Source organism: Nocardiopsis rhodophaea (assembly GCF_039530945.1).
In the GTDB taxonomy this organism is placed as follows: Bacteria; Actinomycetota; Actinomycetes; order Streptosporangiales; family Streptosporangiaceae; genus Nocardiopsis_C; species Nocardiopsis_C rhodophaea.
On sequence record NZ_BAAAPC010000005.1, the window covers coordinates 1 to 57,671 of the forward strand.

Genomic DNA, 57,671 nt, shown 5'->3' on the forward strand with positions numbered 1-57,671 from the left:
ATACGAGGTCTTTTTTGGCACTGCCGATGCTTCCCTTGTTTTGCGCCTGCGTTGCAGGGGGCGGGGGTCGTTTCACCTCAGGGCAAGCAATCTCTCACCCCTCCACCCCAAAAACCCGAAACTTGAGCGCCGCGAATTCGGTCGATATCGCCGAGATCAACGGCGGTGCTGTGATTCTTCAGTCGCGGAACTCGGCCACGAGGCGGTCGGTGACGGCGCGCAGCTCGCCGAACCGGTGTCCGGGAAGGTCCAGCAGTGTGTGCCCGGGCAGCCAGGGGGCTGACGCGGCCACGCGGGTCCGCGCGCCCTTCTTGTTCAGCGGGAGGCCCAGCTGGGCGGTGACGGCGATGAGCCCTTCACGCAGCGTGCTCGTGAGCCGTCCGTGGGCCCGGTCCTGGCAGTGCCACAGCAGGCGCTGTCCCGGGGACGCCTCCGCGCCGAGCTCCCGGGCGCGGGCGACGACGACGGTCGCGCGCGGTCCGGGGACCCCACGCAGGAAGCGGACGGTGTAGCGGGGTTCGATCCGCGCGCGCAGGGCCTCCTGGCCCTCACGGTCCCGCACGGCCTCAGCCGAGGACGGCACGACAACGTGCACCTCGCGGGCGGAGGCGGCCAAGATCACGCGGTCGAGCAGGGCCTCCCAGCCGCCCGTCAAGTTGATCGCCACGCGGTCGCCCGGGGTGGGGGAGCCCAGCCACGTCGACAGCCGCACGCCGCGCACGCCGTCCGGCACCGCCCCCTTCGGCCAGGCGCCCACGACCGTGTCCACGCGGCCCGTGTCACTGTCGCCCGCGACGCGCTCCAGCACCGACCGCGCGTCCTCCTCCGGCAGCGCCGCGGCGGCCTCCTTCGCGTTGGCGCCCTGGCTGTAGATGCGCGCCGCGTCGGCCCCGGCCGCGTCGCCGACGGGGGTGCGGGACGTCGGGCGCAGCACGTACAGATCACTGGTCGCGCCGATCGCCTCGGCCCCCAGGTACCGGTTGAAGTCCGGCCAGATCGCCTCCGACACCAGGCCCATCCGGACCAGCCGGGACTGGGTCTTGGCGACGAGGGCGGGCGTGGTCTCGCTCGCCCCATAGGCGACGAGGACACGGCCGCGCCGCGGGTCGGCCAGCCCCTCCAGCCCGCGGCGCACGAACAGCTCGACCCCCTCCGGGGTGTAGGGCGGGTCGGTGAAGACGAGGTCGGCCTGCCCCCGCACCGCCTCCGGCAGGCCCAGCCGCAGATCGGCGAAGTGGCACCGCACCGGCAGCCCGAGCCGTTGTGCGGCGGCGTCGATGTAGGCCAGCATGCGCTCGTCGATGTCCACGACGACGGCCTCGGTGTCCTTGCCGACCAGCGTGGTGGCGAGCGAGGTCAGGTCGTGGTCGCCGACGCACAGCAGCCGCGCCCCGGGAAGCGCGAAGCGCGCCGCCAGGAAGACGCCGCGCCGCAGCGCCGTGCGCGCACTGGCCGCGACGTGATCGAGGTCAACACGCGAGGAGGGGGCCTCCGCGACGAGCCGCTCCAGCTCGGCGGCGGCCTCGGCGTGCCCGTCCAGCAGATGCCCCACCGGGTCGGCCAGCCTCGGCCGGGAAAAGCCCGTGTACCGGCTGGGGGAGCGCAGCCGCACGCGCGTCTCCCGCCCGGCGTCCGCGGCCCGGTCGGCCGTTTCCCGCTCGACCTCCTCGCCGAGCGCCTCCACCACCCGCTCGACGAGGCGGTGCGCCACCGCCGTCTCCCGCACGAGGTCGCGTGTACTCCACCACCCCCCACCCGCGAGGGCGGCCAGGACATCATGCAGGCGCGCGGCGTCGGCGCCCTGCTCACGCAGCAGGTCGGACAGTTCTCCCGGATGATCGATCACGCCCCGATCATCCCACGGCACCGGCCGCACCCGAGGCCCGTGCTCATCGCTCAAAGGCCGCCCGGCAGCCCCCGGTTCCGCCGAGCGGCGGAGGATGGTCGAGGGCCGGGCGCTCCCGTGTCCGCAGCGCGCTCCGCGCGCGGAGCAGGGAAAGGGGCCAAGTGTGGCGTATCTCGCACACCCGCCTCGGCTGGGGTCGGTGGGCGGCGTGAGGCTGCCGGGTGTGGTGCGCCTCCCGTTGCGGGCGTGGAGTATGCGCCGACCTGCGGGGATGCGGCGAGCTTCGGGCGGCTGCCACATGCGCGCTGGCGGATGAACCGTGCGTTACGTAGGCTTTCTCGGGCGCTTTCAACAAGTTTGATGATGTTTGCGAACCCGAAGGCGTGGAATGATTCGCGTTGGTCGCACCACGGCGGTGCCGACCAGCCGCGCGTGATCCGCGCTAGGCGATGTACGGACGTACGCCGCCACAACACAACCCCCGCACTGTGGCGGCGGTTGGTCTAGACCTCGGATTGGCATCGGGGCTGGGCCGCGATGTATAACCTGAGTTACCGCGAAGTTTCGCGGCCGCCTGGTCGAACACCGGTTACCACAAGGATGTGAACGCAGGTCCGGCTCTTGCCGTCTGTGGAACCAGTGCCGGGCGGTCGTTCACCACGCACACCGCAGCAGGGCCAATGTCGTCCCGGATGCGCTTTTCACGAAGCCCAGACGTTAGACGACAGGAGGGTAGATGCCTGCTGGCCAGGTGCAGCGTTCGTCTGTCCGACCGGACGCCGAGACCACCCGCAAGGGCCTGTACGACAGCACCTACGAACACGACGCCTGCGGTGTCGGGTTCGTCGCCGATCTCTCCGGCCGTCGCAGCCATGACATCGTCGAGAAGGCGCTCACCGTACTGCGCAACCTCGACCACCGTGGTGCCGCTGGCGCAGACCCCGATGACGGTGACGGCGCCGGGATCCTCACACAGATCCCGGACGAGCTGTACCGCGAGGTCTGCGACTTCGAGCTGCCCGCCCCAGGCGCCTACGCCGCCGGCATCGGCTTCCTCCCCGCCGACGCCACCGAGCGCGCCGATGCCGTGGCCAAGATCAACGCCATCGTCGAGGACGAGGGCCTGGTCGTCCTGGGCTGGCGCGACCTCCCCGTCGAACCCCGCTACTGCGGCCCCGCCGCGCGCTCGGTCATGCCGTTCTTCGGCCAGCTCTTCCTCGCCGGACGCCCCGGCACCCCCACCGCCGGGCTGACCGGCATCGACCTGGAGCGCTACGCCTACTGCGTCCGCAAGCGCGCCGAACACGAAACCGGCGTGTACTTCCCGAGCCTGTCCCCCCGCACCATCGCCTACAAGGGCATGCTCACCACACCGCAGCTGGAGCCGTTCTTCCGCGACCTGTCCGACCGGCGCTACACCTCCGGCCTGGCCCTGGTCCACTCCCGGTTCTCCACCAACACCTTCCCGTCCTGGCCGCTGGCCCACCCCTTCCGCTACGTCGCCCACAACGGTGAGATCAACACCGTCCGGGGCAACCGGAACATGATGCGCGCCCGCGAGGCCAAGCTCGCCAGCGACCTGCTGCCCGGCGACCTGGACCGGATCTTCCCGATCGTCGACCCCGAGGACTCCGACACCGCGTCCTTCGACGCCGCGCTGGAGCTCCTGCACCTCGGCGGCCGTTCGCTGCCGCACGCGGTGCTGATGATGATCCCCGAGCCCTGGGAGAACCACACCGAGATGGACCCGCAGGTGCGGGCCTTCTACGAGTTCCACTCCATGCTCATGGAGCCCTGGGACGGCCCCGCCTCGGTGTCCTTCACCGACGGCAGCCTCGTCGGCGCCGTCCTCGACCGCAACGGCCTGCGCCCCGGCCGCTACTGGGTCACCGACGACGGCCTCGTCGTCCTGGCCAGCGAGGCCGGTGTCCTCGACATCGACCCCGCCACCATCGTGCGCAAGGGCCGCCTGCAGCCCGGACGCATCTTCGTCGTCGACACCGCCCAGGGCCGCATCATCGAGGACGAGGAGATCAAGGCCGAGCTCGCCGCCGAGCACCCCTACGCCGAATGGCTGGCCGAGGGCGTCGTCGACCTCGCCGACCTGCCCGCCGCCGAACCCGCCGAAATCACCGACCTCAACCGGGCCCAGCAGGCCTTCGGGTACACCGAGGAAGAACTCCGCGTCATCCTCACCCCGATGGCCCGCACCGGCGCCGAACCCATCGGCTCCATGGGCACCGACACCCCCGTCGCCGCCCTGTCCAGCCGATCCCGGCAGCTGTTCGACTACTTCTCCCAGCACTTCGCACAGGTGACCAACCCGCCGCTGGACGCCATCCGCGAGGAGATGGTGACCAGCCTGGGCACCACCCTGGGCGCCGAGGACAACGTCCTGACGCCGGAACCGGTGGACTGCCGCCGCCTCACCCTGCCCACACCGGTCATCGACGACGCCGAACTCGCCGCGATCGTCGCCGCCGGGCAGCCCGGCGGCAACCCCGCCTTCCGCGTGTACACCGTCGAGGGCACCTACCCCGTCGACGGCGGCGGCGACGCGCTGTCAACCCGCCTCGACGAGATCTGCGCCGAGGTGTCGCGCGCCATCACCGAGGGCGCGCACATCATCGTGCTCAGCGACCGCGGAGCCGGCGCCGACCGCGCCCCCATCCCGTCGCTGCTGCTCACCGGCGCCGTCCACCACCACCTGGTGCGGGACAAGACCCGCACCGACGTCGGGCTGGTCGTGGAGGCCGGCGACGCGCGCGAATGCCACCACGTCGCGCTCCTCCTCGGCTACGGCGCGTCGGCCGTTAACCCCTACCTCGCCCTGGGCACCGTGCGTGACATGGTCGCCCGCGGCGTCATCGGCGGTATCGACGCCGACGCGGCGGTGCGCAACACCGTCAAGGCGTTCGGCAAGGGCGTCCTGAAGATCATGTCCAAGATCGGCGTGTCCACGGTGAGCTCCTACACCGGCGCGCAGATCTTCGAGGCGCTGGGGCTGGGCCAGGAGGTCATCGACCGCTGCTTCACCGGAACCACCTCCAAGCTCGGCGGCGTCGGCTTCGACGTGCTCGCCGAAGAGGTCCGGATGCGGCACGCCACCGCCTACTCCGCCAACCCCGCCGACCACCGCCGGCTGGCCATCGGCGGCGAATACCAGTGGCGCCGCGAGGGCGAGCCCCACCTGTTCAACCCCGAAACCGTCTTCAAGCTGCAGCACTCCACCCGCAGCCGCCGCTACGACATCTTCAAGGAATACACCTCCAAGATCGACGACCAGGCCCAGGACCTCATGACCCTGCGCGGCCTGTTCCGGCTCAAGGAGGGCGTGCGCCGTCCCGTGCCGATCGAGGAGGTCGAACCGGTCTCCGAGATCGTCAAGCGCTTCTCCACCGGCGCCATGTCGTACGGCTCCATCTCCGCCGAGGCGCACGAGACACTGGCCATCGCCATGAACCGGCTCGGCGGCAAGTCCAACACCGGCGAGGGCGGCGAGGACCCCGACCGCTTCACCCCCGACACCAACGGGGACCTGCGGCGCAGCGCCATCAAGCAGGTGGCGTCCGGCCGGTTCGGGGTGACCTCCCACTACCTCACCAACGCCGACGACATCCAGATCAAAATGGCCCAGGGCGCCAAGCCCGGAGAGGGCGGCCAGCTCCCCGGCCACAAGGTCTACCCATGGGTCGCCGGCACCCGGCACTCCACACCCGGCGTCGGCCTCATCTCGCCGCCGCCGCACCACGACATCTACTCCATCGAGGACCTCGCCCAGCTCATCCACGACCTGAAGAACGCCAACCCGCAGGCGCGGGTGCACGTCAAGCTGGTCTCGGAAGCGGGCGTCGGCACGGTGGCCGCCGGTGTCTCCAAGGCGCACGCCGACGTCGTCCTCATCTCCGGGCACGACGGCGGCACCGGCGCCTCGCCGCTGACCTCGCTCAAGCACGCCGGCACCCCGTGGGAGCTCGGCCTGGCCGAGACGCAGCAGACCCTGCTCCTCAACGGGCTGCGCGACCGCATCGTCGTGCAGGCCGACGGGCAGATGAAGACCGGCCGCGACGTCGTCGTCGCCGCCCTCCTCGGCGCCGAGGAGTACGGCTTCGCCACGGCGCCCCTGGTCGTCTCCGGCTGCGTCATGATGCGCGTCTGCCACCTCGACACCTGCCCCGTCGGCGTGGCCACGCAGAACCCCACCCTGCGCGAGCGGTTCAACGGCAAGGCCGAGTTCGTGGTGAACTTCTTCGAGTTCGTCGCGCAGGAGGTCCGCGAGTACCTGGCGGCGCTGGGCTTCCGCTCCCTCGACGAGGCCATCGGCGCGGTCGACCTGCTCGACACCACCGAGGCCGTCGAGCACTGGAAGGCCTCGGGCCTCGACCTCGCGCCGATCCTGCACGACGTCGAGCCCTGGTCCGACGACCACCGCCACCAGGTGCGCAGCCAAGACCACGGGCTGGAGAAAGCCCTGGACAACACGCTCATCCAGCTCTCCGAAGGCGCCCTGGACTACCGGGAGCCGCTCAAACTGGAGCTGCCGGTGCGCAATGTCAACCGGACCGTCGGCACGATGCTCGGCCACGAGGTCTCCAAGCGCTACGGCGCCGAGGGCCTGCCCGACAACACCATCGACATCGCCTTCACCGGCTCGGCCGGCCAGTCGTTCGGCGCGTTCGTACCGCGCGGCATCACCCTGCGCCTCACCGGCGACGCCAACGACTACGTCGGCAAGGGCCTGTCGGGCGGACGCATCATCGTCCGGCCGCCCGAGGACGCGCCCTTCGCCCCCGAGGAGCAGATCATCGCCGGAAACGTCATCGCCTACGGCGCGACGTCAGGCGAGGTGTTCCTGCGCGGCATCGTCGGCGAGCGGTTCTGCGTCCGCAACTCCGGCGCGCTGGCCGTCGCCGAGGGCGTGGGCGACCACGGCTGCGAGTACATGACCGGGGGACGCGCCGTCGTCCTCGGCCGCACCGGGCGCAACTTCGCGGCCGGGATGTCCGGCGGCATCGCCTACGTGCTCGACCTCGACAGCGAGCGGGTCAACGGCGAGATGGTCGACATCGAGGAGCTCGACGACGCCGACCGCGACTTCCTGCGCGACGTGCTGGAGCGGCACCACGCCGAGACCGGATCGGGTGTCGCACGGGACCTGCTCGGCGACTTCGGCACCGCCGCGGCGCGGTTCGCCAAGGTGATGCCCCGCGACTACAAGCGGGTGCTGCTCGCCCAGGCCGAGGCCGAACGCGACGGCCGCGACGTCAACGAGGCCGTCATGGCCTCCGCGCAGTCCTAGCCAGCGCCTAAGAAAGGAGGGAAAACCACACATGGCTGACCCGAAGGGCTTCCTCAAGATCACCGAGCGGGAGCTGCCCGCCCACCGCCCCGTCGACGTTCGGATCTCCGACTGGCGCGAGGTCTACGAGGACTTCGACCGCGGCACGGTGACCAAGCAGGCGTCGCGCTGCATGGACTGCGGCATCCCGTTCTGCCACAACGGCTGCCCGCTGGGCAACCTCATCCCCGAGTGGAACGACCTCGTCTACCGGCACGACTGGGGCGAGGCCATCGAGCGCCTGCACGCCACCAACAACTTCCCCGAGTTCACCGGGCGGCTGTGCCCCGCCCCGTGCGAGGCGGCGTGCGTGCTGGGTATCAACCAGCCGGCCGTGACCATCAAGAACGTCGAGGTCTCGATCATCGACCGGGCCTGGGAGGAGGGCTGGGTACGCCCCCAGCCGCCCGAGGTCCGCACCGGCAAGAAGGTCGCGGTCGTCGGCTCCGGCCCGGCCGGGCTCGCCGCCGCCCAGCAGCTCACCCGCGCCGGCCACGACGTCACCGTCTTCGAGCGCGCCGACCGCATCGGCGGGCTGCTGCGCTACGGCATCCCCGAGTTCAAGATGGAGAAGCGGCACATCGACCGGCGCATCGCGCAGATGACCGCCGAGGGCACCCGGTTCCGCACCGGCGTCAACGTCGGCGTGGACCTCACGGTCGAGCAGCTGCGCGCCGAGCACGACGCGGTGCTGCTCGCCGGCGGTGCCACCGCCTGGCGCGACCTGCCCGTTCCGGGCCGCGAGCTCGACGGTGTCCACCAGGCCATGGAGTACCTGCCGCAGGCCAACCGGGTGCAGCAGGGCGACGTCGAGCGGCCCGCCATCACCGCCGAAGGCAAGCACGTCATCGTCATCGGCGGGGGTGACACCGGCGCCGACTGCGTGGGCACCGCCCACCGGCAGGGGGCCGCCTCGGTCACCCAGCTGGAGATCATGCCCAAGCCCCCGGTGAACCGGCCCGAATCCCAGCCGTGGCCGACCATGCCGATGCTGTACAAGGTCACCAGCGCGCACGAGGAGGGCGGTAAGCGGATCTACTCCGTGAACACCGTGGAGTTCCTCGGCGACGAGCAGGGCCGCGTGCGCGCGCTGAAGCTCGTCGACGTCAAGCGCACCGACACGGGCTTCGCGCCGGTCGAGGGCACGGAGCGGGAGATCCCGGCCGAGCTCGTCACGCTCGCCATGGGCTTCGTCGGCCCGGAGAAGGAGGGCATGATCGAGGAGCTCGGCGTCGAGCTCGACGGACGCGGCAACGTCGTCCGTGCCGACGACTACGCGACCACCGTCGACGGCGTGTTCTGCGCCGGCGACATGGGCCGCGGCCAGTCCCTCATCGTCTGGGCGATCGCCGAGGGCCGCTCCGCGGCCGCCGGTGTCGACCGCTACCTCACCGAGCAGACCGCCCTTCCGGTGGCCATCCCGCCGACAGAGCGGCCGCTGGTGTAGCGCGTCACCGCGAAGCGCAGCGCGGTGGGGGCCGCCGCCCCGGGCGGCGGCCCCCACCGCTGTGATCGGGCCTGTCGGGAGCGATCACGGCCGCCTACTCTGAGGACATGACCTACCAGGTACTCGGTGAGACGGCGATGCTGCTGCACTTCGCCTTCCTGGTCTATGTCACGGTCGGGGGGTTCCTCGCCTGGCGGTGGCCCCGCCTCATCTGGCCGCACATCGTGTGCGCCGGGTACGGGATCCTGATCACCCTCATCGGCTGGCCCTGTCCGCTCACCGGTGTCGAGGACTGGGCGCGGGAGAAAGCCGGCCAGGAGGGGCTGTCGACGTCGGGCTTCATCGACCACTACCTCACCGGCGTCATCTACCCCGAGCAGTACCTGGACGAGATGCGGCTCGCCGTGGGGGCCCTCATCTTCGTCTCCTGGACCGGCGCGCTCCTCCTGCGGCGGCGCAGATCCGCGACGGCCGATGCCAGGTGAAAGCTCCACTAACCGCGTTAAGAACACGTGAGAATCTCGCGTGCGAAATGTCCGTTTATCGTGGGGGTGTCGCACGCGACCTGGGTAAACGCGGACATATGGCGTAGCTCACGAAGGTTTCAACCACCCACTGCGGGCGTACCTTCGAAATATGAGCTTACTGACCATGGAAGACCTCCGAGCAGCAGAGCACTTCATCGCTCGCACCGCACGACTGATCGACCGGCACCGCTTCGCGTTCCACTTCTCCAGCGGGCCGGCCGCCCCGATCCTGTCGGCACTGGAGTCCTACCGGAACATCGACGGTGGCTACGGCAATGGGCTGGACCCCGACCTCAGAGGTCACGGCAGCCAGCCCATCGCTGTGGAAACCGCCCTACGCTATCTCGACGAGCTCGGCCCCATCCAGCGCGACACCGCGGCCGACATCTGCAAATACCTCACCCTCGTCACCCACGACAACGGCGGCGTCCCCAGCGTCCTGCCCAGCGTCCGATACACCGAAGCCGCCCCCTGGTGGCGCGAAACCGACGACTTCACCGGAGAGCTCGCACCCACCGCCTCCATCGTCGGCATCCTCCACAAGCACCACGACCCCCACCCCTGGCGCGACCGCGCGACCTCCTTCTGCTGGACGCGCATCGTCGGACTCAACTGGACCGACCCCATCGAAGCCATGGCCATCTGCACCTTCCTGCAGAACGCGCCCAACCGCCGCCGCGCCGAAGAGCAACTCGAACGGCTCACCCCCATGATCCGCGCCGTCATCGAACTCGACCCCGACGCCAGCGGCCACCTCCACGTCCACACCCCCCTCGACCTGGCACCCAGCCCCGACCACATCGCCCGCCGCCTGTTCACCGACGCCGAGATCGACAAGCACCTCGACGCCCTCCAGAGCCAACAGGCCGACGACGGCGGCTGGCCCATCAACTGGGAGAGCTGGGCCGAGACCGCCACCAACGAATGGCGCGGCATCATCACCATCCAGCGGCTGCTCACCCTGCGCGCCTACGGCCGCATCGACAGCTCCGTCCCCGCCCCGCTGCGGGTCTGACCCACCCCACACCGGCGGTCGGCCCGACCCGGTCACCCGGATCCCGCCGACCGCCGCCCCGCGGCGTCACCCCCACCGGCACCATCCCGCCGACCCAGCGCCAGCACCCGCACGCCCGAACCGGCCAGCGCCTCCGGCCCCGCACCACCCGGCAGCACCCGTCCCGTCGCGGCGCGCACCGCGGCCATGGCCGGCAACCCCGGATCCCCGTTCCCGAACAGCAGCCGCGCCACCACATCCAGCGCCTCCGGAGACATCCCCGCGTCGCGCCCCAGCGCGTCCGCCAGGTCCAGGCCATGCAGCGCCAGCTCCACCACCCGGGTCACCAGGAAATCCGTGAGCAACATCGCATCGCCGTGCCGCGTCAGCACCACCCGATCCGACGGCTCCTTCGCCAACCGCGGCTCCAGCTCCCGCCACACGCCCTCGCAGACACGCCCCATCTCACCGGCGTCCGACCGACGCGCCGCCGCCTCCACAGCGCTAGCGACCCGCTCCTCGTCCGTCTGAGCGGACATCTGCCCATCCGGCGTGTAGTACCCCGCCGCCTCCACCAGCGCCCGCTCCGGCGCCACGTCATCCAGCATCAACGCCACCTGGTGCAGCGCACCCACCATGTGCACCGCCAACGCCGCCACATCCCACGGCGCGCACCGTGTCGGCCGAACCGCCTCCTCCTCCGCCAACCCCAAAAGCACCCCCGCCACCCGAGGCGCCTCCGCGCACAGCGCCGCCATCACATCAGCCCGTCGCCACTCAGCCATGCCGCGGAAGCTACCGCCCACCCCCCACCAGCCACGCGGCGGGGCACAAAAATTCGCCGGAACACCAGCTCACCGACGCCCAGTTGCAACCTGGTTTAGACCACCCAGCTCCCGAATAGTCGTAGAGTTGCAACGTGACACGTCGAGCAAAAATCGTCGCGACCCTCGGCCCAGCAACCTCAAGCCCGGAGACCCTCCGCGCGCTTGTTGACGCCGGGCTGGACGTAGCGCGACTCAACCTCAGCCACGGAACATACGAGGACCACCGCAACAACTACGAGAACGTGCGCGCCGCAGCCGAAGCCACCGGGCGCAGCGTCGGCATCCTCGCAGACCTCCAGGGACCCAAAATCCGCCTCGGCACCTTCGCCGACGGCCCGGTCGAACTCGCCCCCGGCGACGAGTTCACCGTCACCGTCGACGACGTCCCAGGCGACGCCCGCCGGGTCTCCACGACCTACAAAGGCCTCCCCGGCGACGTCCGCCCCGGCGACCGCGTGCTCATCGACGACGGCCGCGTCGTGCTGGAATGCACCAAGACCACCAGCACCGACGTCCACACCCGCGTCATCATCGGCGGCCCCGTCTCCAACAACAAGGGGCTCAACCTCCCCGGCGTCTCCGTCAGCGTCCCCGCCCTCACCGACAAAGACGAGGCCGACCTCCGCTGGGCCCTCGAACAGGGCGTCGACATCGTCGCCCTCTCCTTCGTCCGCAGCCCCGCCGACGCCGACGAGTGCTTCCGCATCATGGACGAAGTCGGCGTCCGCGTCCCGCTCATCGCCAAAATCGAGAAGCCCCAAGCGGTCGAACGCCTCCAAGACATCATCGAGGTCTTCGACGGCGTCATGGTCGCCCGAGGCGACCTCGGCGTCGAACTACCCCTCGAAAACGTCCCCATGGTGCAGAAACGCGCCATCGAGCGCTGCCGCGACAAGGCCAAACCCGTCATCGTCGCCACCCAGATGCTCGAATCCATGATCAGCTCGCCCCGGCCCACCCGCGCCGAGGCCTCCGACGTCGCCAACGCCGTCCTCGACGGCGCCGACGCCGTCATGCTGTCCGGGGAAACCAGCGTCGGCCAGTACCCCATCGAAACCGTGCAGACCATGGCCCGCATCGTCGCCGCCGCCGAGCAGGAGTCGCTGCGCGCCTCGCACATCCTCCAACGGGTACCGGAGACCACCGGCGGGTCCATCGCCCGCGCCGCCGCCGAGGTCGGCGCCACCATCGGCGCCAAGGCCCTCGTCGCGTTCACCATGTCCGGCGAGACCGCGCGCCGCCTGGCCCGCTACCGCTCGCCCATCCCGCTGATGGCCTTCACCACCGAGCCCCCCACGCGCGCACAGCTCTGCCTCACCTGGGGCGTCGAAACGCACTGCGTGCCGTGGGTCGACCACACCGACGCCATGGTCGCCCAGGTCGAGAGCGAACTTCTGGAAATGGGCGTTTACAACAAGGGCGACAAAATCGTCATCGTGGCCGGCAGCCCGCCCGGAACCCCCGGCTCCACCAACTCGCTGCGCGTCCACCGCCTCGGTGACGCCATCGCGCATGGCAATTAGGCCATGAGCACCCACCCGGACCCGGTCGCGGGGCGCCGCGGGGCCGCCCCCCGACCGGGTCCGCGGGCGCGCCACAGCGCCGACTGAGCAAACGCGCGGCCGGCCCCCTCCCGCGACCGGGCGCACCGCCCCGCGCCGCCTGGCCGCGGCCAGAACGCCTCCCACACCGACCCGGTCAGTGGGCCTAGTGAGGCTGCGCGTTGGAAACACCGTTCTCATAGGGGACCCGCTCCAAAGGCATGTCCCACGGCAGGAGATTCCACGGGCTCGCGGGGTCAGTGGTGAGGATCCCCAGGGCCGTCCACACACGGTCGGACCCGGCGTCGTCGGAACCGCCACCATGCCAGAGCAGATACCCGCCGTGGAACGCCTCGGCCAGCTGGTGCCAGCTCGCATAGCGGCGCTGGAGGTCCGTAGCGACGCGCCGCAGCAGATTATGCGTCTCCACCGGGCTCAACCAGTCGAGCGTGGCGCCACCGCAGGCCAACCGGATCAGATGCACCGACTTCCACCACTGGTAGGCGCCGATGACCACGGTCTCCGCAGAGTCGTCGGACCCGGTGATCTCGCGCATCCGCTCGACCTGCTCGGGCATGAGCTGGATCCGCTGCTCCTCGCGCTTTCCCTCAGGATCGCGGCTGCGCGCCGTGCCTGTGCGCAGATCGACGACCAGGTCGGCGCGGTCCCCGGCGTGCAGCTCGTCCCACAGACGGTCGACCGTCGCCAGCAGTGTCTGGCGGTTGACGATGCCCCACTCCACCTCAAAGACCTTGCGGTAGCGTCGCCGGAGCTGCGGCCGCACCACCACGTCCCACGGCTCGGCCAGCGCCACACGGAACGGCGCCGCCACGGCCGCGGCCCAGCGCTCGGTACTCAGCGGGGCTTCGGGGCTCTTGGTCCGCAGAGTGGGCGCCTCACGCGCGCCGATAACCAACTCGGCGAAGGACCCGGCCGCCAGCGCCACGATGGGCAGAATCGCCCACGCCCCCTGATCGGCCACAACGAGAGCGACGATGAGCAGCGCGAGGGGAGCCATCAGCCACGGCTGTCGCCGCTGTGATCCCCAAGCCACGACAGCCCAGGCGCCGATCGTCAGCGCCCCGACCACCCCGGCGATCGCGGTGAACACCCCGCACTCCCTTCGCAACGGGCCCCGGCACGCAGTCGACGGTGACTGACGATGCCGCTACCCGGACCACTCCCAATTACAGGATCGGGGACTATAGCCCGTCGTGGCGACCAAACCCACGGGTTGTGCCCAGGTTGTAGCCGTGATGTGACCGCGCTGACCGTGGGGGCGGGGTCATCCGGTCAAATGTGCTGTCCAGTGCTGTGGAGGGTGGGTAAATCTCAATATTTCGGGCCGACGAACGAGTCCAAGAGCTCGACTGAGGGCTTCTTCGCGATGGACACGATGCCCTGGCACTGGTGGCCGTCTTTGCCTGGCTTCCACCGGAACTTCCACTCGACACCGAGCAGGTCCAGCATGACGACGAGCAACCCCAGGATGTCGCGGGACGCATTGGAGAAGAAGTAGCGAGGGTACTCGTAGTACTTCCACTCGCCGTTGACCATGCGGCGAACACGGTTGGTCGTCCGGCAGCCGTCCGAGTGGATCAGCCCCTTCACGAACTCGCGGGGGTGGTCTTCGACGATCGCGAATTGCCACTCCGACAGCGAGATGGGGCGCGCGTGCTTGCGGTTGGGACCGTGTTGGGGGAAGAAGCACAGCCAGTGCTTCCAATACGCCTTCACATCCTTACATCCGGTCCTGTTGACGACGATGACCCGATGATTCGGCAACACGGCTCGCAAGGCGTCGGTGCACTCCGTGATCAGACCCGGCCAGTCGTTCGCGCAAGAGATCTGGAGTGCCCACACCTTCTTCGATCGATCTCCCACGTAGCCGATATAGCCGTCGCCAAGATAAAGGCCGAGGAGGTAGGAGTAGGCCCGGTGGTCCAGGTTGGCCCCGGAACAGCGGGGGCAGTAGGTCTCCGAGTCGTTGTTCGCGGAGCGTCGTCTTCGCCCTGTCCGCCAATGGCGGACGGACTGGATGGAGACATCGCATGCCTGAGCCACGGCATAGTCGGTCCATCCTTGGGCGTGGAGTCGTAGGGCCTCGTTGACAGTTGCGCGAGGGTACACACGACGAGCGTGCCGTGACTTTCGCACGGGAGTTCGACAATCCACAGAAATATAGCCCCCGGATAGCTCAGTGGAGCTACCTGGGAACTATGCAAATGTGTCCGATTTGCCGGAAAGTACCCCGGGTGGGATTCGAACCCACACTGTATACCTTTTGAGGGTATCGCCTGCTGCCGATTGGGCTACCGGGGCTAGGTTTATTTGTCAAGCGACTTCGCTGTCTTTCGAGGAATTTTACCATAGAGGCGCTCCGTCAACAGTGCTGTCACGATTGTCGCGGATCGCCGACCTCAACGACCAGCATCCTAGCGGATCTCGGTAGGCTCGTGTCCGTGACGACGACGCAGAGCCGCGTGGTGATCGCGGAAGACGAGGCCCTGATCCGGTTGGACCTCAAGGAGATGCTTGAGGAAGACGGCTATGCCGTCGTGGGGGAGGCGGGTGATGGCGAGACCGCCGTACGCCTGGCGACCGAGCTCAAACCGGACCTTGTCATCCTCGACATCAAGATGCCCATCCTGGACGGGCTGTCCGCCGCTGAGAGGATCGCGGCGGAGCGGATCGCACCGGTGGTGATCCTGACCGCCTTCTCCCAGCGCGAGCTGGTCGAGCGCGCGCGGGACGCCGGGGCGATGGCGTATCTGGTCAAGCCCTTCAACAAGGCGGACCTCGTTCCGGCGATCGAGATGGCGGTCAGCCGGTACGCCGAGCTGTCGGCTCTGGAGGCGGAGGTCACGGGCCTCCAGGACCGCCTGGAGACGCGCAAGCTCGTCGAGCGCGCCAAGGGGCTGCTGCAGAGCCGACACGGGCTGAGCGAGCCCGAAGCGTTCCGGTGGATCCAGAAGAACTCGATGGACCGGCGGCTGACCATGCGCAAAGTCGCTGAGACCGTCGTCGAGACGCTGGAGGGGCAGCCGCCCCAGGGGGAGAAGTAGACCAGCGAGACCAGCGGCGCGTTGATCGCCGCGAGGCCCATGGACAGCAGGGCGCGCCTCCCGGACCGTATCCGGGAGGCGCGCCCTTTCTTATGTCGCTTCGATGCCGCTTGACACGCCCGACGTCGGGTGACAAATAACGGAGCGTAATCGTCGGCCTGGATGATGCGGGTCGCGCCGCACCGCGTCACACGCGATCTCCGGCCGCGCCGCGAGTGCCTTAACCGCGCTCTGTCGGTCGGGTATCACAGAGGGTCTCGCCAGGTCAGAGGCAATGCCTCGGTCTCGTCGCGGGGTTTCGGTGGCCGGTCAACCTGCACTGTGTTCCGATTTGATCACGTATATACACAAAGGGGTGACGTTTGGGTCACGTGGCTTTAGGCGTGCTGAATGACCTGGATAAACCGGGCTAAACTCACGCCACCGAACAGCAAAGAACCGGTCTGGCAACCCCGCCTGGATCGGCCATCCTAAAATGCGCAAGGAGTGCGCGTGCGCACACGCCTCGTGACCGTGCTGCTCGTCGCGATCGCCGCGATCCTGGTGATCCCGACGTCGGCAGCGGCAGACGTCCAAGGCGGTGAGTCGCTGACCGGACAGATCCGCGCCCCAGGGAGCGACGAGGGTGTCGAGGGCATCGGCATCACCGTCACCCAGGACGGCGCGGACATCGGAACGGCGACCACCGACTCTGCCGGCGAATGGACTGTGGAACTCCCCGACCCGGGGGACTACCGCGTGGTCCTGGACGAAGAGTCCATACCCGACGAGTTCGCCCTCCGGGCGAAGCCCGGCCCCGAGCGGGAGGTGACCGTACGGGAGGGCCGCTCCTTCACCGTGGTCTTCCCCCTCGTCCCCGCCGGGGAGGAAGCCGTGGAAAGCACACCTGACTCCCCAGCGCCCGACGACGGGGAAGCGGACGGCGCCTCACCGGGGGAGGGGGCCACACCCGTCGGCGACGAGGAAGAGGGTGTGGTCGAGGCTCCCGGGGTCGAGGCCGGAACGCCCTTCGGCTCGAAGGTCCTGCAGCTCGCCCTCTCCGGTGTCATCTTCGGCCTGATCATCGCGATGTCCGCCGTCGGCCTCTCACTGATCTTCGGCACCACCCGGATGATCAACTTCGCCCACGGCGACATGGTCACCTTCGGCGCGATGATGGCGATGATGTTCAGCAACATGGCGCTGTTCTCCAGCTTCAACGCCCTCTTCGACGGCGTCCCCGTGCTGGACTTCGCCACGAACCCCCTGGTCGTCGCCCTCATCCTGGCGGTCGTCCTCGGTGGCCTGCTCGGCGCTGCCATGGAACGGTTCCTCTGGCGCCCGCTGCGCCGCCGCAACGTCGCACTGATCCAGATGTTCATCGTGACGATCGGCCTCGCGCTGATCCTGCGGCACCTGCTCCTCGTCGGCTTCGATGCCCGGCGCACCAAGTACCCAGAGTTCCGTATCCAGGAGATGATGCAGCTCGGCCCGTTCGCGATCACCCCCCGCGACCTCACCATCCTGCTGCTGTCGGTAGCGGTCCTGGTTGCGGTGGCGAGCATGCTGCAGTTCACCCGCATCGGGAAGGCGATGCGCGCCGTCTCCGACAACCGGGACCTCGCCGAATCGTCCGGTATCGACGTCGACCGGGTCACGCTCTACGTGTGGGGTCTCGGCGGCGCCCTATCGGCGCTGGGCGGTGTGTTCCTCGGACTCAACCAGACCGTCTACTGGCAGATGGGCTTCCACCTGCTGCTGCTGATGTTCGCGGCGGTGATTCTGGGCGGTCTCGGTACCGCCTACGGGGCGATGGTCGGTGGCCTGATGATCGGCCTGATCGCGCAGCTGTCGACGCTGTGGTTCGCGCCGCAGCTGATGAACGCCTGGGCGCTGGCGATCATGATCATCGTCCTGCTGGTCCGGCCGCAGGGAATTCTGGGCAGACGCGAGCGGGTCGGATAGGGGAGTAACGACGATGGACATTTTGAACATCCTCACCGCCTCCCTGGAGTCGGCGATCGGGCCGATCGCGGCGATCTATGTGCTCGCGGCCATTGGGCTCAACATGCACTTCGGCTACACGGGCCTGCTCAACTTCGGTCAGGTCGGTTTCATGCTGGTCGGCGCTTACGGCGTGGCCATCCCCGTGGTCGTCTATGACCAGCCGCTGTGGGTCGGCCTGCTGGTGTGTGTCGCGTGCTCGGCGCTGCTGGCCCTGCTTTTGGGTATCCCGACGTTGCGGCTGCGCGCCGATTACCTGGCCATCGCCACGATCGCGGTGGCGGAGGTCGGGCGCCTGGTGTACCGCGCGGAGTTCGCCCGACCCCTCACCGGTGGCGTGTACGGCCTGCAGGGCTTCGCCACCGATTTCAATGAGCTCAACCCGATCCCGTCCGGGCGCTACGACTTTCTCGTCGTCTCCTATTCCTCCCGTCAGCTGTGGCTGATGATCGCCATCTGGGGCCTGGTGGCGCTGGCGCTGGCGATTACGGCGCTGCTGATCCACAGCCCCTGGGGCCGTGTTCTCAAGGGCATCCGGGAGGACGAGGACGCCGTGCGCAGTCTCGGCAAGAACGTTTTCGCCTACAAGATGCAGAGCCTGGTGCTGGGCGGGGTGTTCGGCGGATTGGCCGGCGCGATGATCGCGCTGAATCAGCAGAACATCACGGCGGACCAGTTCATGCCGCAGGTGACGTTCTACCTGTGGGCGATGCTGCTGCTCGGCGGCGCTGGGCGCACGTTCGGCCCGGTGATCGGACCGGTGGTGATGTGGTTCCTGCTCACCGCGTTCGATGAGACGTTGCGGACGCTTTCTCGGGCGGGGGTGCTGCCGTTCATCGGCAACGCCGACATCGGTGCGTTGCGGCACGCGTTCGTGGGCATCGCGCTGGTGCTGCTGATCATCTATCGGCCGCAGGGAATCATCGGTAACCGCAAGGAGATGCTGGTCAATGTCAAGTGACGCGATGGAGCCCGGAGGCCAGGGCGCGGGCGCCGTGCTCGACCGGATGGCCGGTGTCGAGCCGCGTCCGGGCGTGGCCAAGCCGGATCCGATTCTGCGGGCGAGCGGGGTGCGCCGCTCGTTCGGCGGGCTGACGGCGGTGGACGTGGAGCACTTGGAGGTGCAGCGGGGCACGATCACCGCGCTCATCGGTCCGAACGGGGCCGGGAAGTCGACGTTGTTCAACCTGCTGACTGGGTTCGACCGGGTGGACGCGGGCGAGTGGTCCTTCGAGGGCCGTCGGCTGAACGGTATGCCCGGCCACAAGGTGGCCCGTAACGGCATGGTGCGCACTTTCCAGCTCACGAAGGCGCTGACCCGGATGACGGTGCTGGACAACATGCTGCTGGCGGCTCAGGGGCAGATAGGCGAGCGGTTCTTCGGTTCGTTTTTGCGGTGGCGGTGGGCTGAGCAGGAGCAGGCCAACGTGCGGCGCGCCATGGAGCTGCTGGAGCGCTTCAGGCTCGACACCAAGAAGGACGACATCGCGGGCAGCCTGTCCGGGGGTCAGCGCAAGCTGCTGGAGATGGCCCGCTCGCTGATGGTGAACCCGTCCATGGTGATGCTGGACGAGCCGATGGCCGGGGTGAACCCGGCGTTGGTGCAGTCGCTGCTTGGGCACATCACGGCGCTGCGCGACGACGGCATGACGGTGCTCTTCGTCGAGCACGACATGGACGTCATCATGGGGATCAGCGATTGGATCGTGGTTTTGGCCCAGGGGCAGGTGATCGCCGAGGGGCGGCCCGACGACATCCGGTCCAACGAGCAGGTCATCGACGCCTACCTGGGCGCGCATCACGATGACCCCGGCAGTGGCGGGGACTCCGCCGCCGGAGGTTCCGGCGATGAGGGCACCGCGGCGGGCCAGGAGGAGGGAAGATGAGCGAGCACCCGGAGGCGGGCCCCCGCCCCACACCCGATCACGGGCGGGACCCTGGGGAAGGCCCGGCGCACCAGTATCCGCATGACCACGGGCCCGAGACGCCGGAGGATGCGGCCGCCCTGCAGCACGCGCGTGAGGACGTGCTGGAGCACGTCGGCCGCACGGTGATCGAGGACTATTCCGACTACCTTCTGGTCGCCGATGAGATCAAGGCGGGGTACGTCCCCGAGGTCAACATCCTCAACGGCTGCACCCTGACCCTGGGGGAGGGGGAGGTCGTCGGCATCATCGGTCCCAACGGGGCGGGCAAGTCCACGCTGATTAAGACGATCTTCGGGCTGATCCCTGTGCGCGAGGGCTCGATCGTGCTGCGCGAGGAGAGCATCGCCAATCTCAGCGCCCATGAGCTGGTGTCGCGCGGGGTCGGCTACGTGCCGCAGACGCGAAACGTGTTCCCGTCGCTCACTGTCGAGGAGAACCTGGAGATGGGCGCCTTTTTGCGCCCGAAGTCGTTCCAGCGGCGCTTTGACGCGGTGGCCGAGGTGTTCCCGCTGCTGGCGCAGCGCCGTCGGCAGAAGGCGGGGGCGTTGTCGGGGGGTGAGCGCCAGATGGTCGCGATGGGACGCGCTCTGGTGATGGAGCCGTCCGTGCTGCTGCTGGATGAGCCCACCGCCGGCCTCTCGCCGATTTTCCAGGACGACGTGTTCCGGCGCGTCAAGGAGATCAACGCGACCGGCGTCTCGGTGATCATGGTGGAGCAGAACGCCCGCCGCTGCCTGCAGATTTGCGACCGCGGCTATGTCCTGGACCAGGGCCGCAACGCCTACACGGGGACGGGCAGGGAGCTGCTGGACGATCCCAACGTCGTCGAGCTGTACTTGGGGACCCTGGCGAAGGCGGGGTAGGCCCGGCGCGGTGCCGCGTCGACGCCCCGGCCGTCATGGCGCCGACGCGGGAAACGCGAGCACGCACAACAGGGGGCGGTGCCTGAAGGGCGCCGCCCCCTCGGTCATGTGCGGGAGACCTCGCCGACCGGAGGTCTGCTGGGCGGCCTTGTCGGCGTCCGTCCTGCCCGGTGTTCTTGGGTGAAGAGCGGCACCGAGGGCGGTGGGGGCTGGGGGCGCTGGGCTTCCCGGGTGATGGGGAGGGGATGGGCCAGCGGTGTCGGCCCGCTTGCCGGTCAGGTCCCCGGTGGAGCTGCGATGGCGGCGGCGACGGCGGTGGTCGGGGGGCTCCCTTTCGGCCACCGGCGGGCCCCGAAAGCCGGTGGGACAGAGCCGCCCCGGGCTCGGGCAGGTGCCGGGAGCATGGGCAGGTCGGCTTCGGACGTGCGGGGCGGTGCCTTAAAGACGGCCGCACGCCGGGAGTTCCGCCTCGCGTGCGGAGCCTTCCGCGATCCGGGAGCACTCCACCCCCGCAGGCCCCCTCTGGCGATGATCATGGGGATGGTCCCGGCAAACCGGACAGAATCGGGACCATCCCCATGATCATCGCGGGGAACTTGTGGCAAACCGGTCATATCCGGCGCGCGGCGGCCCACAAACCGGATTCCGGGCCGCCCGCATAGCCCGCCCCGGAGCCGACACGCGGCGCCCCACCCCCAGCCCTCGTCGTTGCCGCCCTCGCTCCTCCACCCGAAGGGAGACCAGCGAAGCGGGCCGACGTCGCTGCCCGGCCCGGCCGCATCCCCAGAGACGACCAGCGCCCCCAGCCCCCTGCCCTTGTCGCTGCCGCTTTTCACCACCGAACACCGGATGAGCCGACTACCGGCAAGGCCGCCCAGCAGGCCCCCTGCCCCTGGCAGCACCTGGGCCCCCGGACGGCGGTCCGGGGGCCCAGGCGGTGCGAGGGTGATGGTTTTCGGTGGGGCGGTGGGCTACGGGACGGTGATGGACTCCTGCCTCACGTGCTTGCCACCGTCCTCGAATCCGTAGACCTGGAAGGTGGCCTGGCTGACGTCGCCCTTCTCATCCAGGTTGATGGGGCCGCTGACGCCCTCGTAGTCGATGTCCTTGCCCTCGCGGATCAGGTCGCGGCACTGGGCGAAGGTGGTGCACTTCTCGCCGTCCTGGGTGACGGGGGCGAGTTCCTTGACGAACACGGTCGGGTCGGTGCTTTCGGCCTGCTCGGCGGCGAGCGCCGCCACGATGGCGCAGTCGTAGACCTGGCTGGAGAACTGCAAGAGCTCCAGGTCCTCGTCGAACGCCTGCAGGTCCTTGACGAAGCCCGCTTCACCGACGTCGGGCGCGGTGCCCTGGAACCCGTCGATGATGCCGGGGTTGTCCGAGTCGACCGAGGAGCCGAGCGTCTCGTCGTTCAGGCCGTCCGTGCCGTACATCTGGTCGGCGTCCACTCCGGACTCCAGCAGGCCGGTGATGATCTGCACGCCCTCCTCGAAGGAGACCATGATGACGGCGTCGGTCTCCTGGTTGGCGATCTCCGTGACCACGGAGTCGAAGTTCGGGGCGTTGGGGTCGTAGCCTTCCTTGTACTTGACCTCGATGCCGTTGTCTTTCATGGCCTGGGCGGCGGCGTTGGCCAGGCCCTCGCCGTAGTCGTCGGCGCGGTAGGCGATGGCGACGTTCTGGTGGCCGTCGCTGGCGACCTTCTGCGCGAGGACGGGACCTTGGAGCAGGTCGCTGGGGGCGGTGCGGTAGTAGTACTCGGTCGGCTTCTCCTCGGTGAGTCCGGGCGCGGTGTTGGAGCCGGAGCACTGGACCGTGTCCGCGCCGGTCACCGTGTCGATGATGGCCAGGGTCATGCTGGAGCTGGCGGCGCCGAGGACGACGTCCACGTCGTTGTCGATCAGCCGCTGCGCGGCGTCGTTGGCCTGTGCGGCGTCGTTGGCTTCGTCGCCGGTGAGGATGGCGGGGACCTCCTGGTCGAGCACGCCCCCTGCTTCGTTGATCGTGTGCAGTGCGAATTTCGCGGCGCTGACCTGGGGCGGCCCGAGGTGGGAGAGGTCGCCCGTCTCCGGGAAGACGTACCCGAACTGCAGCGCTTCGCTGTCCGCTCCGTCGCCGTTTCCGCAGGCGGCGGCTCCGAGGGTGATGGCCGCGGCCGCCGCGGCGAGGCTGAGGGGCTTCTTGCCTGGCATCCCTGGCATCGAGGACTCTCCGTTCAACCGGCTGGTAGCGATGGGGACGGGTCGCCGTTCGAAGCCGTGTGATGGTGGCTCCGCTTAATGTTCGGCGTTAGCGCGACTTAATCACCAGCGTTCGCGAACCGGAAGATTGTTGGTCATGTCGGTGCAGAGTCGGGTTCATGCCGTTATCGCTCTGTAGTCATGTTTCGCGGGTAAAGGCGCAGATAAGAGCGGTTTGGCGGCACATCTCGCGACGCAGTGGCCGGGTGTTGTCACTCTGGGTGATCATATGGTCGGGGGTCAGCCATGTTTTTCCCCGGAGACGACAAAAGGGTGGGGCCACCGGATCGGTGGCCCCACCCCGCTGGGATGGATTTGATGGAACCGGGATCGGGTTCGCGTCAGGCGTCGCGCAGCATGCAGGTCAGGCGGGAGGTGCACACCCGCCGTCCCTCGTCATCGGTGATGACGATGTCCCAGGTGGCCAGCGTGCGGCCGAGGTGCACCGCGGTGGCCACACCGGTCACGTGCCCCTCGGTGGCGCTGCGGTGGTGCGTGGCGTTGATCTCGATGCCGACGGCGATCCGGCCCTCGCCCGCGTGGATCGCGGAGCCGACCGACCCCAGGGTCTCGGCGAGGACGCACGACGCGCCGCCGTGCAGCAGGCCGTAGGGCTGCGTGTTGTTCGCGACGGGCATCCGGCCCACGACGCGCTTGGCCGAGGCCTCGCTGATCTCGACCCCCATCCTCTCCCCGAGCCCGCCGCCCGGGTTGGCGTTCCCCATGAGCTCGGCGAGCTGCTCTGCGTCCAGCGTCATCGTCCCCTGCCCTCTCTCGAAATTCTCAGCGCGGCGCCCGAGAACGCGGGCCGCCACGGATGACCTGGCGCGTCCAACCGCCAGGGGCGCGCAAATGTCCCCACCGCATCCTAGGATTTGCTTGTGGTGAAGACTCAACAGACCCCCGACCAGAACCGTTCCTCCCCGGCCTCCGGGGGTGAGGCCGCGAGCCGTCGGCGCCTGCTCCTGCTGGACGGCCACTCCATGGCCTTCCGCGCCTTTTTCGCGCTGCCTGTGGAGAAGTTCGCGACGAGCACCGGTCAGTCCACCAACGCGGTCTACGGCTTCACCTCGATGCTGATCAAGCTGCTGCGCGAGGAGCAACCCACGCACATCGCGGTGGCCTGGGACCTGTCCGGTCCGACGTTCCGGCACGAGGTGTACGAGGAGTACAAGGAGGGCCGCGCCGAGACCCCGCACCAGTTCCCCTCCCAGGTGGAGCTGATCCAGGAACTGCTGCGGATGATGGGCGTCATCAGCGTGACCGCCACCGGCTTCGAGGCCGACGACGTGATCGCGACCCTCGCCCACCAGGCGGGCGAGCAGGGCATGGAGGTGCTCATCGCCTCCGGCGACCGCGACGCGTTCCAGCTGGTCACCGACGATTGCACGGTGCTGTACCCGGGTAGGAGCCTGTCCGACCTGACCCGGATGACCCCGGAGCGGGTCGAGGAGAAGTTCGGCGTACCGCCGGGCCTCTACCGCGACCTCGCCGCTCTGGTGGGGGAGAAGGCCGACAACCTTCCCGGCGTCCCCGGGGTCGGCCCCAAGACCGCCGCCAAGTGGATCACCAAGTACGGTTCCCTGGACGAGCTGGTCGCGCACGCCGACGAGCTCACCGGCAAGGCCGGGCAGAATTTCCGCGACCACCTGGACGATGTCCTGCGCAACCAGCGGCTCAACGAGCTCGCCACCGACGTCGAGGTCGCGACCCCGGTCACCGAGCTCACCATGCGGGACGCCGACCCCGCCTCCATCAACTCCCTGTTCGACGCCCTGGAGTTCGCCTCCACGCTGCGCGACCGCCTGTTCGCCGTGATGGGGGCCGACTCCACGCAGGGCGGCGGTGAGTCCGATGGCGACGGTGAGGGCTTCTCCGTCGACCTGACGGTTGTGGGCACCGGCGAGGTCGACGCATGGCTGCGCGGCCACGCCTCCGGCGGCGAGCGCGTCGGGTTGGCCCTCTCCGGCGAGTGGGGGCGCGGTACCGGGTCGATCAGCGGCCTGGCGATCGCCGCCCCCGGCGGAGCCGCGGCCCACATCGACCCCACGGCCCTGGACCCCGACGACGAGCGGGCGCTGGCCGCCTGGCTGGCCGATCCCGCCCACCCCAAGGCGGTGCACGACGCCAAGGGGCCCATGCTCGCGTTGGCCGCGCACGGCTGGGAGCTCGGCGGTCTCACCAGCGACACCGCGCTCGCCGCCTACCTGGTGCAGCCCGGCCAGCGCAAGGTCGACCTCGTCGACCTGTGCCGCAAGTACCTCAACCGCGAGCTCAGCGAGCACACCGGCGACGGCGAGCAGCTCACCCTCGACGTCACTGGGGAGGGCGACGCCGCCGACAACGCGCGGCGCGATCTCGCCCTGCGCGCCCGTGCCACCCTCGACCTGGCGGCCGGTCTCGACTCCGATCTGCGCAAGCGCGGCGCCGACCGCCTCCTGGCCGATCTGGAGCTACCTTTGGTCCGGGTGCTGGGCGCTATGGAGCGCACCGGCATCGCCGTGGACCGCGCCTACCTCGACAGCCTGGAGGAGGAGTTCGCGGCGGCGGTGCGCCAGGCGGTGTCGGAGGCCCACCGGGTGGTCGGCCACGAGTTCAACCTCGGTTCGCCCAAGCAGCTCCAGCAGGTGCTGTTCACCGAGCTGGAGCTGCCCAAGACCAAGCGCATCAAGACCGGTTACACCACCGACGCCGACGCGCTGGCCTGGTTGGCCACCCAGACCGACCACGAACTCCCGGCGATCCTGCTGCGCCACCGCGACCAGACCCGGCTGCGGACCACGGTCGAGGGCCTGATCAAGACGATCGCCGAGGACGGGCGCATCCACACCACCTTCAACCAGACGGTGGCGGCTACCGGGCGGCTCAGCTCCACCGACCCCAACCTGCAGAACATCCCTGTGCGCACCGACGCGGGGCGGCGCATTCGCCGCGCGTTCGTGGTCGGGGAGGGGTACGAGAACCTGCTGACCGCCGACTACAGCCAGATCGAGCTGCGCATCATGGCGCACCTGTCCGAGGACGCCTCGCTGATCGAGGCGTTCCAGACCGGCCACGACTTCCACGCCGAGATCGCCGCCCGAGTGTTCAAGATCGGCGTCGACGAGGTCGACGGGGAGGCGCGCGCCCGGATCAAGGCGATGAACTACGGTCTGGCCTACGGGCTGAGCGCCTATGGCCTCTCCGCTCAGCTGGGGATCACGCCCGATGAGGCGCGCCGCCTGATGGACGACTTCTTCGCGCAGTTCGGTGGGGTCCGCGACTATTTGCACGCGGTGGTCGAGCGTGCGCGCCGCGACGGTTACACGGAGACGATGCTGGGCCGCCGCCGCTATCTGCCGGATTTGACCAGTGACAACCGTCAGCGCCGGGAGATGGCGGAGCGGATGGCGCTCAACGCCCCCATTCAGGGGTCGGCCGCCGACATCATCAAGGTGGCGATGCTGGATGTGGATGCCGCGCTGCGCGAGGGGGGGTTCACTTCGCGGATGCTGCTACAGGTCCACGACGAACTCGTTTTGGAAGTGACCTCGGGCGAGTTGTCGGATGTCCGAAAACTGGTGTCGGAAAAGATGGCGAACGCCTATGCTCTCCGTGTGCCGCTGGCCGTGTCGGTCGGCGTCGGCAGCAACTGGCACGACGCCGCGCACTGAACGTCGCCGGCGGGCACGGCGTGTTCCGCGACGGATCCGACGCCCGTCGGCGCCGGTGCGGCGCGCGCACCCGTCGCGATGATCCAGGGAGAGGAGGGGCCGACGATGCCGGGCTGTGTCCGGGTAGTCCTGGTCGACAGCGAGCTGCGGTGGCGCTTCTCCCGCTCCGGGGGGCCGGGCGGGCAGCACGTCAACACGTCCGACACGCGTGTCGCGCTCTCCCTGGATCTCACCTCCACGGCCGCCCTCACCGACGACCAGCGCCAGCGCGCGCTGCGGCGGCTGGAGGGCCGCTTGGTCGGCGGTGTGCTGACGGTCACCGCTGCCGACAGCCGTTCCCAGTCCCGCAACCGCGAACTGGCGCGGGAGCGGCTCACCGCTGTGCTGGCCGAGGCGGCCGCCCCGGGGCCCCGTGCCCGCCGGGCCACCCGGCCGGGCCGCGCGGCCAAGGAACGTCGGCTGAAATCCAAGCGCCGCCGCGCCGAGCTCAAACGGACACGCGCACGGCGGTTCGACGACTGATTCGGTCGTCCCCGCTCGACCCCGCGACCCTTGATGCGTGAGATGGGCCACACTCTGGCGTGGGACGTGTGAGAAGTAGAATGCCCTGGTTGCGCTCATTGGTCCGTTAGACGTCCGGGATTCCGATTGACCAAGACGCCCGCGTCTCATATTCTGACCGGAGCGTTGTGGACTCGCATGCGCAGCTCGACCTCGAAAGTTCGTTCCGAGAGAGGCAGACCGATCGCCTCTACCTGGGGCGCAACCCGAGCCGGGTGGGCGCGACGGTCGCTTGGCACGTGTGAAGAGGCGGGGAGACCCCCGGGGCGTATTCGTGGCTCCGGACTCGTCGTCGTTGTTCGGCGGTCCGCCGGGTATCCGTTCGATTTCGCAGCGCACCCATTTCTGTCCATATCCGTGTCCGGAGTCCACCCACACATGACGAGCAGCACCGAGGCAACCTCGACACCCCAGGTAGCGGTCAACGACATCGGGTCCGAGGAAGCCTTCCTCGCAGCGATCGACGAGACCATCAAGTACTTCAACGACGGTGACATTGTCGAGGGCACCATCGTGAAGGTCGATCGAGATGAGGTCTTGCTCGACATCGGTTATAAGACCGAGGGTGTGATCCCTTCCCGCGAGCTCTCGATCAAGCACGACGTCGACCCCGGTGAAGTGGTGTCCGTCGGCGACCACGTCGAGGCCCTGGTCCTCCAGAAGGAGGACAAGGAAGGCCGTCTGATCCTGTCCAAGAAGCGCGCCCAGTACGAGCGCGCCTGGGGCACCATCGAGAAGATCAAGGAAGAGGACGGCGTCGTCACCGGTACGGTGATCGAGGTCGTCAAGGGCGGTCTGATCCTCGACATCGGTCTGCGCGGCTTCCTGCCCGCGTCCCTCGTCGAGATGCGCCGCGTCCGCGACCTCCAGCCCTACGTGGGCCGGGAGCTCGAAGCCAAGATCATCGAGCTCGACAAGAACCGCAACAACGTGGTCCTGTCGCGCCGTGCCTGGCTGGAGCAGACCCAGTCCGAGGTTCGCCAGACGTTCCTCAACACCCTGCAGAAGGGCCAGATCCGCAAGGGCGTCGTGTCCTCGATCGTCAACTTCGGCGCGTTCGTCGACCTCGGCGGCGTCGACGGTCTGGTGCACGTCTCCGAGCTGTCCTGGAAGCACATCGACCACCCCAGCGAGGTTGTCGAGGTCGGCCAGGAGGTCACCGTCGAGGTTCTCGACGTCGACATGGAGCGCGAGCGCGTCTCCCTGTCCCTCAAGGCCACCCAGGAAGACCCCTGGCAGCAGTTCGCCCGCACGCACCAGATCGGCCAGGTCGTTCCCGGCAAGGTCACCAAGCTGGTTCCGTTCGGTGCGTTCGTGCGCGTCGAGGAGGGCATCGAGGGCCTGGTCCACATCTCCGAGCTGGCCGAGCGCCACGTCGAGATCCCGGAGCAGGTCGTCCAGGTCGGCACCGAGATCTTCGTCAAGATCATCGACATCGACCTTGAGCGCCGCCGCATCAGCCTCTCGCTGAAGCAGGCGAACGAGGCAGTGTCGCCGGACCAGGTCGACTTCGACCCGACCCTCTACGGCATGGCCGCCGAGTACGACGAGCAGGGCAACTACAAGTACCCCGAGGGCTTCGACCCCGAGAGCGGCGAGTGGCTCGAAGGCTACGAGACCCAGCGCGACGAGTGGGAGCAGCAGTACGCCCAGGCGCAGGCTCGCTTCGAGGCGCACCGCAAGCAGGTCGAGGAGGCCCAGGCCGCCGAGGCCGAGGCCGCCGAGGCGCCGGCTGAGGCCGAGGCCGCGCCGAGCGCTCCGGCCCCCGCCGCTGGCGGTGGCGGTGGCGGCGGCAACGCCGAGGCGCCCTCCGGTGGCGCCCTGGCGTCCGACGAGGCGCTCGCCGCGCTGCGCGAGAAGCTCGCGGGCGGTGGCGAGTAGGACCGCCGCGGTTCCCTGACGCGAATCGCTAAGGGCCGCTCCCCTTCGGGGGAGCGGCCCTTTCGCTATGGTCGGAGGGTGAGCACCCCGCGAATCTCCGTCGCCGATGAAGCCGACATCGGTGAGATCTGGACCGTGCAGCGGGCCGCCTACCTGGACGAGGCCCAGGCCGTGGGCGACCCCTACATCGCCCCTCTTGCCGAGACCCGCGAGCAGATCGGCGCCTACCTCGGCGAGGACCGCATCCTGCTCAAGGCGGTGCTCGGTGGGCGGATCGTGGGCACCGCGCGGGGCCGCGGGACCGGCGCGGGGTTCCTCATCAACCGACTGGCCGTCGTTCCCGACGCGCGCCGCCGGGGCATCGGCCGGGCCCTGCTGGCCGCGCTGGAGGAGCACGCCCTGCGGGCCCGGCCCGACCTGGAGTCCTTCGCCCTGGTCACGGGGCGCGGTGGCGCGGCCGACCTGCGGCTCTACCGCGCGCTCGGCTACACCGAGACCGGCCGGGAACGGCTCGCCAACCACATCACCACCGTGCACCTCCGCAAACCCGCTCCCGGGGGCGCGCCCGAGGCGCCGGTGGGCTAGGAGATAGGCTCGGCTGCATGCTGCGTGTAGGACTCACCGGGGGGATCGGCTCGGGCAAGAGCGAGGTGTCGCGCCGCCTCGCGGCGCACGGCGCCCTGGTCATCGACGCCGACCAGCTGGCCCGCGAGGTCGTCGAGCCCGGGACCTCCGGCCTGGCGGAGATCGTCGCGGAGTTCGGCGAGGAGGTCCTCACCCCCGAAGGGGAGCTGGACAGGCCGCGGCTCGGTGAGATCGTGTTCGCCGATGCCGACAAGCTGGCCCGGCTCAACGCCATCGTCCACCCGCGCGTCGGGGAGCGCACGGAGGGTTTGATGGCCCAGGCGGCGGAGGACGCCATCGTGGTGTACGACGTTCCGCTGCTGGTGGAGAACGGGCTGGGCGCGCTCTACGATCTGGTCGTGGTGGTCGACGCCCCCGAGGAGACGCGGATCGAGCGCCTGATCAACCACCGCGGCATGCCCGAGGACCAGGCCCGGGCCCGGATCAAGGCGCAGGCCACCCGGGAGGAGCGGCTGGCCGCGGCCGACATCGTCGTGGACAACGCCGGCACGGTCGCCGACCTCGACCGGGCCGTCGCTGACCTGTGGAAGCGGCTGGTGGAGCGTGCCGCCGCGCACGCCTGACCCGCTTTTCCCGATGTCCCGCTGCACGTTTCCCGGCGCTGGGGCGGGGCCGCGCGCGGGCTTCCGTGCGTCCACCGTCCGGTGGTGGAGGTTTTCTGTCACCTTCCGCCGATACCGTGGAAGGGTCCGGGGCTAAACCGATGGGGAGTTGACGCGACGTGCGGCCGGTGACCGATATCCAGCGCAAGATGGCGCCCTTCGAGGTGGTTTCGGAGATGTCGCCCGCGGGCGACCAGCCGTCGGCGATCGCCGAGCTCACCCGGCGGATCAACGCCGGGAACTCCGACAGCGTCCTGCTGGGCGCCACCGGTACGGGCAAGACCGCCACGGTGGCGTGGCTGGTGGAGCAGGTCCAGCGGCCCACCCTGGTCATGCAGCCCAACAAGACGCTCGCCGCGCAGTTCGCCAACGAGCTGCGGGAGATGCTGCCGAACAACGCGGTCGAGTACTTCGTCTCCTACTACGACTACTACCAGCCCGAGGCCTACGTCCCGCAGACCGATACCTACATCGAGAAGGACTCGTCCATCAACGACGAGGTGGAGCGGCTGCGGCACTCGGCCACCAACTCGCTGCTCACGCGCCGCGACACCATCGTGGTCGCCTCCGTGTCGTGCATCTACGGCCTGGGCACGCCGCAGGAGTACGTCGACCGCATGGCGATGCTCAGCGTCGGCATGGAGGTCGACCGCGACGAGCTGCTGCGCAAGCTCGTCGAGATGCAGTACACCCGCAACGACACCGCGTTCACCCGGGGCACGTTCCGCGTCCGGGGCGACACCATCGAGATCATCCCGGTCTACGAGGAGCTGGCCATCCGCATCGAGATGTTCGGTGACGAGGTCGAGCGCCTGCAGACGCTGCACCCGCTCACCGGGGAGGTGCTCGGCGAGGACGACGAGATGTACATCTTCCCCGCCTCGCACTACGTGGCGGGCCCCGAGCGCACGGAGCGGGCCATCAGCGCCATCGAGGCCGAGCTGGCCGAGCGCCTGAGCGAGCTGGAGGCCCAGGGCAAGCTGCTGGAGGCGCAGCGGCTGCGCATGCGCACCACCTATGACCTGGAGATGCTGCACCAGATCGGGACCTGCTCGGGTATCGAGAACTACTCCCGGCACTTCGACGGCCGCGAGCCGGGCAGCGCCCCCAACACGCTGCTCGACTACTTCCCGGAGGACTTCCTGCTCGTTGTCGACGAGTCGCACGTCACCGTCCCGCAGATCGGCGGCATGTACGAGGGCGACGCCTCCCGCAAGCGCACCCTGGTCGACCACGGCTTCCGGCTGCCCTCGGCGCTGGACAACCGGCCGCTGAAGTGGGAGGAGTTCCTGGGGCGGATCGGACAGACGGTGTACCTGTCGGCCACCCCCGGCCCCTACGAGCTGCGGCAGAGCGGCGGCGACGTCGTCGAGCAGGTCATCCGGCCCACCGGGCTGGTCGACCCGGAGGTCATCGTCAAGCCCACCGAGAACCAGATCGACGACCTGGTCCACGAGATCCGGGTGCGTTCCGAACGCGACGAGCGGGTCCTGGTGACCACGCTGACCAAGAAGATGGCCGAGGACCTCACCGACTACTTCGCCGAGCTCGGGATTAGGGTGCGCTACCTGCACAGCGAGGTCGACACCCTGCGCCGCGTGGAGCTGCTGCGCGAGCTGCGCGTGGGCGAGTTCGACGTGCTGGTCGGCATCAACCTGCTGCGGGAGGGCCTGGACCTGCCCGAGGTGTCGCTGGTCGCGATCCTCGACGCCGACAAGCAGGGTTTCCTGCGCTCGGAGACGTCGCTGATCCAGACCATCGGTCGCGCGGCGCGCAACGTCGACGGGCAGGTGTTCATGTACGCCGACACGGTCACCGAGGCCATGCGCAACGCCATCGACGAGACCAACCGGCGCCGGGCCAAGCAGCAGGCGTACAACGAGGAGAACGGCATCGACCCGCAGCCGCTGCGCAAGAAGATCGCCGACATCCTGGACTCGCTGGCCCGCGAGGATGTCGACACCGAGGAGCTGCTGGGCACCGGCTACCGCAAGGGCGACCAGGGGCGGACGCCGGTCCCGGCCCTGTCCTCGACGGCGGGCGAGGGGCGCTCGCCCGATATCGCCAAGATGCCGCGCGCCGAGCTCGCCGACCTGATCGACCAGTTGGGTGAGCAGATGCACCAGGCAGCGGCCGACCTGCAGTTCGAGCTGGCCGCCCGGTTGCGCGACGAGATCAAGGAGCTCAAGCGGGAGCTGCGCGGCATGGACGCCGCCGGGGTCGGCTGACCCGATCCTTTGCTGAGGGGGCCGGCCGGTGCGGCCGGCCCCGCGCTGTGTCGTGGGGACGGGAGTTGCGCGCCCTGTGGTTCGAATATATGTTCGATGAAACCTTGGCTGTTCGTCCACCGAGAGGAATAGGGGAGTGGTTTCCGCCATGGCCCATACCTTCCAGGTCACCTTCGACGCCCACGCGCCGCGCAAGCTCGGCCGGTTCTGGGCGGAGCTGCTCGGCTACGAGGAGCAGCCGCCGCCTGCCGGCTTCGCGACCTGGGACGAGGCGCTCACCGCCTTCGGCGTCCCCGAGGAGGAGCGCAGGCGCGACAGCGCGTATGCCATCGTCGATCCGGCCGGTGCCGGGCCGCGGATCTTCCTGCAGCAGGTACCCGAGGGCAAGAGCGCGAAGAACCGGGTGCACCTGGACGTGAACGTGGCCGCGGAGCTGCCGCACGACCGGCGCCGGGCGAAGGTCGCCGAGGTAGCCGAGCGGGCCGTCGAGCTGGGGGCGACGCGGGTGCGGGAGGTCGACGACCCCAAGGGCTACGCGATGGTCATGCTCGACCCGGAGGGCAACGAGTTCTGCCTGCAGTAGGGGCTTTCCGGCCGAGGGGGGAACCGCCCCCGCTACCCTTGCGTCCAACAGAGGGCAAACGGGCCCGGACGCGCCGGGTCGGGATGGCGGACGTCGAAGGAGAAGCTCATGCGGATGCGGGGACCGGGCATGGCGGCGATCGCGGGCGTGATCGCCCTGATGGGAGCGGGTTGCGGCCTGTCGGTCGACTCCGAAGGCGTGTCCTTCTCCACCGAGGACGGCAGCGGGGCCAAGGTCGACCAGGACGGGGTCTCGGCCGAGAACTCCGACGGCGGGGTGTCCGTCGGCGAGGACGGGGTCGACGTCGAGGTCGGCGACACCGTGAACATCACCTCCGGCGGCGAGACCACCGTGGACGACTGCGCCGGCCGCATGGTCAACATCGCCTCCAGTGACGCCACGGTCGTCCTCAACGGCGCGTGCGGCGCGGTGAACGTCTCGGGGAGCGGAACCACGGTCCACCTGGCCACGGCCGACTCCCTCACCCTGGCGGGCTCGGACCTCACCGTGTACCACTCGGGGGACAAGCCCAAGGTCGTCGATCTTGGCAGCGGTAACGAAATCACGTCGGGCGGGGATGCCAGCGGGTGACCGCTTGATGCCGTAGGGGCGCGGACGCGGGGCTGGTGGCGGGATCTCCCGAAGAATCGGCTACCGTGGTTCCTTCCAGGGTTTGTCACAGTGCAATTGCACGGCGACAAAACCGGAACGATTTCCGTAACTTTGTCGCGGCTCGCAGACGAGAGTCGTGGCAAGGCGGTACGGTCTCTGTGGTGATGGCGCGACGTTGCGTGTTCGCCCGTCGGTTCTGGTCACGCCGCGCCACTGAGCCGTGACATGGGCAGGTAGTCGTACTGCGGCCGGGGAGTGTGAGATGAGCGGTTATGTCGCCCGGGTGCGGCATGACGACCTGTCAAGCCGCAGCGCCGAGTTCGATCTGCTGGTGAGTTCGGCGGCGCGGCGCTGGCGCGGCGTCGACCCCCTTCTACCGGTTCCCGCCCAGCCCCGCGCGAGCACGTACCCCCTGCTGACGGTCAGCGACGGCGCCGGGCGCCCGGTGGCCGCGGGGACCATGCGCTACTCCTGGTACCAGCCCGGCGAGCCGGGGCGCACCTGGGGCGTGCCCGACCAGCACTGGCTCACCCCCATCGTCGGCGGCCCCGATCCCGGGGGCGCGCTCGACTCGCTGCTGACCCACTGGCGCGAGCAGCTGGAGGCGCTGCCCACCGGCACGGGCTCGGAGTCCGCGGCGGTGCTCACCTGGCCCTCCCGCGACGTCTGCGGCGTCCTCCCGCTGCAGCGCCACGGGCTGCAGCCCTACAGCGTCCTGGCGGTGCGCGGCTTCCGCCGGGGTGTTCCGCCGTCGCTGCCGCCGCGCGACGTCACCATCCGGCTGGCCGGCGCCGACGACGTCGCGCAGGTCGTCGGCCTGCTCATGGAGGAGCACCGCTACGAGGAGGCCTTCGGCGGGGTGTTCATCCAGGCCGAGACCGCCGAGCAGACCCGGCGGGTGGTCGCGCGGGCCCTGAGCCGCTCGCCCTCGTGGATCTGGCTGGCCGAGCGCGGCGGCCGCCCCGTCGGCCTGGTGTGGGCGTCGCCGCCCGAGCGCGCCCACTGGGCGGCGCCGCTGGTCAGCGCGTCCCCCACCGCCCACATCGGCTACGGCGTCGTGGCCGAGGAGGAGCGCGGCCAGGGCATCGGCACCGCCCTGGTCAGCCAGGTGCACCAGGCGCTCGACAGCTACGGGATCGCGGTCACCCTGCTCAACTACGCGATGATGAACCCGCTCTCCGGGCCGTTCTGGAACCGCATGGGCTACCGCCCCCTGTGGACCACCTGGGAGATCCGTCCGGCCCTCGCCCTGCGCTGACCCGTCCCCGCCCCGACCTTCCGTTGATCTCGGCGATATCGACCGAATACCAGCGAGTATTCGGTCGATATCGCCGAAATCAACGGTGTGAACCCCCGGAGGTGGGCGGCGAACCCCCGTTGACTAGGCTGGCGTGTGATGATCGGCACCATCCGCCGCGCACGGCGCGCGATGGCGGCCGCGGACGATGACGTCAGTGGGACCCGGGAATGAGGTGATCGCGCCATGGCGGCCGGTCGGGTCGAGATCGTCGAGGTCGGACCACGGGACGGCCTGCAGAACGAGGACCGGGTCCTGTCCGTCGCGGAGAAGATCGAGCTGATCGACCGCGCGGTCGCCGCCGGGATCCGCCGCATCGAGGCGGTGAGCTTCGTCAACCCCAAGCGGGTGCCGCAGATGGCCGGGGCCGAGGAGGTCATGGCCGGGATCGACCGCGGCGCCGGGGCCTCCTACATCGGGCTGGTGCTCAACCGCAGGGGCCTGGACCGCGCGCTGACCGCCGGCGTCGACGAGGTGAACGTGGCGATTCCGGCCACCGACGAATTCTGCCGCCGCAACCAGGGCTGCACGGTCGAGGAGATGCTGGGGGCCTACGACGACATCGCCAAGGCCGCGTCCTCGGCCGGGATGCCGGTGAGCGTCACCGTCTCCACGGCCTTCGGCTGCCCCTTCGAGGGCGAGACCCCGCCGGAGCGCGTGGCGGAGATCGCCCGCCGGGCGGCGGCGTCCGGGGCGGTGGAGATCGCCCTCGCCGACACCATCGGCGTCGGTGTCCCCCGGCAGGTCAGCGACCTGGTGCGGCGGGTGCGCGCGGTCGCCGGCGGCGCCCGGCTGCGCTGCCACTTCCACAACACCCGTAACACCGGCTACGCCAACGCGCTCGCGGCCGTCGAGAACGGCGTCACCGTGCTCGATTCCAGCGTGGGCGGGTTCGGCGGCTGCCCCTTCGCCCCGGCGGCCACCGGCAACATCGCCACCGAGGACCTGGTGTATATGCTGCACCGCAGCGGGGTGGAGACGGGCACCGGCCTCACGGCGCTCACCGACCTCGGCGCGTGGCTCGGCGCCCGGCTGGACAAGGCGCCCCCGGCGCTGCTGGGCCGTGCCGGAGCGTTCCCGGCCTGATTGGGGGGCGCGGGTGGCGGTGCCATACCAGCGCGGGTGCTCGGCACTGTTATCCTGGTGGCCCGTGGAGTCCGAGGTAGTGGCCGGTCTGAGGTCCTGCCGGCGACGGACGCCGCACGGCGGCCCGGAAACGCTCGGGCGCGCCGTAGCCATTCGACCACGGGAGCATCACTTTGGCATCCGCCGCTAGCACCAAACACCTTTTCGTCACCGGCGGCGTCGCCTCCAGCCTCGGGAAGGGCCTGACCGCCTCCAGCCTGGGGCGGCTGTTGAAGGCGCGCGGGCTGCGCGTCACGATGCAGAAGCTCGACCCTTACCTCAACGTCGACCCGGGCACGATGAACCCCTTCCAGCACGGTGAGGTGTTCGTCACCGACGACGGGGCAGAGACCGACCTCGACATCGGCCACTACGAGCGGTTCCTCGACACCGAGCTCTCGGCGTCGGCGAACGTGACCACCGGCCAGATCTACTCCAGTGTGATCGCCAAGGAGCGCCAGGGCGCCTACCTGGGCGACACCGTGCAGGTCATCCCGCACATCACCAACGAGATCAAGGCCAGCATCTACGCGATGGAGTCGGCCGACGTCGACGTCGTCATCACCGAGATCGGCGGAACCGTCGGTGACATCGAGTCGCAGCCGTTCCTGGAGGCCGTGCGCCAGATCCGGCACGAGATCGGCCGGGACAACAGCTTCTTCCTGCACGTGTCGCTGGTGCCCTACCTCGCTCCGTCGGGCGAGCTCAAGACCAAGCCCACCCAGCACTCCGTCGCCGCGCTGCGCAGCATCGGTATCCAGCCCGACGCCATCGTGTGCCGCTCCGACCGTCCGATCCCGCACGCCATGAAGAGCAAGATCAGCCTCATGTGCGATGTGGAGGAGGGCGGCGTGGTCTCCACGCCCGACGCGCCCTCGATCTACGACATCCCCAAGGTGCTCCACGGCGAGGGGCTGGACGCCTACGTGGTGCGCCGCCTGGGGCTGGCCTTCCGCGACGTCGACTGGACGGAGTGGGACGACCTGCTGGGCCGCGTCCACAACCCGGACCACGAGGTCACGATCGGCCTGGTGGGCAAGTACATCGACCTGCCCGACGCCTACCTGTCGGTGACCGAGGCGCTGCGCGCCGGCGGGTTCGCCGAGAGGACGCGGGTGAACATCCGCTGGGTGCCCAGCGACGAGTGCGCCACGGAGGAGGGCGCTCAGCGCCGGCTCGGGGACGTCGACGGTGTGCTGATCCCCGGCGGTTTCGGTGTGCGCGGTATCGAGGGCAAGCTGGGCGCGCTCAAGTTCGCCCGGGAGCGCAAGATCCCGACCCTGGGCATCTGCCTGGGGCTGCAGTGCGTCGTCATCGAGTACGCGCGCAACGTCGCCGGCCTGGCCGGTGCCAACAGCCTGGAGTTCGACGACAAGCCCGCCGATCCGGTCATCGCGACCATGGCCGACCAGGCCGATGTCGTCGCCGGTGAGCGCGACATGGGCGGCACGATGCGGCTCGGCCTGTACCCGGCCGACCTCGCCGAGGACTCCCTGGCGCGCGAACTCTACGGGCAGGCGCGGGTCTCCGAGCGGCACCGCCACCGCTTCGAGGTGAACAACGCCTACCGCCCGCAGCTGGAGAAGGCGGGGATGGTCTTCTCGGGCCTGTCGCCCGACGGCAAGCTCGTGGAGTACGTCGAGCTGGCGCGCGATGAGCACCCGTTCTACATCGCCACGCAGGCCCACCCCGAGCTGCGCTCCCGCCCGACCCGCGCGCACGTGCTGTTCTCCGGACTGGTCGCGGCCGCTCTGAAGCGGCAGGGCGCGGCCGGGAAGCCGAGCGCATGAGCGCGTCGGCGCGTGACGGCGCGGCGCGGTCGGTGAAGCTCGAAGACCAGCCGGAGCGCTGGACGGTCGAGAAGAGCACCGAGCCGTTCCGCGGTGACAAGACGGCGATGCGGGTGGACTGGCTGACCATGCCGGGCAGCGATGGGCCCGAGCTGGTGCGGCGGGAGCACATGGTGCACCTGGGGGCGGTGGCCGCGCTGGCGGTGGACGAGGAGGACCGCGTCCTGCTGCTGAGCCAGTACCGGCACGCCGTGGGGCACCGGCTGTGGGAGCTTCCGGCGGGGCTGCGCGACGAGGAGGGCGAACCGGCGGTCCGCACCGCGCAGCGCGAGCTGCTGGAGGAGGCCGGGTACCGCGCGGAGCGCTGGTATGAGCTGGCCGACTTCTTCCCGTCGGCGGGTTTCTCGACCGAGCGCATCAAGGTCTTTCTCGCGCGCGGCCTCACCGAGGTGCCGCACGACGAGATCGGCTTCGAGCGCATCCACGAGGAGGCCGACATGGTTCCGGCGTGGATCCCGCTCGACGAGGCGGTGGCGGCCGTCCAGGGGGGGCGGCTGCACAACGGGGCCACTGTTGTCGGCGTCCTCGCCGCCGCGGTCGCGGCGCGCGACGGGTTCGCCCGTCTGCGTCCGGCGGACTGACCAGGGGGCGACGGCCCACGCCCGCACGGCCGCCCGGGACACCGTCCCGGGCGGCTTTTTCTTCGTCTCGTCCCCTCTCTCGCCGTCTCCCCGCCCCGTGGCCTGCCGGGAATCTCGGGGATTGGGTGGTGATTACCTGGATCGTCCGGAGATAGCCGGGAGATCCCGCCGTGTCGTGCCGCCGCGGCGCGCCGCCGTGTGGCATCATCGCGCTCGGAAGCGGCCGCGCGGTCAGGTGATGGTGACGGCCGCCGAACGCGCGGCACCCCGTCCCCCGTGCAGGCGGCGTCCCGCCACCGTGCCGGGGCCTCGGCGGGCGGGGTCGGCACCGGCGGCCGCCCGGCCACGTTCGGGCGACGCGTCCCTCGCGCCGTCCGGTGGAGAGCGGCTCACTCCGCCCGCATGTCACTGACAGTAATAAAAAAGTCACTTCGTGAAGGATCGGGGATGTGATGGCAGCCGACGACGCGGCCCCCGTACTGGTGTCGGCGGTGCGCGGGTACCTCGATCACCTCACCGTGGAGCGTGGCCTGGCCGCCAACACCCTCACGTCCTACCGCCGCGACCTCCGCCGCTATGTGGAGTTTCTGGTCGCACGCGGGATCACTTCGCTCGGCGAGGTCGGCGCGGACGACGTCGCCGACTTCCTCCGGGGGCTGCGTGAGGGCGACGACACCCACCCCCCGCTCGGGCTCAACTCCGCCGGGCGCGCGGTCGTGGCCGTGCGCGGCCTGCACCGCTTCGCCCGCACGGAGGGCATCACCCACGACGACCCGGCCAGCGAGGTCCGCCCGCCCTCGCCGCCGCGCCGCCTGCCCAAGGCGATGACACTGGACGCCGTGGAGTCGCTGCTCGACGCCGTCGGCACCACCGCCGACGACCCCCGTGGGCTGCGCGACCGCGCCCTGCTGGAGCTGCTCTACGGAACGGGCGCGCGGATCTCCGAGGCCATCGGGTTAAACGTCGACGACGTCGGCCGCCTCGGCGGGACGGACGCCGCCGGCGCCAGCGGCGACGTCCTCGACGCGGACGTCGCGGTCGTGCGGTTCCGCGGCAAGGGCGGCAGGGAGCGGCTGGTGCCGATCGGCAGATTCGCCCGCGCCGCCATCGACGCCTACCTCGTCCGCGCCCGCCCCACCCTCGCCGCCTCCGGCCGCGGCGCCCCCGCCCTCTTCCTCAACGCCCGCGGCGGACGCCTCACCCGGCAGGGCGCCTGGGCCGTGCTGCGCGCCGCCGCCGACCGGGCCGGCCTGAGCGAGGTCTCCCCGCACACCCTGCGGCACTCGTTTGCCACACACCTCCTCGACGGCGGTGCCGACGTGCGCGTCGTCCAGGAGCTCCTCGGGCACGCGTCGGTCACCACCACGCAGGTGTACACCCTGGTCACGGTGGACCGGCTCCGCGAGGTCTACGCCGCCAGCCACCCCCGTGCCAACGCCGCCCGCTGAGCGCCACCCCCGGTCACGCATCGGTGACACCGTTGAGTGTCGCGTTGAATGAACCTGTGCCGAGGTTTTAGAGTCGCGGGCACGACGGTTCGATGCTGTCGACATATTGAGTTTTTCCGACGGCCGGTCAACCGGTACGGATGAAACGTCCGGCCACGGCCGGTTCGTAGGGAGGTCAAGGGTTGTGAGCTGGTCCGAGTACGACGGTGCGGAGGTGGGGGGCGAGGCCCCCGCCGACGGGAGCGGTCCGGAGAGATCGGCGATCAACCCGTGGGGGGAAACGCACAGCACGGGGGCGGCTCTGCAATCGAACAGACCGAAAGTGTGGTTTCCCGAGCCAGAGCCGTTGGACGACCACGGACCGGCTCGGATCATCGCACTGTGCAACCAGAAGGGTGGCGTCGGTAAGACGACGACCACGATCAATCTCGGCGCCGCCATCGCGGAGTTCGGGCGACGGGTGCTGCTCGTCGACTTCGATCCCCAGGGGGCGCTCTCGGTGGGGCTGGGCCGACTCGACCCGCGCGAGCTCGACCTGACCGTCTACAACCTGCTCATGCAGCGCGACGTCACCGTCTCGGACGTACTGCTGAAAACCGACGTCGACGGCCTCGACCTCATCCCGAGCAACATCGACCTGTCGGCGGCCGAGGTGCAGCTCGTCGGCGAGGTGGCCCGGGAGCAGATGCTGGGCCGGGCGCTGCGGCCGGTGGTGGACGACTACGACGTCATCCTCATCGACTGCCAGCCGTCGCTGGGCCTGCTCACGGTCAACGCGCTCACCGCCGCCGACGGCGTCATCGTGCCGCTGGAGTGCGAGTTCTTCGCGCTGCGCGGCGTGGCGCTGCTGATGGACACGATCCAGAAGGTCCAGGAGCGGCTCAACGAGCGCCTGGTCATCGAGGGGTTCCTCGGCACCATGTACGACCCGCGCACGCTGCACGCGCGCGAGGTGCTGTCGACCATCATCGACGGGTTCGGCGACAAGGTGTACGGGACCGTCATCAACCGCACGGTGCGGTTCCCCGACGCCACGGTGGCGGGGGAGCCCATCACCCGGTTCGACTCCTCGTCGGCCGGGGCCAACGCCTATCGGGAACTCGCCAAGGAGGTGCTGGCTAGGTGGCAACACAGCGGTCACGGCGCGTGACCCTGCCCGGCGCGGACGAACTGTTCTTCCGTCCGTCCGAGACCGCCGCACCCGAGCCCGCACCTCCCACACCGACAAGCCCGCCCACGGAGCCGTCCACCGCGCGCGAGGACCGCGCCGACGCGGAACCGGAGTCCAAGGCGCCCGCACCGGCCGAGGAGCCGGAGGCGCCGGGCCCGCGCACCCGCAAGACGCGGCCCAAGCGCGCGCCGCAGCCCAGCGGCCGCCAGCGCCACGACGAGAAGATCACGGTGTACATTTCCGCACCCGAGCTCCTCGCCCTGGAGCAGACCCGGCTGACCCTGCGCGCCGAGCACGGCCTGACCGCCGACCGGGGGCGGATCGTCCGGGAGGCCGTGGCCGTGCTGCTCGCCGACTTCGAGGAGCACGGGGAGTCCAGCATGCTGGTGCAGCGGCTGCTGGCGGACACGGAGTGAACGCGGACGGCGCCGGTGCGGCCCGCCGCGGGGAATCGCCGGGGCCGGGGCGGCGAGGTGACCGGGCACGCGCGGATCGGTGACACCCTAGGTGGATGAGCATAACCAACCCGGCCCCGGCGGCATGAGCACCGCGCAACCGGACTCGGGCGAGCAGGTGGCGGCCGAGGAGGTCGACGAGTCCGGCTTCCAGGTGCGCCTGGACAACTTCGAGGGCCCCTTCGACCTGCTGCTCGGGCTGATCTCCAAGCACAAGCTGGACATCACCGAAGTCTCGCTGTCCAAGGTCACCGACGAGTTCCTCGCCCACCTCTCGGCGCTGGGCGAGCTCTGGGACCTCGACCAAGCGAGTAACTTCCTGCTGGTGGCGGCCACGCTGCTGGACCTCAAGGCGGCGCGGCTGCTGCCGCGCGGCGAAGTCGAGGACGAGGCCGACCTCGCCCTGCTGGAGGCCCGCGACCTGCTGTTCGCGCGGCTGCTGCAGTACCGCGCCTACAAGGAGGTCGCGGCACTGTTCTCCCAGCGCATCAGCGCGCAGGGCCGGTGCTTCGCCCGGGCTGTTCCGCTGGAGCGGCGCTTCGCCGACGCGCGGCCCGACGTCTTCATCAAACTGGGTCCCCAGGAGTTCGCGGCCCTGGCGGCGCGCGTGTTCACGCCCAAGGAACCGCCCAGCGTCCCCGTCGAGCACATCCACCAGACCACGACCTCGGTGCGTGAGCAGGGCGGCCTGGTGGTGGACGCGCTGCGGGAGCACGGCGCCCTCACCTTCGGTGAGCTGACGGCCGACTGCACCGGTACCTTCGAGATCGTGGCCCGGTTCCTCGCCCTGCTGGAGCTGTACCGCGCCGAGAACGTCGAGTTCGACCAGCCCGAACCGCTCGACGAGCTGACCGTGATGTGGACGGGCCCCGCCGAGGGCGAGGTGGCCGTCGCCGACGAGTACGAACAGGCGAAAAAGGAGCGCGAGAGCGCGGAGGGCGAGGAGTCGGCGTGAGCGTGAGCGAGAACACCGCGGCGGTGCCCCCCGGAAGCGAGGGGGAGGGTGACACTGCCCACGTCCGATTGCGGCGGGACCTCGAAGCGGTGCTGATGGTGGTCGACCAGCCGGTCGCGGCGTATGACCTCGCGCGCGCCTTCGACCGGCCGGTGCGGGAGATCGAGGCGACGCTCACCGAGCTCTCCGAGGAATACACCGCCCAGGGGCGGGGTTTCGACCTACGCCAGGTCGCCGAGGGGTGGCGGGTCTACACCCGCCCCGAGTGCGCCGACATTGTCGAACACTTCCTCAAGGAGGGCCAGGAGGTGCGGCTCACCCAGGCCGCGCTGGAGACGCTGGCGGTCGTCGCCTACCGCCAGCCGGTCTCGCGGGGGCGGGTGTCGGCCGTGCGCGGTGTGAACTGCGACGGCGTTATGCGTACCCTCGTACTGAGAGGCTTGGTCGAAGAGGCCGGGCACGACGCCGAATCGGGTGCGCTGCTGTACCGGACCACGAGCTACTTCCTGGAGCGCCTCGGCCTGCGCAGCCTCGACGAACTTCCCGATCTGGCACCTTTCCTGCCTGACGACATCGAAGGTTTAGACGACACCGGTGAACACACCTCGCAATAACTCACGGTCCCGCGGTGCGCGGGACAACGCCCCGCGCGGTGAGCGCGGCGACTCCTACCAGCCGCGCGGTGAGCGCGGCGGCTCCTCCCGCTCCGGCCCCCGCCGGGGCGACCAGCACAACGATCGGCGCCAGGGCGGACGCGACGGCGGCGAGCGCGGTTCCTTCCGCCGCGACGATCGGGGTTCCTACCGTTCGGAAGGCCGTAGCGAGCGGCGCCGCGACGAGCGCGGCTCGTACCGCGGTGACGACCGGCGCGGCGACCGCGGCTCCTCCCGTTCCCCGGAGCGCGGCGAGCGCCGCGGCGCGGGGGCGAACCGTCGCGACGACCGCCCCGGCACCCAGCGGGACGAGCGCGGCTCGTACCGCCGCGACGACCGGCGCGGCACGGACGCGGTCCGCCGCAACGAGGGCGGGCGCGGCCGCGACGACCGCCGTTCCGACCGTCCCCGTACCGGGAGCGGAGGGCGCGCCGCCCAGGGCGAGAAGCGCTCCTCCGGGCGCGGAGCCGCCCCGCGCGGCCACCGCGCCGCCGCCGGCGGCTCGTCGAAATCGGAGAACCAGCTGTCGGTCGCCGCGCGTATGCGGCTCCAAGCGCTGCGCTCCGAGTACGACCCGCGCGACGACGACCGTGGCGAGGGCCCGCGCGACACCTACCAGGACGTCCCCGGCGGCATCCGGCTGCAGAAGGCGCTGGCCCAGGCCGGTGTCGCCAGCCGCCGCGCCAGCGAGGAGATGATCGTGGCCGGGCGCGTCAGCGTCGACGGCCAGATCGTCCGGCGCTTTGGCGCCCGCGTGGACCCCGAGACGTCGGAGATCCGCGTCGACGGCATGCGCGTCGCCACCGCGCCCGACCTGCTCTACTTCGCGCTGAACAAGCCGCGTGGCGTCGTCAGTACGATGTGGGACCCCGAGGGGCGCCCCACGCTGGCCGACTACTCGGGGCAGACCGAGGAGCGCCTGTTCCACGTCGGTCGCCTCGACACCGAGACCGAGGGCCTCATCCTGCTCACCAACGACGGTGAACTGGCCAACCGGCTCACGCACCCGCGCTACAAGGTCGTCAAGACCTACATCGCCAAGGTGCCGGGTCCGGTGCCGCGCGAGGTCGTCAAGCAGGTGCGGGAGGGCGTCGATCTGGAGGACGGTCTGGTGAAGGTCGACTCCTTCCGCGTCGTCGACAACATGGAGCCCAAGGCCCTGGTCGAGGTCCAGCTGCACGAGGGCCGCAAGCACATCGTGCGCCGGCTGCTGGACGCCGTTGGCCACCCGGTCTCCGACCTCGCGCGGACCCAGGTCGGCCCGATCGACCTGAACGCGCTCAAGCCCGGGACCATGCGCGCGCTGACGGCCAGGGAAGTGAGCGAGCTCTACACCGCGGCGGGCATGTAGTCTCCGCGATGGGGGATGCTCCCGGCGGTTTTCCAGCAGCGGACAAAGGCGGGTGTGACGTGGCAGTACGAGCGATTCGCGGCGCGGTGCAGGTGGAGGCCGACGACCGTGACCTCATCCTGGAGGCGACCGCGGAGCTGGTCACCGAGACGATGCGGCGCAACGAGCTGACCACCAATGACGTGATCAGCGTGCTCTTCACGGCCACGCCCGACCTCACCGCGGAGTTCCCCGCGCTCGCCGCGCGCAAGGTCGGGTTCGTCGACGTGCCGCTGATGTGCGCCACCGAGATCGACGTGCCCCGCGCGCTGCCGCGCGTGGTCCGGCTGATGGCGCACGTCGAGACGGACAAGCCGCGCGCCGACCTCCATCACGTGTACCTGCGCGGGGCGCAGGCACTGCGGCTGGACATCGCGCAGTAGCGCGCGGGCAGCCACGGTCGGCCGTACGAGTGGGGTGGGACGCGGAAAGACGCGCGTCCCACCCCACCGGCGTCTCCGCCGGACGGCTCCCCGCGGCCCGCGTCGGGTCCGCCTCGGCGGTACTGCTCTAGGCTGAGAACATCGCAGCCGATCGGGCAGCGAAAGCACGTCAGACAACAGGGGAGAACCGGTGACCGGCATCGAGCGCGCCGCCGTGGTGGGAACGGGGCTGATCGGCACGTCGATCGCGCTCGCGCTGCGTGAGCACGGCGTCGAGGTGTTCCTCACCGACCCCGACACCGCCTCGCTGCGGCTCGCCTGCGACCTGGGCGCGGGACGCCCGCTCGACACCGAGGCGCCCGGCCGGCCCGCCGACATCGCCATCGTCGCGGCGCCGCCCGCGGTGGTGCCCGCCGTGGTGCGCGACGCGCAGCACCGGGGCCTGGCCCACGTCTACACCGACGCCGCCAGCGTGAAGGACGGCGTGATCGCCGAGGCCGTGCGGCGCGGGTGCGACATGTCGACGTTCGTCCCCGGCCATCCGATGGGCGGCCGGGAGAAGCACGGCCCCAGCGCGGCCCGTGCCGACTTGTTCCTCGGCCGTTCCTGGGCGCTGTGCCCCACGGCCAAGGCCGACCCCGGGGCGGTCGCCACGGCGACCGCGCTCGCCCGGATGTGCGGGGCCGAACCGGTAACGCTGTCGGCCGCCGCGCACGACCGCGCCGTGGCCCTCGTGTCGCACGCGCCGCACGTCACCGCCGCGGCGGTCGCCGCGCGGCTGCTCGGCGGCGACGACACCGCGCTGGCCCTGGCCGGCCAGGGGGTGCGCGACGTCACTCGCGTCGCGGGCGGCGACCCGGCGCTGTGGGTGGAGATCCTGCGCAATAATCCGGGTCCGGTCGCCGAGCTGCTGGAGGAGATCGCCGACGACCTGCAGGGGACCGCCGACGCCATGCGCGGCCGCGCTCCGGATCAGGTCGGCGCCGCGGCCCAGGAGCGGGTGCGCGACCTCCTCGACCGGGGGCGGCGCGGCCATGACCGCATCCCCGGGAAGCACGGCGCGCAGCGCACCCCCGCCTACACGGTCGTCCCCGTGGTGATCCCCGACGAACCGGGGGCGCTGGGGCGGCTCTTCGTCGCGGTGGGCGCGGCCCAGGTCAACATCGAGGACGTGCGGATCGACCACTCCCCGGGACTGCCGGTCGGTGTCGCGCAGCTCTCCGTCCTGCCCGAGGCCGCCGCCGAGCTCTCCCGCACGCTGGCGGAGGGCGGCTGGTCGGTCCACGCGTGACGGCGTGCGCGCCCACCGCCACGCCGGGGGCGGTCGCCTTCGCGGCACCCCGCCCGCGTGCGGCGGGGCGAGCACGACCCGCGCGCCGGTAGGCTGAAGCGTTGAAACGACATCGTGTCATCCCCCGGAGGAGAGAACCGAAGTGAGTGCGCAGGGCCACGCTGAGGGCATCGTCATCGCCATCGACGGTCCCTCGGGGTCGGGCAAGTCCAGCACGGCCAAGGGCGTCGCCAGGGCACGTGAGCTTCGCTACCTCGACACGGGGGCGATGTACCGGGCGATGACCTGGTGGATGCTGGACCAGGGGATCGACCCGAACGACGCTGCGGCGGTCGCCGAGGCGTCACCGCGTCCGGTCATCACCCTGGGCACCGATCCCGCGGCCCCCACCGTCCACGTGGACGGAACGGACGTCGCCGCGGCGATCCGGACCCAGGAGGTCACCACGAACGTCAGCGCGGTGAGCGCCGTGCCGGAGGTGCGCGAACGCCTCGTCGCCCTGCAGCGCGAGGTGATCGAGCGGGGCCGGCGCGAGGCCAGCGGCATCGTGGTCGAGGGCCGTGACATCACCACCGTGGTCGCGCCCGACGCGCCGGTCAAGATCTTTCTGACCGCGAGCCCCGAGGCGCGCGCGGACCGGCGAAGCAAGGAGGTCAATGCCGCCGACATCGCCGCGACCCAGGCCGACCTCGCCCGCCGCGACCAGCTCGACTCCACCCGGGCGGACTCGCCGCTGACCCAGACCGCGGACGCCCTGGAACTGGAGACCAGCAACCTGACCCTTGACGAGGTCATTGCGATCGTCGTCAAACTGGCCGACGAGGCCGCCGGGGCCGTGGAGGGCTCCACGCCGCGCTGACCGCGCCAAACCGCGGGACCGGGGGGATCACACGGATCCCCGCGACCGTCGGTGTACTCCGCCGTGGGTCGGCGTCCGCCGGGTGCGCGGGCGTCCCCTTGAACGGCACATTGTTTTCCATCCCCACGGCACGCATCCTGGGCGCGTGGGGCATCGTTACCGGGAGTGAAGAGATTGACCGAGAACATCCATGCCGCATCCGGCATGCCCGCTGAGAGCGAGGCCGCCGAAGAGGCGGCCGTAAAACCGGTGGTGGCCGTCGTGGGACGCCCCAACGTCGGCAAGTCGTCCCTGGTCAACAGGATCATTGGCCGACGCGAGGCGGTGGTGGAGGATGTTCCGGGCGTGACCCGGGACCGGGTGGCCTATGACGCTTCCTGGCAGTCCGCGGAGTTCACCCTCGTCGACACCGGCGGCTGGGAGACCAGCGTCAGCGGGCTTGCGGCGACGGTCGCCCGCCAGGCCGAGTACGCAGCGCAGACCGCCGACGTCATCCTGTTCGTCGTCGACGCGACGGTGGGCATCACCGACGCCGACGAGGCCGTGACCCGCGTCCTGCGCGCCACCAACCGCCCGGTCGTGCTCGCGGCCAACAAGGTCGACGGTGAGCTGCAGGAGGCCGACGCCCTGGTGCTGTGGAACCTGGGCGTGGGCGAGCCGTTCCCGATCAGTGCCCTGCACGGGCGCGGCACCGGCGACCTGCTGGACGCCGTCGTCGAGGCCTTCCCCGAGGCGCCCGAGGCCAAATCCGAGGACGAGGAGGGCGGCCCGCGGCGCATCGCGCTGGTGGGGCGGCCCAACGTCGGCAAGTCCAGCCTGCTCAACCGGCTCGCCGGTGAGGACCGGGTGGTGGTCCACGACGTGGCCGGGACGACCCGCGACGCCGTGGACGAGCTCATCGAGCTGGGCGGCCAGACGTGGAAGTTCATCGACACCGCGGGAATCCGCCGCCGGTTCCGGCAGCTGCAGGGCGCCGACTACTACGCGACCGTGCGGACGTCGTCGGCGCTGGACCGGGCCGAGGTGGCCGTCGTCCTGATGGACGTCAGCGAACCGCTGGCCGAGCAGGACATCCGCGTCGTCGAGCAGGTCGTCGAGTCCGGCCGGGCCCTGGTACTGGCCTTCAACAAGTGGGACACGCTCGACGAGGAGCGCCGGTACTACCTGGAGAAGGAGATCGACCGCCAGCTGTCCCGCGTCTCCTGGGCACCGCGTGTGAACATCTCGGCGAAGACCGGGCGCCACGTGGAGAAGCTGGTCCCCGCGATCGAGGCCGGGCTGGCCAGCTGGGACACCCGCATCCCGACGGGGCGGCTGAACAGCTGGCTCAAGGAGCTGGTGGCCGCCACGCCTCCGCCGGTGCGCGGTGGAAAGCAGCCCAAGATCCTGTTCGCCACGCAGGCCAGCGCGCGCCCGCCGCACTTCGTCCTGTTCACCACGGGGTTCCTGGAGGACAACTACCGGCGCTTCGTCGAGCGCCGGCTGCGTGAGGACTTCGGATTCGAGGGCAGCCCGATCAAGCTGAGCATGCGCATCCGGGACAAGAAGGGCGGGAACAAGGCGTCCAAGGGCAGCACCCGCCCCGACTGGAAGCGCTGACCCACCGGCCCCTGGCATGACAACGGCCCGCGTCGGGCCGGGACCAAGCGGTCCCGGCCCGACGCGGGCCGTTCGCGTTCATCCGGTCGGAGGGATGAGAGGGGGAAAGCCGGAGGGGCGGGGGGAGCCGTGCCCCTCCGGCAGGTCGTCACGCGGATCCGGCGTGCCCGCGCATCGCCGCCGCCGCGAACACGCCCGTCGCGGTCAGCCCGGTGACGAGCATGACCACGATCATGCTGGTGAGCGAGGCCTCGCCGGTGCTGGTGAACCCGGCCGCGGCCGCGAGCGTGCCACCGAGCGCGAACTGCAGCGTGCCCAGGAGCGCCGAGGTGCTTCCCGCGATCGCCGACGGCTGGCTCGCGATGGCCAGCGTGGTCGCGTTCGGGGAGATGAGACCGGTGCAGAACATCATCGCGAAGAGCACAACGGTGACCGTCACCAGGTCCGCCCGACCCGTGATGTCGAGCGCGAGGAGGATCAGGACGGTGAGGACGGCCCCGGCCAGGCCGACAAAGAGCCGCCGGGGGGTGTCCATACGGCCGATGAGGGCGGCGTTGACCTGGTTGCCGAGGATCATGCCCAGGGTGGTGATGCCGAAGATGACGCTGAACTGCTGCGCGGTCGCCCCGAACTGGGCCTGGGAGACGAACGAGAACGACGAGATGTAGGTGAAGGTCATCGCGAAGCTCAGTGCCATGGTCAGAGCGGGGGCGATGAAGCGGGGATCGCGGATGAGACGGCCGAAGGTCCGCACCATGAGCATGGGGTCCTGGCGGTGCCGGTCCACCCGCGGCAGGGTCTCGGGGAGGCCGAAGTACACGAGGGCGAACCCGATCAGTCCGGCCACGCCGAGAGCGGCGAAGATGAACTGCCAGGGGCCGATCAGCAGCATCCTGCCGCCGATGATCGGCCCGAGCATGGGGGCCAGGCCCACGAGGAGCACGAGGCGGGAGAAGAAGCGGGCGGCGGAGTCGCCGTCGAAGGCGTCCCGGACGACCGCTCGGGAGACCGCCATCCCGGCCGCGGCCGACAGGCCCTGCAGGAACCGGACCGCGATGAACATCTCGGCCGAGGTGACGAACATGCACATGATCGACGTGGCGGCGAACACTGCGGTCCCGATCAGCAGGGGAGCGCGGCGCCCGAACTGGTCGCTGAGCGGGCCGACCACCAGCTGTCCCAGGGCGAGGCCGACCATGACGGCGGTGAGGGTGAGCTGGACCTGCGCTTCGCTCGCGCCGAGGTCGTCGGCGATCTGCGGGAAGGCGGGGAGGTAGAGGTCGGTGGCCAGGGGGCTGGTGGCGGACAGGACCCCCAGGATGAAGACGAGGAGGGCGACGGGCCGGCGGGGGCGTGGCGGTGCCGGGCCCGTGGACACGGAGGAGCTCCGGATCGGGAGGCGCGTACGCACGAGGGCGTGGCTCACAGCTGACTCCAAAAAAGGCACGATGAACGGACGGGAATGTTCAGGGGTTCTCGAAATGGAGAAGTGATGGCACCGTGAGCCGCCTGAGATACGCGGGGTGCCGGACGGTCCCACGTGAGGGAACCTCGCCTGCAACACCAGTGTCGGGGGGTCCAATCCCGGACTTTGCGGTCTTTTGCCGTGATATGGGCCACCGGGCGCGAAGCCCGTGTGTGGCGGCGGTTTCGGGCGCTGTGAAGGCGGACACGTCACGTTTTGGAAAAGGACCCCGCCCCGTCCTGCCGGACGGCCTCCGGCCACCGCGGCCCGGTGCGGTGGTGCCGAGCGGGCACGGAGCGGGGGCGAACGCCAACGGTCGCGGCGGCAGGGAGCGCGGCCGTGGCCCTGCCGTCATCCGGCACTACCATGGTGTTCGCTATTCCGAACACCATCCGCCCGAGGACGCCGAGCGGCACGACCCTCGGTCGGCGACAGGGAAGCGGGTGCCAGGTGGTCCACTCCGCGACGGGACTCCTCTCAGCCAACATCCGGCTGCTGCGGTCACGCAGCGGGCTGTCGCTGTCGGCGCTGGCGCGCAAGGCGGGGGTCAGCAAGGCGACGCTGTCCGACCTCGAATCCGGCAGCGGAAACCCCACCATCGAGACGGTGTTCTCGCTCGCGCGCGCACTGGACGCCCCGGTGTCGAGCCTGTTGCGCGAGGGGCACCAGGAGCAGGTCACGGTCGTGCGCGCGTATCGGTCGGAGGTCCTGAGCGGCAAGGGCGTCGAGTTGCGGCCGCTGCGCCGCGAGGACACCGGAATCAGCGTGCTGGAGGTCTACGACCAGCTCTTTCGCGCCGGACGTCAGCAGGATTCGGCGGGCCACCCGGGAACCGAGCACACGATCGTCACCTCCGGCCGCCTGACCGCCGTGATCGACGGGCGTGAACACGACCTGGGTCCAGGGGACTCGGTGCGGTTCCCCGCGTCGCTGCCGCACACCTACATCCCGCGCGGCGGGGACGTGGATTCGGTCCTGATCCTGACGCACACCGAGCCCCACCACCACGCCACCGGCGACCAGGCCCCCGCCGACCACTGAGCCGCCACCGCCGGTATTCGGTCGATATTGCCGAGATCAACGGAGAGAGCGGGCATTGACCCGGGGTGTCCGCGAATTTACGATGGCGTTCGTTCGCTATGCCGAACACTTCGGAGGTAGCGGTGCGGGCTGACATCGTCGTCATCGGCGCCGGGATCACCGGTGCCGCGTGCGCGCGGGAACTGGCGGGGGCAGGGTGCTCGGTCACCGTCCTCGACCGCGGCGCGGCGGCCTCCGAGACCACCGCCCACGGCGAGGGCAACATCCTCGCCTCGGACAAGGCACCCGGGGCCGAGCTGGACCTCGCGCGTGCGTCCCTGCGGTTGTGGCCGCGGGCCGTGGCCGAACTGCACGAGGAACTCGGGCCGGGATTCCCCGACCTCGAATGGAACCCCAAGGGCGGCCTGGTCGTGGCCACCACACAGGCCGGCGCCGCCGGGCTTCTGCGCTTCGCCCGGGAGCAGCGGGATGCCGGACTCGCCGCCCACCCGCTCGACGCCCCCGACGTGAGGGCCGCCGAACCAGCCCTGACCACGGACATCGCCGCGGCCGTCCACTATCCGCAGGACGCGCAGGTGCAGCCGGTCGCGGCGGCCGAGGCCCTGCTGGCGTCCGCCCGTGCTCGCGGTGCCCGGGTTTCGCAGCAGACCACCGTGCTGGGCCCCCTCCGCAACCGGTCGGGCGCTCTCCTCGGCGTGCGGACCACGGCCGGTCCCTGGCACGCGCCGGTCGTGGTGAACGCGGCCGGCCCCTGGGCGGGGCGGGTCGCGCGGATGCTCGGCGCCCCGGTCCCGGTGACGCCGCGGCGCGGAATGGTGCTGGTCACCGCGCGCGTGCCGCCACTGACGATTCGGCACAAGGTCTACGACGCGGACTACGTCGGCACCTTCGCGGAGGCGGACGCGCCGCAGACCCTGACGGACTCGGGCGCGCTGACCTCCAGCGTCGTGGAGTCGACGGCCGCCGGACCCCTGCTCATCGGCTCCAGCCGCCAGCACACCGGATTCGACGACCGGCTGCGGGTCGATGTGCTCGCGCGAATCGCGGCGAAGGCGGTCCGCCTCTTCCCCGGCCTCGCCGATGTCCCGGTCATGCGTGCCTACGGAGGGTTCCGCCCCTTCACCCCTGACCACCTGCCGATCATCGGCCCGGATGAGCGCGTGCCCGGCCTGTGGCACGCGACCGGACATGAGGGTGCCGGTATCGGCCTGTCGATCGCCACCGCTCGCCTCCTGCGGCAGACCATCCTCAACGAGGCGCCGATCGTCGACCCCGGCCCCTTCCGTCCGTCGCGCCCCGGGCTCGGCGGCGGAGACGCGGCCAGGGTCGGGCCCACCGCCGGTACCGGCTAGACCAACCCCGCCCACCCCTCACCTTTACTCTCTTCCTCCGCACGCTCGTCCGCATCACAACGGAGAAAGGCACCCGCCATGTCCGAGACGCACCCGCGGGAGACGTCCGATCGGCGCGTCACCGTTCACCTGGGCACCACTCCGCTCACGGGCGAGGCGGGCCAGACCATCGCCGGGGTGCTGCTCGCCAACGGCGTGACCACCTGGCGCACCACCCGCAAGGCGAGACGCCCCCGGGGTGTGTTCTGCGGCATCGGCGTCTGCTTCGACTGCCTCGTCACGGTGAACGGCGTCCCCGATGTCCGGGCATGCCAGCGCACCGCGCGCGACGGCGACATCGTCGAGGGGCACGGCGTCCCACCCTACGGAGACCGGCATGCGTGACCTGCGCAAAGGCGGGGGAGGAACGCACAGGACGGCGGCGGTACGCGCGGCGTCCAACATCGGGACCGGAGCGGCGGCCAGGGGAGGGCGGGATGCGTGAGGTCGTGGTGGTCGGCGGAGGACCGGCCGGGATCGGGGCGGCGCTCGCCGCCCTGCGCGCGGGTGCCCGTGTCACCGTCGTCGACACCGCGGAGCACCTCGGCGGCCAGTTCCTCCGCCGCCCCCGCACCCCCGCACCGCAGTTCGGGCCATCGGACCACAGCGGCGGCCCGGCCCCGCGCCGTCGCCCGTCAGGCCGCGACCGCCTGCGTCGCGCCGTGCGGGCGATCGAGGGGCATCCCGCCCACACCATCCTGGACCGCACCTCCGTCTGGGCGCTGGAACCCCGAGATAGCGCCCCCACCGTCCACGCCCTGCGCGGGGACTCCGACGGCGGATCCCCGGACCACCGCGAGGCGCACACGCTCCGTCCCGACGCGCTCATCCTCGCCCCCGGAGCGCACGACCTCACCCTCCCCTTCCCCGGCTGGGACCTGCCCGGCGTCTTTACGGCGGGAGCCGCTCAGGCCCTGGCCAAGAGCGACGGCCTCGCCGCGGGCCGACGCGTCCTGGTCGCCGGGAGCGGACCGTTCCTCCTGCCCGTAGCGGCGTCGCTGTCCGACGTCGGTGCCGACGTCGTCGGCGTGGTGGAGGCCGGATCCGCGGGTCGGCTCGCGGCGGGCTGGCTGCGCTCGCCCGTCGGACTGCTGCGGGACGCGGCGGCGGGCCGGGTCGAGGAACTCGCCGGATACCTGGCCGGACACGTCCGCGACGCGATCCCCTACCACGTGGGCGCCGGGGTGATCGCCGCCCACGGTGCGGGCCGGGTCGAAGAGGCCACCGTGGCGTCCCTGCGGGCCGACTGGTCGCCGGTCCCGGGAACCGAACGGCGCGTCGCCGTCGACGCCGTCTGCGTCGGCCACGGATTCGTCCCGCGCCTCGAACTCCCGATCGCGGCCGGGTGCGGCATCGGCCCCCACCGAGCTGTCACCGTCGACGCCGCCCAGCACACGACGGTCCCCGGCGTGTTCGCGGCGGGGGAGGCCACGGGCATCGGGGGCGCCGACCTCGCCGTGACCGAGGGGGTGATCGCCGGGTGGACGGCGGCGGGCGGCCGGGCCGACGACCCGCTGCTGCGCCGAGCGCTGCGGACCCGGGAACGCCACCGCGCCTTCGCCGCCCGGATGCGCCGCGCCCACGCCATCGGACCGGGCTGGCCGGCCTGGCTCACGCCCGACACCCTCGTGTGCCGCTGTGAAGAGGTCCCCGTCGCCGATATCGACGCCGCCTGCGCTGTGACCGGCGCCGGTGGGCCGCGGTCCCTGCGGTCGCTCAAGCTCACCACGCGCGCAGGCCTCGGCCCCTGCCAAGGGCGCGTGTGCGGTACCGCCCTCACCGAGCTGGTCCGCCGCCGCGTGCCCCACGCCGTGTCGTCGGAGCCCGTGGACCGCCGCCCCATCGCGGCGCCCATCCGGCTCGGCGAGCTGGCCGCGCTCGACACCGTCGGCCAGACCAGCGGCGAGGACGGAGACGTGCCGGGGGAGGCCTCCGCCGTGCCGCCCGCCCGTACACCCGAAGGAGAGGAATGACATGGTCGACGACACAGCCACCGGGACTCCGCGTATCGACCTCGGCGGCGTCGTAGTCGCCACGGCCCTGCCCTACCGGGGTGACGCGTTCGCGCCCGGCGGGCTGACCGTGGACCACGACGCCTATGCCCAGCACTGCCGCTGGCTGATCTCCAACGGCTGCCGAGGCGTCGGCCCCAACGGGTCGCTGGGGGAGTACTCCTCCCTCACCGACGCCGAGCGCCGCGCCGTCGCGCGGACCGCGATCGAGGCGGTGGACGGGACCGGCCTCGTCGTCGTTGGCGTGCACGGAGTGGGCGCCCACCAGGCGCGGCACTGGGCCGAACGCGCTGCAGAGGACGGCGCCGACGCCGTGCTGTGCCTGCCGCCGACGATGTACCGAGCCAACCGGGCCGAGGTCGTCGACCACTACCGGGCGGTGGCGTCGGTCGGGCTGCCGGTGATGCTCTATAACAACCCCCACGACACGAAGGTCGACCTGACCCCCGATCTCATCGCCGAGCTGGCCAGGATCGACAACGTCGTCGCCGTCAAGGAGTTCTCCGGTGACCCGGCGAGGGTGTCCCGGATCCGCGAGCTCGCCCCGGACATCCAGGTGATCGCGGGGGCGGACGACCTCGTGCTGGAGAACCTCACCGACGGCGCCACCGGCTGGTTCGCGGGGTTCCCCAACGCGTTCCCGGCGGAGTGCGTGCGGATGTTCGACCTGATCCGCGCGGGCAAGACCGAGGAGGCCACGAAGCTCCACGCCGAACTGCTGCCGCTCTTCCGGTGGGACTCGCGGACCGAGTTCGTGCAGGCCGTGAAGTTGGCGATGGACATGGCGGGTCGGAAGGGCGGGCCGTGCCGTCCGCCGCGTGGGCCGCTCGTCGCCGAGCACCGCGACGAGGTCATCGCCGCGACGCGGCGCGCCATGGACTACATCGCCACGCTCGACAAGCCCCGGCCGCAGCGGGCGCCGCGCCCACGCGGATCGAAACAGGAGGCCGACCGGCGAACGCCCCAGCGCGCCAAGGCCTCCCAGGGCCAGCGGAAGGCGGCGGGCGATGCGCGCTGACCGGGTCATCAGCGCGATCGATTCCCACACGGAGGGGATGCCGACGCGGGTCGTCACCGGTGGTGTCGGTCCCATCCCCGGGGTGACCATGGCCGAGCGGCGCCAGTACTTCATTGCGAACCTCGACCACATCCGCCGCTTCCTGGTCAACGAACCGCGCGGGCACAGCGCCATGAGCGGCGCGATCCTGCAGCCGCCGACCCGCCACGACGCCGACTGGGGCGTGGTGTTCATCGAGGTCAGTGGGTGTCTCCCGATGTGCGGGCACGGCACGATCGGGGTGGCCACGGTGCTGGTGGAGTCGGGGATGGTGGAGGTGGCGGAACCCTTCACCGCCATCCGGCTGGACACCCCCTCCGGGCTGGTGGAAGCGCGGGTCGCGGTCGCGGACGGTGCGGCGCGGGAGGTGGCCATCGGCAACGTCCCCTCCTACTGCGAACGGCTGGACGCCGAGGTGGAGGTGCCGGGCTACGGGACCGTGCGCTACGACCTCGCCTACGGCGGGAACTTCTACGCGATCGTCGACCTCGACGACCTCGGCCTCCCGTTCGACCGCGAACGCAAGTCCGACATCCTCGCGGCGGGGCTGGCCATCATGGATGCCGTCAACGCCACCGACCGCCCCCGCCACCCGGAGATTCCCGGGGTGCACGGCTGCTTCCACGTGCAGTTCGTCGCGCCGGGCTCCACAGCCAAGCACTCGCGGCACGCGATGGCCATCCACCCCGGGTGGTTCGACCGCTCGCCGTGCGGAACCGGGACATCGGCACGCATGGCCCAGCTCCACGCCAGAGGCCGGCTCAACCTGGACGAGGAGTTCGTCAACGAGTCGTTCATCGGCACGCGGTTCAAGGGGCGGTTGACCGACGAGACCCGGGTCGCCGGACGCCCGGCCGTCGCCCCCGAGATCAGCGGCCGCGCCTGGATCACCGGCACCGCCAACTACATGCTCGACCCCACCGACCCCTTCCCCGACGGGTTCGCCTTCTGACGGACCGCATCGACCGCGCGCCGCCCGAACCCGCCGCCATCGTCCGGCACCCTCATCTCCCATGAAAGATCACGCGCGGACCCGGTCAGGGGTAGCGTGGCGTGCAGAGACGCGGGACGGCCGAGGAGGAAGGCGCGATGGAAAAAGTCCTGGTCAGCGCCTGCCTGATGGGCAGGCGCGTGCGATTCGACGGGAACGCCAAGACCGTCGAGGACGAGATCCTCGACCGCTGGCGCGCGGAGGAGCGCCTGGTGGTCTTCTGCCCCGAGGTCGCCGGCGGCCTGCCTGTCCCCCGCCCGCCAGCGGAGATCGAGTCCTCATCGGGCGCCACGGCCGTCCTCACCGGCAACGCCCGCATCAAAACCCCGCAGGGCGCCGACGTCACCTCCTTCTTCCTCGCCGGAGCCCACGCCGCCCTCGACGCCGCCCACCGGCACGAGGCACGCATCGCCATCCTGAAGGAGTCCAGCCCCTCCTGCGGCGTCCACCGCGTCTACGACGGATCCTTCACCGGCGCCACCACATCGGGCCCGGGCGTCACCGCCCGCCTCCTGATCGACAACGGCATCGCGGTCTTCACCGAATCCGAACTCTCCAAGGCCGCCGCCCACCTCCACGCCCTCGAAACCCCGTCCGATCACCACGGGGTGTGACTCCGCGGGCTCGCCCGTCGGCCGCCCATGCTGCTCAACGCCTACGGCCCGACCGAGTGCTCCGACGACGTGACGCACTTCGTCGTAGGGACAGCGGATCCGCGGCGGGGGCACCTGCCCGTCGGCGGTCCGATCGCCGACACGGCCCTCTACGTTCTCCGCGAGGACCAGGGGCGGTGGACCGCCTGCGACGTCGTCGAGGCCGGTGAGCTCTTCGTCGGGGCAGTGGGCGTGGGACGGGGCTACCTCGGGGATCCGGAGCGGACGCGCGCGGCGTTCTTCCGGGACCGGTTCGCCGACACCCCCACCGGGCGAATCTACCGGACCGGCGACGCCGTCACCCTCCTGCCCGAAGGCGTCTCCGCCGTCCTTCTCCTCAACGACTGCGAAACGGGATACCCCGTCGCCTGTCTGGAAGCTGCGCAGATCAGCGCGGCCCGAACGGCCGCGTCCGCCGTTCTCGCCGGCGAACACCTCTCCGGCGGCCGAAAGGCGGGCAAGCTGGCCGTGATCGGCGCCGGCATCATCGCCCGCAACATCCTCGAATTCTTCGCCGCGCGGGAGTGGAGCATTTCCTCGTGCGCGGTGTACGATCTCGAACCCCGCTACGCTGGCGCGCTGGCCGGCTTCACCCGGGAGAACCTCGGGATCTCGGCCCGCGTGGCTGAGGGAATGGACG

The 57,671-nt window shown here is 70.5% G+C and carries 47 protein-coding genes and 1 tRNA gene (1 of these 48 running past the window's edge); 40 read left to right on the plus strand and 8 right to left on the minus strand.

Annotated elements, in window-relative coordinates; all coding sequences use genetic code 11:
• Positions 1-178: 178 nt before the first annotated feature.
• Positions 179-1,846, minus strand: coding sequence for a bis-aminopropyl spermidine synthase family protein (locus ABD259_RS06745; RefSeq protein WP_344106231.1), 1,668 nt, complete (start codon positions 1,844-1,846; stop codon positions 179-181).
• Between the two features lie 736 nt (positions 1,847-2,582).
• Here ABD259_RS06745 and gltB point away from each other — a divergent pair.
• From gltB to ABD259_RS06765, 4 genes are all read left to right on the plus strand, one after another.
• The gene (gltB, locus tag ABD259_RS06750) at positions 2,583-7,145 is read left to right on the plus strand and encodes a glutamate synthase large subunit (protein WP_344106233.1); all 4,563 of its coding nucleotides are present in this window, start codon (positions 2,583-2,585) and stop codon (positions 7,143-7,145) included.
• 31 nt (positions 7,146-7,176) lie between these two features.
• Positions 7,177-8,631, plus strand: coding sequence for a glutamate synthase subunit beta (locus ABD259_RS06755; protein ID WP_344106235.1), 1,455 nt, complete (start codon positions 7,177-7,179; stop codon positions 8,629-8,631).
• A 107-nt stretch (positions 8,632-8,738) separates the two neighbouring features.
• Entirely contained in the window at positions 8,739-9,116 is a 378-nt protein-coding gene (locus tag ABD259_RS06760; protein ID WP_344106237.1) for a DUF2784 domain-containing protein, read from the plus strand.
• Between the two features lie 160 nt (positions 9,117-9,276).
• Positions 9,277-10,173, plus strand: coding sequence for a prenyltransferase (locus ABD259_RS06765; protein ID WP_344106347.1), 897 nt, complete (start codon positions 9,277-9,279; stop codon positions 10,171-10,173).
• 32 nt (positions 10,174-10,205) lie between these two features.
• Here ABD259_RS06765 and ABD259_RS06770 read toward each other — a convergent pair whose 3' ends face one another.
• Positions 10,206-10,937: a maleylpyruvate isomerase N-terminal domain-containing protein gene (locus ABD259_RS06770; protein ID WP_344160902.1), complete on the minus strand. Its 732-nt coding sequence runs from the start codon at positions 10,935-10,937 to the stop codon at positions 10,206-10,208.
• 134 nt (positions 10,938-11,071) lie between these two features.
• Here ABD259_RS06770 and pyk point away from each other — a divergent pair, with 134 nt between their 5' ends.
• Positions 11,072-12,502, plus strand: coding sequence for a pyruvate kinase (gene pyk, locus ABD259_RS06775; RefSeq protein ID WP_344106241.1), 1,431 nt, complete (start codon positions 11,072-11,074; stop codon positions 12,500-12,502).
• 184 nt (positions 12,503-12,686) lie between these two features.
• Here pyk and ABD259_RS06780 read toward each other — a convergent pair whose 3' ends face one another.
• From ABD259_RS06780 to ABD259_RS06790, 3 genes are all read right to left on the minus strand, one after another.
• Complete coding sequence (locus ABD259_RS06780; RefSeq protein WP_344106243.1) at positions 12,687-13,631, minus strand: DUF1266 domain-containing protein; 945 nt, start codon at positions 13,629-13,631, stop codon at positions 12,687-12,689.
• Positions 13,632-13,852: 221 nt separating this feature from the next.
• A complete protein-coding gene (locus ABD259_RS06785; RefSeq protein WP_425573490.1) occupies positions 13,853-14,584 on the minus strand; it encodes a hypothetical protein in 732 nt (243 codons plus the stop codon).
• Positions 14,585-14,767: 183 nt separating this feature from the next.
• Positions 14,768-14,842: transfer RNA gene (locus ABD259_RS06790), tRNA-Leu, on the minus strand.
• A 161-nt stretch (positions 14,843-15,003) separates the two neighbouring features.
• Here ABD259_RS06790 and ABD259_RS06795 point away from each other — a divergent pair.
• From ABD259_RS06795 to ABD259_RS06815, 5 genes are all read left to right on the plus strand, one after another.
• Positions 15,004-15,585, plus strand: a complete 582-nt coding sequence (locus tag ABD259_RS06795; protein WP_344106349.1) for an ANTAR domain-containing response regulator — start codon at positions 15,004-15,006, stop codon at positions 15,583-15,585.
• A gap of 492 nt (positions 15,586-16,077) precedes the next feature.
• Positions 16,078-17,529: a branched-chain amino acid ABC transporter permease gene (locus ABD259_RS06800; protein ID WP_344106248.1), complete on the plus strand. Its 1,452-nt coding sequence runs from the start codon at positions 16,078-16,080 to the stop codon at positions 17,527-17,529.
• Between the two features lie 13 nt (positions 17,530-17,542).
• A complete protein-coding gene (locus tag ABD259_RS06805; RefSeq protein ID WP_344160907.1) occupies positions 17,543-18,529 on the plus strand; it encodes a branched-chain amino acid ABC transporter permease in 987 nt (328 codons plus the stop codon).
• Positions 18,519-19,454 (plus strand): ABC transporter ATP-binding protein, encoded by a 936-nt coding sequence (locus tag ABD259_RS06810; RefSeq protein WP_344160909.1) that lies wholly within the window; start codon positions 18,519-18,521, stop codon positions 19,452-19,454. Before ABD259_RS06805 ends, ABD259_RS06810 begins: the two co-directional genes overlap by 11 nt.
• Positions 19,451-20,359: an ABC transporter ATP-binding protein gene (locus tag ABD259_RS06815; RefSeq protein ID WP_344160911.1), complete on the plus strand. Its 909-nt coding sequence runs from the start codon at positions 19,451-19,453 to the stop codon at positions 20,357-20,359. Before ABD259_RS06810 ends, ABD259_RS06815 begins: the two co-directional genes overlap by 4 nt.
• 971 nt (positions 20,360-21,330) lie before the next feature.
• On the opposite strand, the gene ABD259_RS06820 is transcribed toward ABD259_RS06815, so the two are convergent.
• Both ABD259_RS06820 and ABD259_RS06825 read right to left on the minus strand, forming a co-directional pair.
• Positions 21,331-22,551 carry an ABC transporter substrate-binding protein gene (locus ABD259_RS06820; protein WP_344161226.1) on the minus strand — a complete coding sequence of 407 codons (1,221 nt, stop codon included), beginning with the start codon at positions 22,549-22,551 and terminating at the stop codon, positions 21,331-21,333.
• Positions 22,552-22,940: 389 nt separating this feature from the next.
• On the minus strand, positions 22,941-23,357 hold the full coding sequence (locus tag ABD259_RS06825; RefSeq protein ID WP_344106256.1) for a PaaI family thioesterase: 417 nt from the start codon (positions 23,355-23,357) through the stop codon (positions 22,941-22,943).
• Between the two features lie 123 nt (positions 23,358-23,480).
• On the opposite strand from ABD259_RS06825, the gene polA reads away from it, so the two are divergent.
• The 22 genes from polA (at position 23,481) to der (ending at position 48,421) form a co-directional block, all read left to right on the plus strand.
• On the plus strand, positions 23,481-26,252 hold the full coding sequence (polA, locus tag ABD259_RS06830) for a DNA polymerase I (protein ID WP_344160914.1): 2,772 nt from the start codon (positions 23,481-23,483) through the stop codon (positions 26,250-26,252).
• 105 nt (positions 26,253-26,357) lie between these two features.
• Complete coding sequence (arfB, locus tag ABD259_RS06835; protein WP_344160917.1) at positions 26,358-26,774, plus strand: alternative ribosome rescue aminoacyl-tRNA hydrolase ArfB; 417 nt, start codon at positions 26,358-26,360, stop codon at positions 26,772-26,774.
• Between the two features lie 417 nt (positions 26,775-27,191).
• On the plus strand, positions 27,192-28,694 hold the full coding sequence (gene rpsA / locus ABD259_RS06840) for a 30S ribosomal protein S1 (RefSeq protein WP_344106263.1): 1,503 nt from the start codon (positions 27,192-27,194) through the stop codon (positions 28,692-28,694).
• Between the two features lie 78 nt (positions 28,695-28,772).
• Positions 28,773-29,279 carry a GNAT family N-acetyltransferase gene (locus tag ABD259_RS06845; protein WP_344106266.1) on the plus strand — a complete coding sequence of 169 codons (507 nt, stop codon included), beginning with the start codon at positions 28,773-28,775 and terminating at the stop codon, positions 29,277-29,279.
• Positions 29,280-29,296: 17 nt separating this feature from the next.
• On the plus strand, positions 29,297-29,902 hold the full coding sequence (coaE, locus tag ABD259_RS06850) for a dephospho-CoA kinase (RefSeq protein WP_344106268.1): 606 nt from the start codon (positions 29,297-29,299) through the stop codon (positions 29,900-29,902).
• A gap of 158 nt (positions 29,903-30,060) precedes the next feature.
• Entirely contained in the window at positions 30,061-32,169 is a 2,109-nt protein-coding gene (gene uvrB / locus ABD259_RS06855; protein WP_344106270.1) for an excinuclease ABC subunit UvrB, read from the plus strand.
• Between the two features lie 148 nt (positions 32,170-32,317).
• A complete protein-coding gene (locus tag ABD259_RS06860; RefSeq protein ID WP_344160920.1) occupies positions 32,318-32,752 on the plus strand; it encodes a VOC family protein in 435 nt (144 codons plus the stop codon).
• A gap of 108 nt (positions 32,753-32,860) precedes the next feature.
• Positions 32,861-33,343 carry a DUF3060 domain-containing protein gene (locus ABD259_RS06865; RefSeq protein ID WP_344106275.1) on the plus strand — a complete coding sequence of 161 codons (483 nt, stop codon included), beginning with the start codon at positions 32,861-32,863 and terminating at the stop codon, positions 33,341-33,343.
• Positions 33,344-33,626: 283 nt separating this feature from the next.
• Positions 33,627-34,622 carry a GNAT family N-acetyltransferase gene (locus ABD259_RS06870; protein ID WP_344160923.1) on the plus strand — a complete coding sequence of 332 codons (996 nt, stop codon included), beginning with the start codon at positions 33,627-33,629 and terminating at the stop codon, positions 34,620-34,622.
• Positions 34,623-34,847: 225 nt separating this feature from the next.
• The gene (locus tag ABD259_RS06875; protein WP_344106280.1) at positions 34,848-35,747 is read left to right on the plus strand and encodes a hydroxymethylglutaryl-CoA lyase; all 900 of its coding nucleotides are present in this window, start codon (positions 34,848-34,850) and stop codon (positions 35,745-35,747) included.
• A 173-nt stretch (positions 35,748-35,920) separates the two neighbouring features.
• Entirely contained in the window at positions 35,921-37,576 is a 1,656-nt protein-coding gene (gene pyrG, locus ABD259_RS06880; protein ID WP_344106282.1) for a CTP synthase, read from the plus strand.
• Positions 37,573-38,217: an NUDIX domain-containing protein gene (locus ABD259_RS06885; protein ID WP_344106284.1), complete on the plus strand. Its 645-nt coding sequence runs from the start codon at positions 37,573-37,575 to the stop codon at positions 38,215-38,217. Before pyrG ends, ABD259_RS06885 begins: the two co-directional genes overlap by 4 nt.
• A 452-nt stretch (positions 38,218-38,669) precedes the next feature.
• Entirely contained in the window at positions 38,670-39,665 is a 996-nt protein-coding gene (locus ABD259_RS06890; protein WP_344160926.1) for a site-specific tyrosine recombinase XerD, read from the plus strand.
• A 184-nt stretch (positions 39,666-39,849) separates the two neighbouring features.
• Entirely contained in the window at positions 39,850-40,815 is a 966-nt protein-coding gene (locus tag ABD259_RS06895; protein WP_412759434.1) for a ParA family protein, read from the plus strand.
• On the plus strand, positions 40,788-41,252 hold the full coding sequence (locus ABD259_RS06900; protein ID WP_344160929.1) for a hypothetical protein: 465 nt from the start codon (positions 40,788-40,790) through the stop codon (positions 41,250-41,252). Before ABD259_RS06895 ends, ABD259_RS06900 begins: the two co-directional genes overlap by 28 nt.
• 124 nt (positions 41,253-41,376) lie before the next feature.
• Positions 41,377-42,246, plus strand: a complete 870-nt coding sequence (locus tag ABD259_RS06905) for a segregation and condensation protein A (protein ID WP_344106356.1) — start codon at positions 41,377-41,379, stop codon at positions 42,244-42,246.
• Positions 42,247-42,269: 23 nt separating this feature from the next.
• The gene (scpB, locus tag ABD259_RS06910) at positions 42,270-42,860 is read left to right on the plus strand and encodes an SMC-Scp complex subunit ScpB (protein ID WP_344161229.1); all 591 of its coding nucleotides are present in this window, start codon (positions 42,270-42,272) and stop codon (positions 42,858-42,860) included.
• Complete coding sequence (locus tag ABD259_RS06915) at positions 42,841-44,250, plus strand: pseudouridine synthase (RefSeq protein WP_344160932.1); 1,410 nt, start codon at positions 42,841-42,843, stop codon at positions 44,248-44,250. Before scpB ends, ABD259_RS06915 begins: the two co-directional genes overlap by 20 nt.
• 59 nt (positions 44,251-44,309) lie before the next feature.
• Positions 44,310-44,672, plus strand: coding sequence for a chorismate mutase (gene aroH, locus ABD259_RS06920; RefSeq protein WP_344106294.1), 363 nt, complete (start codon positions 44,310-44,312; stop codon positions 44,670-44,672).
• A 190-nt stretch (positions 44,673-44,862) separates the two neighbouring features.
• Positions 44,863-45,963: a prephenate dehydrogenase gene (locus ABD259_RS06925; protein WP_344160935.1), complete on the plus strand. Its 1,101-nt coding sequence runs from the start codon at positions 44,863-44,865 to the stop codon at positions 45,961-45,963.
• 142 nt (positions 45,964-46,105) lie between these two features.
• Positions 46,106-46,822, plus strand: coding sequence for a (d)CMP kinase (gene cmk / locus ABD259_RS06930; protein ID WP_344106298.1), 717 nt, complete (start codon positions 46,106-46,108; stop codon positions 46,820-46,822).
• Between the two features lie 204 nt (positions 46,823-47,026).
• On the plus strand, positions 47,027-48,421 hold the full coding sequence (gene der / locus ABD259_RS06935; RefSeq protein ID WP_344106360.1) for a ribosome biogenesis GTPase Der: 1,395 nt from the start codon (positions 47,027-47,029) through the stop codon (positions 48,419-48,421).
• A gap of 148 nt (positions 48,422-48,569) precedes the next feature.
• Here the strand turns inward: der and ABD259_RS06940 are convergent, their stop codons facing one another.
• The gene (locus tag ABD259_RS06940; protein WP_344106300.1) at positions 48,570-49,799 is read right to left on the minus strand and encodes a multidrug effflux MFS transporter; all 1,230 of its coding nucleotides are present in this window, start codon (positions 49,797-49,799) and stop codon (positions 48,570-48,572) included.
• A 537-nt stretch (positions 49,800-50,336) separates the two neighbouring features.
• On the opposite strand from ABD259_RS06940, the gene ABD259_RS06945 reads away from it, so the two are divergent.
• The 8 genes from ABD259_RS06945 to ABD259_RS06980 all read left to right on the plus strand — a co-directional run.
• Positions 50,337-50,927 carry a helix-turn-helix domain-containing protein gene (locus ABD259_RS06945; RefSeq protein ID WP_344160938.1) on the plus strand — a complete coding sequence of 197 codons (591 nt, stop codon included), beginning with the start codon at positions 50,337-50,339 and terminating at the stop codon, positions 50,925-50,927.
• 98 nt (positions 50,928-51,025) lie between these two features.
• Positions 51,026-52,279: an NAD(P)/FAD-dependent oxidoreductase gene (locus tag ABD259_RS06950; protein ID WP_344106304.1), complete on the plus strand. Its 1,254-nt coding sequence runs from the start codon at positions 51,026-51,028 to the stop codon at positions 52,277-52,279.
• A 78-nt stretch (positions 52,280-52,357) separates the two neighbouring features.
• Positions 52,358-52,663: a (2Fe-2S)-binding protein gene (locus tag ABD259_RS06955; protein WP_344106306.1), complete on the plus strand. Its 306-nt coding sequence runs from the start codon at positions 52,358-52,360 to the stop codon at positions 52,661-52,663.
• Between the two features lie 92 nt (positions 52,664-52,755).
• A complete protein-coding gene (locus ABD259_RS06960; RefSeq protein WP_344106308.1) occupies positions 52,756-54,291 on the plus strand; it encodes an FAD/NAD(P)-dependent oxidoreductase in 1,536 nt (511 codons plus the stop codon).
• 1 nt (position 54,292) lies between these two features.
• On the plus strand, positions 54,293-55,348 hold the full coding sequence (locus ABD259_RS06965; protein WP_344106310.1) for a dihydrodipicolinate synthase family protein: 1,056 nt from the start codon (positions 54,293-54,295) through the stop codon (positions 55,346-55,348).
• Positions 55,338-56,339: a proline racemase family protein gene (locus ABD259_RS06970; protein ID WP_344106313.1), complete on the plus strand. Its 1,002-nt coding sequence runs from the start codon at positions 55,338-55,340 to the stop codon at positions 56,337-56,339. The genes ABD259_RS06965 and ABD259_RS06970 overlap by 11 nt, the downstream gene beginning before the upstream one ends.
• A gap of 137 nt (positions 56,340-56,476) precedes the next feature.
• Entirely contained in the window at positions 56,477-56,992 is a 516-nt protein-coding gene (locus tag ABD259_RS06975; protein WP_344106362.1) for a 2-thiouracil desulfurase family protein, read from the plus strand.
• Between the two features lie 27 nt (positions 56,993-57,019).
• Positions 57,020-57,671 carry the 5' portion of a hypothetical protein gene (locus ABD259_RS06980; protein ID WP_344160941.1) on the plus strand. 308 nt of this gene lie beyond the right edge of the window, so 652 of the gene's 960 nt are visible here — the first part of the coding sequence; the start codon lies at positions 57,020-57,022; its stop codon lies off the right edge, out of view.

What these genes read in the sequence shown, in the direction of transcription:
- ABD259_RS06975 (WP_344106362.1), top strand. Translation starts at nt 56,477, where the DNA reads ATGGAAAAAGTCCTGGTCAGCGCCTGCCTGATGGGCAGGCGCGTGCGA.
- ABD259_RS06905 (WP_344106356.1), top strand. Translation starts at nt 41,377, where the DNA reads ATGAGCACCGCGCAACCGGACTCGGGCGAGCAGGTGGCGGCCGAGGAG.
- rpsA (WP_344106263.1), top strand. Translation starts at nt 27,192, where the DNA reads ATGACGAGCAGCACCGAGGCAACCTCGACACCCCAGGTAGCGGTCAAC.
- ABD259_RS06870 (WP_344160923.1), top strand. Translation starts at nt 33,627, where the DNA reads ATGAGCGGTTATGTCGCCCGGGTGCGGCATGACGACCTGTCAAGCCGC.
- ABD259_RS06955 (WP_344106306.1), top strand. Translation starts at nt 52,358, where the DNA reads ATGTCCGAGACGCACCCGCGGGAGACGTCCGATCGGCGCGTCACCGTT.
- der (WP_344106360.1), top strand. Translation starts at nt 47,027, where the DNA reads ATGCCCGCTGAGAGCGAGGCCGCCGAAGAGGCGGCCGTAAAACCGGTG.
- ABD259_RS06825 (WP_344106256.1), bottom strand. Translation starts at nt 23,357, where the DNA reads ATGACGCTGGACGCAGAGCAGCTCGCCGAGCTCATGGGGAACGCCAAC.
- ABD259_RS06950 (WP_344106304.1), top strand. Translation starts at nt 51,026, where the DNA reads ATGCCGAACACTTCGGAGGTAGCGGTGCGGGCTGACATCGTCGTCATC.
- gltB (WP_344106233.1), top strand. Translation starts at nt 2,583, where the DNA reads ATGCCTGCTGGCCAGGTGCAGCGTTCGTCTGTCCGACCGGACGCCGAG.
- coaE (WP_344106268.1), top strand. Translation starts at nt 29,297, where the DNA reads ATGCTGCGTGTAGGACTCACCGGGGGGATCGGCTCGGGCAAGAGCGAG.
- ABD259_RS06875 (WP_344106280.1), top strand. Translation starts at nt 34,848, where the DNA reads ATGGCGGCCGGTCGGGTCGAGATCGTCGAGGTCGGACCACGGGACGGC.
- arfB (WP_344160917.1), top strand. Translation starts at nt 26,358, where the DNA reads ATGCCGGGCTGTGTCCGGGTAGTCCTGGTCGACAGCGAGCTGCGGTGG.
- ABD259_RS06885 (WP_344106284.1), top strand. Translation starts at nt 37,573, where the DNA reads ATGAGCGCGTCGGCGCGTGACGGCGCGGCGCGGTCGGTGAAGCTCGAA.
- ABD259_RS06965 (WP_344106310.1), top strand. Translation starts at nt 54,293, where the DNA reads ATGGTCGACGACACAGCCACCGGGACTCCGCGTATCGACCTCGGCGGC.
- ABD259_RS06810 (WP_344160909.1), top strand. Translation starts at nt 18,519, where the DNA reads ATGTCAAGTGACGCGATGGAGCCCGGAGGCCAGGGCGCGGGCGCCGTG.
- ABD259_RS06815 (WP_344160911.1), top strand. Translation starts at nt 19,451, where the DNA reads ATGAGCGAGCACCCGGAGGCGGGCCCCCGCCCCACACCCGATCACGGG.
- ABD259_RS06805 (WP_344160907.1), top strand. Translation starts at nt 17,543, where the DNA reads ATGGACATTTTGAACATCCTCACCGCCTCCCTGGAGTCGGCGATCGGG.
- ABD259_RS06960 (WP_344106308.1), top strand. Translation starts at nt 52,756, where the DNA reads ATGCGTGAGGTCGTGGTGGTCGGCGGAGGACCGGCCGGGATCGGGGCG.
- ABD259_RS06890 (WP_344160926.1), top strand. Translation starts at nt 38,670, where the DNA reads ATGGCAGCCGACGACGCGGCCCCCGTACTGGTGTCGGCGGTGCGCGGG.
- ABD259_RS06770 (WP_344160902.1), bottom strand. Translation starts at nt 10,937, where the DNA reads ATGGCTGAGTGGCGACGGGCTGATGTGATGGCGGCGCTGTGCGCGGAG.
- ABD259_RS06865 (WP_344106275.1), top strand. Translation starts at nt 32,861, where the DNA reads ATGCGGATGCGGGGACCGGGCATGGCGGCGATCGCGGGCGTGATCGCC.
- ABD259_RS06820 (WP_344161226.1), bottom strand. Translation starts at nt 22,551, where the DNA reads ATGCCAGGCAAGAAGCCCCTCAGCCTCGCCGCGGCGGCCGCGGCCATC.
- ABD259_RS06860 (WP_344160920.1), top strand. Translation starts at nt 32,318, where the DNA reads ATGGCCCATACCTTCCAGGTCACCTTCGACGCCCACGCGCCGCGCAAG.
- ABD259_RS06760 (WP_344106237.1), top strand. Translation starts at nt 8,739, where the DNA reads ATGACCTACCAGGTACTCGGTGAGACGGCGATGCTGCTGCACTTCGCC.
- ABD259_RS06755 (WP_344106235.1), top strand. Translation starts at nt 7,177, where the DNA reads ATGGCTGACCCGAAGGGCTTCCTCAAGATCACCGAGCGGGAGCTGCCC.
- ABD259_RS06970 (WP_344106313.1), top strand. Translation starts at nt 55,338, where the DNA reads ATGCGCGCTGACCGGGTCATCAGCGCGATCGATTCCCACACGGAGGGG.